A 57,671-nucleotide genomic window follows, 5' to 3' on the forward strand; every position below is an offset into this window, starting at 1 on the left:
CGAATGAGTGACCGAACCATGATACTCAGTCCGGCCTTCCGCCTGCGTTTGCTCTATGTTGCGCTGCCGTTTTACTGGCATATATCCGGCACACTTGCTGTTGATATGCGCCAGAATGAAGATGAACTGTTGTGTTTATTAACAACAGAAACAGAGCGACTTCGCTGAGAACGTGATACACTCCAGCGCTATTTTGTCTGGCGTCTTTTTTCACCTGCTATTATTGCAAGATTGAGGAAAGAAGATTTCCATTCAGACCGGTTTGAGCACAGGTTGAACAAGCCTGCTCTAAGCCAGCCAACAGAGCTGACAGCGGATGTCTTCGGCTCTCAACACGCGCAATGTATGCGGCCAGGAGTGGTCGTAAGTGACTGTTTCAGACCATTCGGGTTACAAACAGATCGGCGCGGAAAGAATTTCGGGCGTTGAGTGTGCGACCACACAACACAGGCACAAAGCCATATTACAACCATGGTCATGCAGCCGCTCAGCCCTTAGCGTAAAGTGAGCACGTTTTAAACATATGAATACACCAAAGATTAACGAATACAAAAAGTACTGGGCCGAATGTTTTGGCACAGCGCCTTTCCTTCCCACCTCACGTCAAGAGATGGATGCTCTGGGTTGGGACAGTTGTGACATCATCATCGTGACCGGTGATGCGTATGTTGATCACCCAAGTTTTGGTATGGCGATCATTGGCCGTTTGCTGGAATCCCAGGGCTTTCGGGTTGGTATCATTACTCAGCCGGAATGGCAGAACAAAGAGGCCTTCACCAGTCTGGGTAAACCGAACCTGTTCTTCGGTATCACTGCCGGCAACATGGACTCGATGATCAACCGCTACACCTCAGATAAAAAGCTGCGTCATGACGATGCCTATACTCCGAACAATGAGGGGGGCAAACGTCCGGACCGCGCCACTCTGGTGTATTCACAGCGTTGTCGTGAAGCCTATAAAGATGTGCCTATTGTACTGGGCGGCATCGAAGCCAGCCTGCGTCGTGTCGCGCATTACGACTACTGGTCAGATAAGATCCGTCGTTCAGTGCTGTTTGATGCCAAAGCCGACATCCTGCTGTTTGGTAACGCCGAGCGAGCGCTGGTCGAAGTCGCCCATCGTCTGGCGAATGGCGAAAATATTGCTGACATGACCAATGTGCGCGGCACCGCCGTGAACCTGCCGGCTGCACCGGAAGGTTACACCGTGATCGACTCATCACGGATTGATAAGCCAAGCAAACCGTTTGTGCCGACCAACCCGTACGAAGTTGAAACCCAGTGCGAAACCAATAAGAAAGAAGAAGTCGAAGCCAAGCCGATTACCATTCGTCCGTCGCGCCACGATGCTAAAACCACCGCGGTGCGTCTGCCATCGTACGAAAAACTGCAAAACGACCGTATTCTGTACGCGCACGCCAGCCGTGTTCTGCATCTGGAAACCAACCCGTATTCCGGCCGCGCCCTGCTGCAGAGCCATGGCAACCGTGAACTGTGGGTTAACCAGGCACCTATCCCGCTGACGACAGAAGAGATGGACTTTGTGTTTGGCCTGCCTTACGCACGGGTTCCGCACCCGATGTATGGCAAAGCAAAAATTCCGGCTTACGATATGATCAAGACCTCAGTCAACATCATGCGTGGCTGTTTTGGTGGCTGCTCTTTCTGTTCGATTACCGAGCACGAAGGACGAATCATCCAGAACCGTTCGCAAGAGTCGATCATTAACGAAGTCAAAGAGATTCGTGACAAAGTACCGGGCTTTACCGGCACCATTTCCGACTTGGGTGGTCCAACGGCTAACATGTACCGTCTGGGCTGTTCTGATCCAAAAGCGGAGGCAAACTGTCGCCGTCCGTCGTGTGTGTTCCCGGGTATCTGTCATAAACTCAATACCGACCACAAACACACCATCGACCTGTACCGTGAAGCACGTAAAGTTGAAGGTGTGAAGAAGATCCTGATCGCGTCCGGGGTACGGTATGACCTGGCAATCGAATCACCAGAATACGTTAAAGAGCTGGTGACGCACCACGTCGGTGGTTATCTAAAGATTGCGCCGGAGCATACTGAAAAATCACCGCTTGATCTGATGATGAAACCGGGCATGGGTACTTATGACCGCTTTAAAGAGATGTTCGAGAAGTTCAGTGCCGAAGCGGGTAAGAAACAGTACCTGATTCCCTACTTCATTTCTGCTCACCCGGGCACCAAAGATGAAGATATGCTCAACCTGGCATTGTGGCTGAAACAGAACAACTTTGAGTGTGACCAGGTACAGAACTTCTACCCGTCACCGATGTGTAACGCAACCGCGATGTATCACTCAGAAGTGAACCCGCTGAAACGAGTGAAGTACAAGAAACGTGAAGACATCACGGTACCGAAAGGTGAGCGTCAGCGTCGCCTGCATAAAGCTCTGCTGCGTTACCACGACCCGCTCAACTGGCCTTTGATCCGTGAAGCACTGATCGACATGGGTAAAAAACACCTGATCGGTGACAAACCAAGTTGTCTGGTACCGGCCGAAGACAGTGACCGCAGCACGCCGGCTCAACGCCGTAAATCAGGCCGCCACGGTGCCAACCGCTTTGCCACCAAGCATACCAAGTCACAGCCAGGCTTCGACGCACTGCGCGGCGACCAACCCAAAGGTCAACGCAAAGGCGGAAAGGCCGCAGGACAGGGACAGCAAGGCGGCCCGGGCAAACAAGGGGGTTCAAGTAAGCAAGGTGGAGCCGGTAAACAAGGTGGCCGTAACCAGGCCCCAAATGGTAAAACAAGCGGCAACCGCGGTCAGGGTAACAACCCAACGCGTGCCCGGGGTAAAGACCAGTCTCAGGGACGCAGCGGGCAGCGTGCTAACTGATACCGGTATCCCTGGTTAACCCAAACTACCGCCAACGGTGGTAGTTTGGGGATGTAATCGAAAGCCGCCGCCCTGGCGGCTTTATTATTGTCTTTCACTCACCCGTGAGAAGTTTATTCACGCCTTCTCTCTACCTAATAAAACGTTATTTCATCTGGCGTTTTTAAGACTCTTTGTCTTTATTTCCCTGCTGTAACTACAGACGGCCAAAATAGCCATAACCGCACTTTTAATATATTAATCACTAAGAAACAAATGCTTATAAACAGTACGACTATTACTCTTTGATAGCACTTCATTGAGAAAATAGCCTGTTTAGTCATAACCAGATTAGCTAAAAATATGTACAAAAATGCTGCATACCTGGATATTTGAGACTTATAACAGTACCAGAACGCTATGCCCATTACATTATTCATCAGTTGTAAATCAACGGATGAAAATACAATGTATAAATATAAGCTGCCTGTATTAGAAAAAGTGGGATTTGGTGCCGGTGATATGGCCGTCAACGTGGTCATCTCTTCGATGATGTTGATCATCACCTTTTTCTACACCGATATCTTTGGGATCAAACCCCAGGATCTCGCCCTGCTGTTCATCGTAGTACGCCTGATTGATGCGGTCACTGATCCGTTAATGGGCATGCTGACCGATAAAATTCATACTCGCTGGGGTCGCTACCGGCCCTATCTGCTGTTTCTTTCTGTACCGTTCGGTTTATCGGTGTATCTGGCTTTCAGTACCCCGGATGCCGACTACAACAGTAAACTCATCTACGCCTACGCGACCTACATTCTGGTCACGATTATGTTTACCGCGGTGACGATTCCTTACATCTCGCTCATTAGCGTACTAACGGACGATCCAAAAGAGCGCCTGTCTGCCAACGGTTACCGGCTGTTTTTTGCCAAGATTGCCGCGTTTCTGGTCACCATTATCGTGCCGCAACTGTCCGAATTCTGGGGGCAAAACAATATCCAGCTCGGCTACCAATATGCGATGGGACTGATGGGATTGATGGGCACACTACTGTTCCTGTTCTGCTTTATGACCACCAAAGAACGGATTGAGCACAAGGTGGAGCAGCGCAGTTTCACTCAGCAGGTCAAATTGCTGGCCAGTAACGACCAATGGCTGGTGCTGTGCGCTGTGTGCGTCACTGGTACGGTGGGTTATGTGATACGCGGCTCTGTTGCCGCCTATTACGCCAAGTATTATCTGGGGGGCGATGCCGGTACGATTTCAGCCTTTCTGGCGACTGGTGTGGTAGCGGCAATTCTGGCCATGGTCGCCTCGACCTGGATCACCAAACGCTACTGTAAAATTAAGCTGTTCCGCTACAGCCAGATTGCCGTACTGTTGATCAGCGCCCTGCTCTATCTGCTGGTTGGGCGCGGCGATTTTGCCTTGGCGTTCATGCTCTATTTCCTGCTCTCATTTGTGGTGGATTTGCATGCGCCGGTATTCTGGTCGGCGATTGCCGAAGCGGTCGATTATGGCACCTACAAAACCGGCCAGCGCGTTTCCGGCCTCGCCTTTGGCGGAATTTCTTTCTGTCAGAAATTTGGTATGGGCATTGCCGGCGCCATCGTCGGCTGGCTGCTGACCACGTTCAACTATGTCCCTAACCAGGATCAATCGGATTATACCCTGACCGGCATCGCCCTGATGCTGACGGTCATTCCCGGTCTGTTCCACTTTTTGATGGGCGCGTTAATGTTCAAGTACAAAGTCACCGACCGTTTCTACCACTCGATGACCGCAACCAATATTCTCGAGCAGGATGAAATCCTCAGTACGGTTACTCCGGATAAGCCACTGAAAGGTCTCACTCATTAAGGTTCACATTATGCAAACCCTGACTAATCCAATCATTGAGCAGCGGGCCGACCCGCATATCTACCGCCACAGTGACGGTTACTATTATTTCACTGCGTCCGTGCCTGAATATGACCGGATTGAAATTCGCCGCGCGCGTTCCATTGCCGAACTCGCCACCAGCAATGAACTTATTGATGCGTGGCACAAACCGTCCAGCGGCCCTTACAGCGACCTGATCTGGGCGCCTGAACTGCATTATATTGATGACTGCTGGTATGTTTACTTCGCCGCCGCGCCGTCACGGGAGATAGTCGACGGCCTGTTCCAGCACCGCATGTACGCTATTTCAAACCGCAACGCCAACCCCATTAGCGACAACTGGGTGTTTGAAGGGCAAATTGAGACCGGAATGGATACCTTTTGCCTGGATGCAACCGCGTTTTCTCATCGCGGACACAACTACTATGTCTGGGCGCAGAAAGAGAATGGCATTGGCGGTAATTCCAATCTGTATATCGCCGAACTGGAAACACCTTTGCTACTCAAGACTCCGCCGCAGCGGTTAAGTATCCCCGAGTTTGACTGGGAACAACGTGGCTTCTGGGTCAATGAAGGACCTTCAGTACTGCACCGCCACGGTAAGTTCTGGATGACCTATTCGGCCAGCGCGACAGATGAAAACTACTGTATGGGCCTGCTCTGGGCCGATGAAGAGAGTGACTTACTCAACCCTGCCAGCTGGCATAAGTCTACCCAGCCGGTCTTTGCCACCAACTGGCAACTCAAGGTGTATGGACCGGGTCACAACAGCTTTACTCAGGATGAGCACGGTAACGATTTATTGGTCTATCACGCCCGCGATTACACCGACATTGAGGGTGACCCGCTCTGGGATCCCAACCGCCACACCCGGGTTAAAGTGCTTGAATGGCAGGATGGTCAGCCACATTTTGGCGATGCCGTCTAAGTCATGAACATGCCCGGCAGGCCCCTGCCGGGCGGGCTAACTAGTAACAGAACCACTTCAGACAGGAGTCCTGATGAGTGCACTGCAACAAATGCGCGCCGGTGAGCGCTACTGGATTAATGATCCCGAACTGATTGAGACCCGCGATATCACACGGGATTTAGCCGCCGAATATAACCAGTTGCCCCGAAGTGCCCGTGAACAGCAACGTACGGTTTTGCAGCGCCTGTTTGCAGCGATTGGCGACGATGTGCATTTCGAAAAACAGATCAATATCGATTACGGCATCAATACCACGATTGGCAGCCATGTCTTTATCAATTTCAACTTCACGCTGCTCGATTGCGCCCCGGTTACCATCGGGGACCACGTATTTATTGGCCCGAACGTGCAGGTTTATACCGCTCATCACCCACTCGACCGTGCCAGCCGCGACCAACATATCGGCTGGGCCGAGCCGATTACTATCGGCAGCCATGTCTGGATTGGCGGCAACTGTGTGATCATGCCCGGCGTATCGATAGGTGACGGTGCGGTGATCGGCGCGGGCAGTGTCGTCACCCGCGATATTCCCGCGAATACACTGGCGTTTGGTCATCCGTGCCGGGTGCAAAAGAGCATTACACAGACTGACACGCCCTAGGGCTGCCCGCCAAACCATTCCCTCGGGTCTCAAACGGGGCAAATGCCAGGCACAAAAAAACCCGGTGAAATCACCGGGTTTTGCATGAGAGTAACTCAGTCACAACCGAGCTGCCATTGTTCAACAAGCTTAGGCGTATTTCGCTTCGAACTCTTGCATAAAGTCTACCAGCGCCTGCACACCTTCAAGTGGCATTGCGTTGTAGATAGAGGCGCGCATACCGCCAACCGCACGGTGGCCTTTCAAAGAGGTCAAACCACGTGCTTCAGCCAGCTCCAGGAAGGTGGCGTCCAGTTCTGGTTTCGCCAGTTGGAATGGTACGTTCATCAGAGAACGGTTATCCGGGTGGATATCGTTACGGTAGAACGGAGAAGCATCAATTTGTCCGTACAGCAGCGCCGCTTTGGCACGGTTAGTCTTTTCAATCGCCGCCACACCGCCGTTCTCTTTCAGCCATTTGAACACCTGACCAGACAGGTACCAGGCGTAGGTTGGTGGCGTATTGAACATAGAATCCTGCTCCGCCAGCAGCGTGTAGTTCAGAATGCTTGGCAGCGTTTGCTGCGCAACACCCAGCAGATCGTCACGTACGATGGCAATACAGATGCCTGCCGGACCGATGTTCTTCTGCGCACCTGCGTAGATCACGCCATATTTAGAAACGTCGATCTCACGGGACAGAATCGTTGAAGACATGTCTGCCACGATTGGCTTATCAGTCACAGGCAGGTCGTTAATTTCAATGCCGTCGATAGTCTCGTTCGGGCAGAAGTGAACGTATGCGGAGTCCGAATCAATGTTCCACTCGCTCGCTGGCAGAATACCGGTTTTGCCGTCTTTAACGATTTTTGCGTCGAAAACGTCCGGTGTACAGTATTTGTCCGCTTCTTTTACTGCGCTTGCAGCCCAGTATCCACCGTCGATGTAAGTCGCTTTAGTCTTGTCACCCAGCAGGTTCTGCGGCACAGCAGCAAACTGCGCGCGCGCACCACCCTGACAGAACAACACCTTGTAGTTGTCCGGGATATTCAGTAAATCGCGCAAATCCTGTTCCGCTTCCTCTGCGACCTTGATAAAAGGTTTGCTGCGGTGGCTGATTTCCATCACTGAAACACCCATGTTGTTCCAGTTAACAAATTCAGCCTGTGCTTTTTGCATTACAGCTTTGGGTAACGCTGCTGGACCAGCACTAAAGTTAAAGACAGTGTCCGTGATCGGCTCCATGTGTTCTTTGCTCCTGCTATCGAAAATTAGTGTGATTAATACCACTTTTTTAGCTGGATAAAAAGTGAGAAAAGAGGTCTTAAGACCTCTTTTCGTTAATAAGCACAAAATTCCTTTCGCTACTAACCTTGTTGCATCATCAAAGTCATAAATAATGCCATCAGCGGGACTTTCGTGCCGTTGGCAAATTGCAGATTACCGTCTTTCACATCCGCTTTTAACTGATAACCTTTATCATCCTGAGTCGCCATTTCCATCACAACCAACTCATCTGCTCCCTGCTGTATCATCGGATATGCTGCCGCAAGTTGATTAGAAACGGACGATTCCAGATGCCCGGTGAGCGCGGACAGCACGATACCGGGATCCTGCATCACATTATCCGTCCCTTCAGGAATAGACAAACTCCAGCTGGAAGTAAACTCGCCTTCGCCCAGAGATGCAGACAGCTTGTCCATCGTCAAACGAAAGCCTTTAGAAAATAAGGTGTCCAGATATGGCATCGCCTGTCCCATCGCTTCATGGGTCATTTCAGGATAGCTTTGGTAAATATTCGACAGTTGCTCAAACGAATCACTGTCAACATCCGCCAGAGTAAAATCAAGCTGCACATCACGCAGAATGTTGTCCTGATTGACCACCTGGCCGATATTCACCACATGCTGGCTGCTGAAACGCTGAGTAGCCTCATCTAACGTTGAAGTGAACTGGTAACTGGCTTTGTCAGCACTGAATGGCGTCGTGCCATCAATATCTGTGGTGGTCAGCGCATCCAGAGTCAGGCTCTGTTTACCGATCCAGAAACCTTTGATTTGCTTGCCCTGTCCGTCAATACGCAGATGGCTGAGCTGGGCTTTTTCACCATTGGTAAAGTCCATATCAATCGATGGAACAGAAAGTGAATAAGTCAGCTCACCCAAGCGGGTCGCACTGCCCTCCAGCACCGCCGGAGTCAGAGAAATGGTGAACGGCGTTTCACCTTGATTCTGGTAATGCCAGTTGTCACTCTCCACTTTAAAACGGGTATTGCCGTTTAAGCTAGTCGTGCTGGTGATGGTAAGCGGTAACTCGGGATACTCAGGAAAATCCGACACCGCCGTTAAACTTATCAGCCCATGGGAGATTTCACTGTCCAGTAAAAATTGGGCCGGAATACCCTGTTCGGCCAGTTGCGCTTTCAACTGAGGATCAAGAATGGTGTAGCGGGTTTCAACATGGGAAGAAAGATAGCCGCGATCATAACTGACCAGTTCAGCCGTCACCTGTTCGTTACTGAAATGAGCAATACCATCGGTGATGACATTTTGTCCAATCTGACCGACTGCCAGTGGCCAGCACAGTACCAGGACGACCGCGCCACCCACTGCGCCAATGCGTTTTATCGTATTCATGTGTTCGGGATTCCTTATTGTTTGGCTCAGTCTACCGTAGATGCCCAAAGGACGAAACAGTAACAGCTGCCTGTCAGAAACGAGTAAGCAAAGTATGAAGTAAATCAGGGAATTGGTTGCCTTTGTGTCAGGATTTTTTGACTTCTAACCAGGCTCGCAAATTTGGTGGCTAAAGCCTGATAAAGTCATGGATAGTGATAGCCCGTGCGAGAGTCTTGTGAACCGATATGCCCTGCTCTGTTTAGACAACAATCCGCTCAGCGTACAACACTGGCGTAACGAGCTGAGCGTGTTCGCCAGCCGCTTTGATGTGCTGAGCGCGGCTTCTTTGCAGCAAGCTCATCAGATCCTCGAGCAGGTTGAGCAACACCACCAGGTCGTAGCTCTGGTGGTGGCCAGTCATCATTCTGCTGTGGACGGTGCCGACTTTCTTATCCAGTTAGATAAGATGCCGCACACTCGTAACGCCCGCAAAATACTCATCAGCAGTGGCCTGGATATTCAGGCAATCGTTAATGCCGTCAATGAAGGCAGGCTCGATTACTGTCTGACCGAGCCACTGGCGGATAACCTGCTGCGCAAAACCGTGCAACAGGAACTCACCACCTATCTGCTCGACCACGATAGCGACAACGTGCTCACTTACAGCAGTGTGCTGGACCAGTCGCGTATTCTGCGTGCTCATATCGACAATAAGATGCGCAGTTACCGCGAGGGCTTCATCAGTGATTATCATCAGATGTCAGATATGGAACTGGCCGAGCAAGTGATTGGTGCCCTGTACCAGTTTTTTGAACACAATGACGAGACTCGCGCCTGTCGTACTTACTCGGCCCAACACCTGCTGACGGAAGAAGGCAGCGAAAACCGTTTTTTATGGTTCATTACCTCAGGCGAAGTCGCGCTGTACAAAAAAGATGACCAGGGCCAGCAGCGAGAAGTGGTGCGACATCCGAAAGGCAATATTGTCGGCGGCATGTCTTTTGTCACCGGTGAACCCTCGTTTTCAACCGCCATCACACTGACGCAGACCGAAGTGATCAAACTCGACAGAAGCGTATTTGCCAAAGTAATGCACTCCGACACCCGTCTGCTGCCGTTGTTCACCAATTTACTGTTACGCCATTTTAACCGCCGGTTGCAGCGCAGTATCACCACTAAAATCACACTGCAAAAAACGCTGGAGTCGCTGGAAAGTGCCCATCAACAATTGATAGAGCGTGAAAAAATGGCCATGCTGGGCCAACTGGTGGCTGGTGTCGCCCATGAGCTGAACAACCCCGTCGCCGCCATACTGCGCGGCGCAGAAGCGCTGGCCCGTAACATTGAATCGATTGTTGAACACTCCCGCCATCTGCCCATCGACCATCACGGCGCGCAATTGTTACGCCAGGCGCTGCGGGTCAACCCGCTCTCAACGGCGGAGGTACGCGCGAAAGCGCAGGCTCTGGAGGCGCGTATCCAGCACAGGTTACTGGCTAAAAAGCTGGTCACTCTCGGGCTGGATGAAGACCAAGCCATACTCACCCTGGCACAGCAGGATGCCGAGCAAGCCTTGCAACTGGTCAGCGAGCTGGAAAGTTACCACCTCGCCGGGAGCAATTTACGCTCAATTACCGTCTGCTCGCAACGGATTGCCGATATGGTCAAAAGCCTCAAGGGTTATGCCCGCCCGGACGATGAAACCTTTCATCTGGTCGATATTCATGAAGGACTGGAAGATACCCTGGTGATCTTTGAAAACCGGCTCAAAATGCACCGGGTAGAGAAAGAATACGCAGAGTTGCCCCTTGTTCGCTGTCAACCGATCGCTTTGCAACAGATCTGGACTAATCTTATCGCCAATGCGATTGACGCCCTGCCGGAGCGCGGCACACTTCATATACGAACCAGGCTGGCCGTTAAAGAGGACAAAACCTACGTGGTGGTCAGTATTACCGATGATGGCTGTGGCATCCCAGCACCATTGCTGGACAAAATTTTTGCTCTCAATTTCACCACCAAACGTGAAGGCAATTTTGGCCTGGGGATCGGTTTATCGGTCTGTCAGCAAATCGCCCTGCAGCATCAGGGCTGGATTGAGGTCGACAGTAAGATTAACGCCTATACCTCAATGAGCTTATGGCTACCGTTATAGTTTTAACGGTGCCCTGGTGATTTTTCGGTATACGACGAGTTTGCAGCTAACACTCTGACTCAGTAAATACTACAGCTACATACCGTCACGCTGACCACGCATCAGGATTAAGTATTAAGGAGAACAACATGAATAAATACATGATTTTATGTGTTGATGATGAAAGAGAAGTGCTGGATAGCGTGGTACAGGATCTTGACTGTTTCGAGCAGGATTTTGTACTGGAAGCTGCCGAGTCGGTCAGTGAAGCAAGACAGGTTATTGACGATTATTGTCAGCAGGATATTCATCTGGCACTGATTCTGTGCGACCACATTATGCCCGAGCAAACCGGGATTCAGTTTTTGATCGAGATGAACCAGAATCCGGATACGGCCGCAACCCGCAAGGTACTGCTGACCGGTCAGGCCGGACTGGAAGATACCATTGAGGCGGTCAACCATGCCAGCCTTGATTTCTATGTTGCTAAACCCTGGCAGGGTGACCAGTTGCGCCAGATGGTCAAAGATCAACTGACCCAGTACATCATCGACCATGAAACGGATTTGATGGCTTGGGTACAAATTCTGGATGCCGAGAAGATCCTCAATGCCATGGCAGCAAAACGCACCACTTTTGGAGAGTAAGCATCCAATCTCACCAATAAACTGCAAATTTGGCTGTCGAGTCAGACAATAAACACAAAAGTTTCATATATTTGGCATTTAAATTGCTTATTTTTACCTGAACGACAAAACAATGACATTTTTCGGTAGAGCTCGGCAACACCGTGAATTATGATGTCGACACTTTTAGAGCTTGGTTATCTTGCAAGGCATTACGTTTATATGACCTCACCGTTGACCATGGAATTAATCATAAAGAGATAGGTTTATCGTGATTATGCGTAAAACAATCATTGCATCAGCACTTCTTCTTGCTTCAGCCCATTCAATGGCTGCGGTCAATCCTAACAGCCCGGCCGTGATGAGTAACTTCAGCTACGACTACGTTGAAGCGCGCATCGGCGCGAGCCCGGTTACCTATGGTGCGGCAATCAGCACTTCTATTCACCCTAATGCTCACATTATCGGCCGTGTGGATTCTGAGTTCGAAGACGACTACGACGCAGCCGCTGGTTTCGGCTTCCACGCGCCAATCAACAACTGGGCTGACTTCACTGGTGAGATGCTGTTCCGCATTCATGATGACGAATCTCGCAGCAGCGCGGATACCGGTATGGAACTCAACCTTGGCGTACGCCAGTGGCTTGGTCCGCAACTGGAAGTGGGGGGTAAAGCCGGTTACGTTTCTATTGATGATAACGACGACTGGATTGGTTCGGTTTACGGTCGTTTCCACTCAACAGAGCTGTTTTCTATCGGCGCTGAAGCCCGCTTCAACGATGCGTACGGCGACCAACTGATGTTTACCGCTCGTTTCAAATACTAAACAGCACTCTGCGCACTGCCGGATCACTGTACGTAAAGCTGGCGTCGTATATTTGTGTCAAAAAACCGAGGCTTGCCTCGGTTTTTTTGGTTTTGAACGTCACTGCCGACAACTGTCGAGCAACTGGCGTTTACGCGGTTCCTGGAGCAGTTCCCAATGCACTCCTTCGATAGCGCCAGCAAACTTCCACAGCAGACTGACATCCAGATCATTGCCGTAAATATCGCGGACTTTATTAAAGACCTTTGGCGCTCCCAGATCAACGAAAGTCGCCACGTCCTTGATGCCCGCTTTTTTTACCATGCGCTCCAGTCTGAAATGCATATTCGGCATATCTCTTAAACGCTTCACTTCACCCTGGTTCTGGCGACAGCGCGATGCCACTGCATACTCAATCGAACGATGGATCAAATCGTCAAGGCAAGCCTTCTCAGCACGGTATAAATCCGTCACGTCATAATAATTAACTGTCGCCGTGGTCTGCTTTTTTATATGACGGAATTTTTCACATCCTAAAGCCAGAAACTCATCATCCAACACACAGCCGCCACGAATAAACAAGCGCCCTTGTGCCAATAATGCAAACATAGAGTGATGCCGGAACAATCCTGTACCACCGAACATGGAACGCTTCTCCAACGGACCAAATTGATTGAGGAATGAGATGTATCTGTTTGTACTCATTGTGGTAACACCTTCTTATTGAATGAATAAAGAGGTCACCAGACAGCAATAAATAGTATCGGCTAGCCAACCGATTAAAGTGCAAAGTCCATTTATCGAACGTTTGCTTATATTTTCCTTTATCATAATGAACTGACAAAAAATAATACCATACGAAATTCACAGCAATTTATTCTCAAGTTGGCAAAAAAGAGATATGCATCACGGCGCATTAAATCTCATACTTTTGCAGTAACTTACCGGGGAAAATGCACAACAGATCATCGAAATGCTCATAAACGGTGAATTTGTACTTGATATGAGTTGCGTATATTTGTCACCACTTTGTAGAATGGGGTTCACTAAAACGATTAATAATTAAAAATGAATCATCTATCTTTTTTTTGGCTTCCGGAAAACCGCCACAAACTCATTGAAGGGCTAGAAAGTGAGTTCGCACAGATGGTTAAAAATTCCATCAGTACCGGTAAGATCTCCTTACCACCGATTCCTGAGGTGGTAGTGAAAATTCAGAAACTGTGCACGTTAGAATCGACAGGTATATCTGACGTGGCCGACTGTCTGACCGATGACCCAGGCCTGGCGGCTATTGTGATCAGGGTTGCAAACTCTGTGGTCTTTAATCGCCGCAATATTACCTGCAACGATTTGTTCACTGCGGTATCACGCCTTGGCATTATGCGGGTTCGTGACATTGTCACAGCTCAGGCAATAGAACAGCTCAAGCACTCCATCAATCTGAGCAAAGAATGCAATGCCATGCTGGTCAACAGCGCTTCGGTATCCCGTGAATTGGGCGCAACCATGGTCATAGTGGTGCAAAGTTTTAAAGCGCTCGAGCCGGGACGTTACACCTATCTTGAGCAGGAAAAAGCACTCTTGGTTGGCCTGCTGGCGGATATCGGCCTGTTCTGCCTGGTGAATGAGTACTACCTCTATCTGGAGAGCGGCAACTATCTTGATCAGGATATCGCGCTGCAAATTTTCCAATCCAGTTGTTCTCAGACCAGTAAACAAGTGCTTAACCATTGGGGATTCGATCGTGATTTCCTTGAAGTGGCCTGTAATCAGTCGCTGATTCAGCATGAAGAAGAAGTGAGTTATCTCGATGTCGCTCGCATCGCCCACCATCTGTTGCTGTACAGAAAGCAAGACGATGCGTATGACGAGCATGAAGTCGAGATCAACGCTACTGGTGCCGAAGTACTGTTTGAACTCAGCAACCTGAGCGAACTCGATTTTAAAGACAAACTCAGTGCGGTAATCAACGCCAGCGGTTTCTGACCCCGACTTTTGAGGATTATATGATTTCAGGGATGCTGTTTATCTTTGCCCCGCTTGTCGTGGGCTATCTGTTTAGCGTGCGCAATAAAAACTGGCTCAATAAGCTCAATCAGGTGACGTCTAACCTGGTCTATATCATGCTGTTTCTGATGGGACTGAGCTTAGCGGCTCTGGACAACCTAGGCGACAATCTGCAACTGATCATTAAGTTTGTCAGTGTCTTTTTCGTGGCTCTCGGGGCGGCTAATTTGCTCTTCCTGCCGCTGATTGATCGCTTCATGCCACTCCAGACCGACTCTTCCCACAGCCAGTTGCCTCTTTCAAGCATGGCGCTGGAATCACTTAAACTGATTGTGGTTGTCGGTGGAGGCCTGTTATTGGGCGTAGTGCTGAATCTGAACTTGCCCTGGGTCGACAATGCGATGGAATGGTGTTTATCGCTGCTACTGTTTTTTATTGGTATCCAGCTGCGCAACTGCGGCCTGACACTGGGACAAATCCTGATTAACAAGCTCGGAATGATGATTGCGGCCGTCATGATTATCACCAGTTGGCTGGGTGGCTTAGTGGCGGCATTGGTACTCGACATTCCCGTTTATAAAGCGCTGGCAATGGCGTCAGGTTTTGGCTGGTATTCGCTGGCCGGCATTCTGATGGGTGATGCATTTGGGCCGGTCTATGGCGGCGCGTCATTCCTGATCGAGTTAATGCGTGAACTGGTTTCTCTGGTGATGATCCCGATGCTGATTGGGCGTAAACCGTGCACCACTATCGGCTATGCTGGCGCCACGTCCATGGACTTCACTTTGCCGCTAATCCAGACCACCGGTGGTGTACGATGTGTGCCAGTCGCTATCGTTAGCGGCTTTATACTCAGCGTGTTAGTTCCGGTATTGATGCTTTTCTTTGTGTCACTTGCAGGCTAGATCGCAGGAATAGTGTTACTTATCTTATACAATGGGCATCTTTTACAGTAGACCATCTTACATAGCAACGGCCTACGGTGAAATGAGCAATCCAAACTGGACGTAAACCTGTAGCTCCCTAAGCGAAAGGGAGGTCGATACAAGTCAGAAAGGAACTTTTATGAAACGCTTTCTTGTCACTCTGCTGTTATCAGCCGGTTCGATGAGCGCCGCAGCAGCGGACAATTCGTGCTTTGCGCAAAAGTATGACGCCTACATTGATGCTTCCCTGACGTGGTATACCGACCTGGCTGAGATGACAACACAAAAGTATCCAGATTTAGCGGAAGTCAGCCAATGGTTCCTGCAAGGTCGTAAGCACCATTTTGAACTCAATCGCGCCGCTGTTCACTACTACCTTGAGCACGATCCGTCCAAAGTTGCCACCGGGCAACCGGTCGAAGCCTGGCTGCAGCTAGAGCAACAGGATGTCAAAGTCCTCGCTTCGCGTAGTGATGGACTGGGTCAAATCGCGAAAACGACGTTTGATGATCGCCAGGCAGAACCACATGCCAAGAACTACGAGCTGCGTTCTGCTTTTGCCGATTTACTCAGCCATCCGAAACAGATTGAATCTGCGCTCGACAAATACAATCAGGCGATAGCCAAAACTGAGCAGATCACCTGTAACTAATTTACCTGTAACTTATCCCGCATGGCTATCATGACGGGTATCCGGGCACAGTCACCAACCGAATAAACACGGGACAAGAGTCCCGTTTTCGTTTAGATTGTTGTACTTAAAATCGGAAGATGAAACTTAAAACGACGCTGTATGGTATCTGAACACAAAACCGCAAATGCGAACTTTGAATCTTTACTTCGCATATTTACGGTGCCAGAAGGGCCGGACTCAACACTGACCCGCATCGAAGAAGAGCTCTCCCGCAATCTGAATCAGTTTTTGCGTGAACACATAGTGGCCGAAGAAAAGCCGCTCAAGCAGATCGAAAAAGATTTCTGTGATGCGCGTATTCCTGATGAACCTGTCTTTGTCTCAGACCATACCCAGCATCTGCTTGATACTCTGGTGGCGCAGTCAGTACACACCGCCTCACCCAGCTTTATCGGTCATATGACATCGGCACTGCCCTACTTCATGATGCCACTGTCCAAGATCATGATTGCCCTTAACCAGAATCTGGTCAAAATCGAAACCTCCAAAGCCTTTACCCCATTGGAACGGCAAGTGTTGGGCATGCTGCACCGCCTGATCTACGGTAACGATGACAGCTTCTATCAACAGTGGATGCACAGTGCTGAGCACTCACTCGGCGCATTTTGCTCAGGGGGCACGATTGCCAACATTACCGCGTTATGGGTAGCCCGTAACAGTGCACTCAAAGCCGATGGTGATTTCCACGGCGTTGAAAAAGAAGGCCTGTTTAAGGCGATGCGTCACTACAATTATGACGGTCTGGCGATTCTGGTGTCTGAACGTGGTCACTATTCACTCAAGAAAGCGGCGGATGTACTCGGGATTGGCCAGGACGGCCTGGTTTTAGTCCGTACCGATGAGCACAACCGGATCTGCCCGGACGATCTGCAGGCTAAAATCACCGAGTTAAAAGCGCGCAACATCAAACCGTTTGCCGTTGTCGGCGTCGCCGGCACCACTGAAACCGGTAATATTGATCCCCTGCAGGCGATTGCCCGCATCTGTCAGCAAGAGCAGTGCCATTTCCACGTTGACGCCGCCTGGGGTGGCGCCACTCTGATGTCGGGGAATTACCGCCATCTTCTGGATGGAATTGAACTGGCTGACTCAGTGACCATTGATGCCCATAAGCAGCTTTATATCCCGATGGGAGCCGGCATGGTGCTGTTTAAAGATCCGCACGCGATGAACTCGATTGAACACCACGCGCAGTATATTTTGCGTAAAGGCTCCAAAGATCTCGGCAGTCACACCCTAGAAGGTTCGCGCTCTGGCATCGCGATGCTGGTGTATGCCAGTATGCACATCATCAGCCGTGCCGGTTATGAACTGCTGATTGATCAGAGCATTGCCAAAGCCCGCTATTTTGCTGATCTGATTCGTGCACAAGCCGATTTTGAGCTGGTTTCACAACCTGAATTATGCCTGTTGACCTACCGCTATCTGCCGCAGCAGGTCAAGACAGCGATGCACCAAGCAGACAGCTCGCAACGTGCGCAATTAAATGCACTATTGAATGAACTGACCAAGTTTATTCAGAAAAAACAACGTGAAACCGGCAAGTCCTTTGTTTCACGTACCCGTTTGAATCCGATTTGTTGGGATAAGCTTGATACCATCGTTTTTCGTGTCGTACTTGCTAATCCACTGACAACAAACGAAATTCTACACTCGGTCCTGGAAGAGCAAAGAGAAATTGCAACTCTGGCACCACTTCTGATGGGCAGAATTGAGCGTTTAACGCAACAAATTCTGGCATAACCTGCTCGGAGAGAATTACAGCAAACTGAAAATTTCTTTCGTTTTGCTGTAATTCACATATCAAGACGATGCGTCTCGTTCGTATTTTGGATAAGTTTCGCGCCTAAAGCTGTAGTTTTTATGAAATTTAGTTTGAGGCTTGTCATATTCTCATCATTTGATACGTCGTTTCATTTCTGGATTATCCCTGCTTAGGTTTATACTCATCCCATGGCGTTGGTAAATGGGCTTTTGGAAACGATTATTTCCCTCCCCCTTAATGGTTACCTTACCAACGAGTTGTTCTCTACGCCCGCGTGAACACTATGAATACATTAGAAAAAATTCAAAAGAACCTGGAAAATTTTAGCAAGTCGGAACGTAAAGTAGCGGAAGTTATTATGGCTTCTCCGCAGACTGCCATTCATTCGAGCATAGCCACCCTTGCTAAGATGGCGGATGTCAGTGAGCCTACCGTTAACCGCTTCTGCCGTCGCCTGGACACCAAAGGCTTCCCCGATTTTAAATTGCATCTGGCTCAGAGCCTGGCAAACGGTACCCCTTATGTGAACCGTAACGTCGAGGAAGATGATGGTCCGGATGCATACACTCATAAAATCTTCGAATCGACTATGGCGTGTCTGGATGTGGCGAAAAACAGCCTGGATCCGATGCAGATTAACCGTGCCGTCGATTTGCTGACTCAGGCGAAACGTATCTCATTCTTTGGTCTTGGCGCCTCTTCTGCCGTGGCTCGTGATGCACAAAACAAGTTTATTCGCTTTAATATTCCGATTACCTGTTTTGAAGATGTGGTGATGCAACGTATGAGTTGTATTAACTGCACCGACAACGATGTGATCGTGCTGATTTCACACACTGGCCGGACCAAAAGCCTGGTTGAAGTGGCGAATCTGGGGCGTGAAAACGGCGCAACCGTGATTGCCATTACCGCCAAGGATTCACCATTAGACCGAGCCAGTTCGCTGTCTATCTGTCTCGATGTGCCGGAAGACACCGATGTGTATATGCCAATGGCAAGTCGCGTGGTGCAGATGACCGTTATCGATGTCCTGGCGACCGGGTTTACCCTGCGCCGCGGCTCTGGTTTCCGTGAAAACCTGAAACGAGTCAAAGAAGTGCTGAAAGATTCGCGCTACGACAAATTGTCCAGTATCTGATAACGCACTCGCCTACTGAACAAAAAACGGATCACAATGTGATCCGTTTTTTTATTGTCATTCAAATATTGTCGCAACGAGTTTTCACCAAAAATAATCCGGGCTGCTGTCATAAACTGCAACATGCGACCTCCCTTAGTTCACACACCTCACCACAACGATGACACTTTGTACGGCTCTGGGCGCAAATCGCACTGATAGCTTTTACCTATTAAAAGAACAGGTAATTGTCGCTTTATTTTCTATGTTGGATCGGGCATAGTGACGTCAATCGAAACAAAGGAGAAAGCTATGTTCGTAGTGATTTTTGGTCGCCCTGGTTGCCCATATTGTGTTCGTGCGAAAGAGCACGCTGATACGCTGAAAGAGAAACGTGACGACTTCAACTACCGTTATGTTGATATCCACGCTGAAGGCATCACCAAAGCTGATCTGGAAAAAACCGTTGGTAAACCAGTAGAGACTGTGCCACAGATCTTCATCGACCAAGAGCACATCGGTGGTTGCACTGAGTTTGAAGCTTACGCAAAAGAAAACCTGGGTCTGTTCGACTAATTGGTCGATGATGTGACGACAGTACTAATACATGAGAGCCCGCTGCACTGCCAGCGGGCTTTTTTCATAAATAGTTATTTCATAGAACTGTAAAACCTTAAAATTTTCACTTAATTTTTTAATTAATTACGCTACAATCCGCATAATTTAACTACACCCCTCTTCCGCGCTTGAATTGAGCTAAATTGTGAACATCGACGTCGTACTTTTGCTAGACCAAAACCCTATTCTTCTCATCTTTGTTGTTCTGGCCATAGGCCTTGCTTTTGGCAAAATCCGCTTTGGCAGCCTGCAGTTAGGTAACTCTATCGGTGTATTGATCACGTCGTTGATCATGGGACACCTCGGTTTCTCCTTCAATGCAGAAGCCCTTACCATTGGCTTTATGCTGTTTATCTACTGCGTCGGTATTGAAGCTGGCCCCAACTTTTTCAGTATTTTCTTTCGTGACGGCAAACATTACCTCATTTTAAGTCTGGTTGTGCTTATTACGGCGACCGTGCTGACCTACCTGGCCAATCATTACCTGAATCTCGATTTAGGCCTGGCAGCCGGTATGATGGCCGGAGCCCTGACTTCCACTCCGGTGCTGGTTGGCGCGCAGGATGCTCTGAACTCGGGTTTGTCGTCCGTGCCGCGTAACCTGGATATTTCTCTGGTGCTGGAAAATGTCTCGGTCGGCTATGCGATGGCGTATCTGATCGGTCTTATCAGCATGATTATGTTCGCAAAACTGCTGCCTAACCTGCAAAAGCAGAACCTGTCTGATTCTGCCCAGCAGATCGCTCAGGAGCGCGGCCTGGGGGGCAGCGGACAACGTAAAGTATACCTGCCGATCATTCGTGCCTACCGCGTCGGGCCGGAACTGGTGCAATGGGTCGACGGACGTAATCTGCGCGAACTGGGCATTTATCGTCAGACCGGTTGTTACATCGAGCGTATCCGACGTAACGGCATTCTCGCCCACCCTGATGGTGATGCGATTTTGCAGGAAGGCGACGAAATTGCCCTGGTGGGTTTCCCCGGACAGTCACGCCAGACTGGAACCCAGTTTTCGTAACGGCAAAGAGGTGTTCGACCGTAACCTGCTTGACCTGCGTGTGGTAGAAGAAGAAATCGTTGTCAAAAGCGATACCATTGCCAGCAAGCGCCTGTCTGATCTGAACCTGTCTGAGGATGGCTGTTTCCTTAACCGCGTAGTACGGGCTCAAATCGAAATGCCGATGGACCTGGATATCGTGCTGGCCAAAGGCGATGTTCTGCAGGTCAGTGGTGAACGCAGCCGCGTTAAAGGCCTGGCAGACAAAATCGGTTTTATCTCGATTCACAGTCAGATGGCGGACCTGCTGGCATTCTGCAGCTTCTTTATTCTGGGTATTCTGTTTGGTCTGGTCACCATGACCTTCGGCCAGGTCTCGTTCAGCCTGGGTAACGCGGTCGGTCTTCTGCTGGCCGGAATCACGCTGGGCTTTTTACGTGCCAATCACCCGACCTTTGGCTACGTACCGCAAGGTGCACTGAATATGGTCAAAGATTTAGGTCTGATGATCTTTATGGTCGGTATTGGCCTGAGCGCCGGCGGGCGCATGTTTGAACACTTATCCGAAGTCGGCCCGCAGGTGATCGGCCTGGCCTTTGTGGTCAGTGTGCTGCCGGTTGTCTTCGCTTATCTGGTAGGCGCACACATTCTGAAAATGAACCGTGCGCTGCTGTTTGGCGCTATCATTGGCGCACGTACCTGTGCACCGGCGATGGACATTGTCAATGATTACGCCAAATCCACCATTCCGGCGCTGGGCTATGCGGGTACTTATGCGATTGCCAATATTCTGATGACGCTGGCGGGTACTCTGCTCATTCTGCTTAGTTAACGGATTTAACTCAGAAAACGACAAGCGTCGCCATCGAGCGGCGCTTTTTTTATACCTTTCTAAATCGTTAAATCGCAGTAGCCGTAAATCGCAGAGACAAAAAAGGCGCTGAATCAATCAGCGCCTTTGGCATTAGCTTTCTGGTTATCGATGTATCAAACCATACAATTAGATATCGATAACGTCGAATTCAACCTGTGGGTTTACGTCAGCATCGTAATCAACGCCTTCGATACCGAAACCGAACAGTTGCAGGAACTCTTCTTTATATGCTTCGTAATCGGTCAGCTCTTTCAGATTCTCTGTCGTAATCTGTGGCCACAAATCACGACAGTGTTGCTGAACGTCTTCACGCAGTTCCCAGTCATCCAGGCGCAGACGGTTCTTGTCGTCTGTTTCTGGTTTGCTGGCGTCGTCTTTGTACAGACGCTGGCTGAACATGCGGTAGATCTGCTCCATACAACCTTCATGGATGCCTTCTTCACGCATTTTCTTGAATACCATCGCGATGTACAGTGGCATCACAGGAATTGCCGAACTTGCCTGAGTCACAACTGACTTAAGCACTGCCACGTTTGCCGTGCCGCCTTTCGCTGCCAGTTTATCGTTCAGAGCGGCTGATGCACGGTCCAGGTCCATTTTGGCACGGCCCAGAGCGCCGTCCCAGTAGATTGGCCAAGTCAGTTCAGTACCGATGTAGCTGTAAGCAACGGTTTTGCAACCTTCTGCCAGTACGCCAGCGTCATCCAGGGCCTGCATCCACAGTTCCCAGTCCTGACCACCCATTACCGTGATGGTGTCTTCGATTTCCTGCTCTGTCGCCGGCTCTACACTTGCTTCGATGATGACATCTTTGTTGGTGTCAACCGCAGTAGAAGTGTAAGTTTCGCCGATAGGTTTCAGTGCTGAACGTACCAGCTCGCCAGTTTCAGGCAGCTTACGTACTGGCGATGCCAGTGAGTAGACGACCAGGTCAATCTGACCCAGATCTTCTTTAATCAGTTCGATCGCTTTCTGTTTAGCTTCGTTCGAGAACGCATCGCCGTTCAGGCTTTTTGCATACAGACCTTCTTCATGCGCCAGCTTATCGAAAGCTGCTGCATTGTAGAAACCTGCTGTGCCTGGCTTCTTCTCAGTACCTGGTTTTTCAAAAAACACACCGATGGTGGCTGCACCGCCGCCAAATGCCGCAGCGATACGTGAAGACAAACCATAACCACTTGAAGAGCCGACAACAAGCACACGCTTAGGCGCGTTCTTGATTGGACCTTGTGCTTTAGTGTAAGCAATTTGTTCTTTTACATTAGCTTCACAACCCACTGGGTGCGTTGTTGTACAGATAAATCCGCGAATTTTAGGTTTGATGATCATATTCAACTTCCTTCAAAAATCTCCGCTAGGATAAAAGTTTCGCCCGCAGATCGCATCCTATTTCTGTCAAAATGGCGGTATTTTATAAGTGGTTGGATCACTGTGTGGCGTTTTTTAACCCACGCACCCCGTAATTTGACCATGATAGATGGTCAGCCAAGCGTGAATCCGGGTTAACCTGCCAGAAAAAGAAGGCTTCCTGTCAGAAGCCTTACTGTTGATTATCCCGCTGAGCAATCTCAGGCCACGTGATTAAGCTTAAGCTTACCACTGGTGTGGGTCAAAACCTCGGACAGGTCATGACTGAAGTGATCGACCTGAATGGCTTGATAACGCAGTTTATCGGCAGCGACAATCGCATCCACTTCATCCTGACTCAGCACGCCCGCGTCAAGGGCCTGCTGCAATCGTTCAGTGAGCGGGCCTTTGCGGGCCACTTTGCCCTCTTTCACGCCCTTGTTGAGCTTACGTTCCAGCCCCTGCACGCCATAGAGCTGCAAAAATGCCCGTTCCATCAAACCAACGCTGTCATCAGGATCTGCTCCGATATAACACAAATGGGTCAGACGATCGCGATGCGCTCCCGGCGTCATCAGGCTCTGCGCGATTTGAGTCGTCAACTCATCACCCGGTGGCTGGAAGTGATTACCGAGCGGGAACAGCAGCCCCTTCATCACCCGACCAACCGACTTGATTGGATAATTACGGTAAGCATCATTGAGTGACTTCGCCGCATGGTGCAAACAGTATTGCATCGCAAAATGGACATAGTTCAGATCCGCCTGCTGCCGTCCTTCATCTTCATAACGTTTCAGTACCGCCGATGCCATATACAAGTAACTCAGGCCATCGCCCAAACGGGCCGAAATCATCTCTTTGCGTTTCAGTTCACCGCCCAGGGTCAGCATGGCAAAATCAGCACTAACGGCCAGAGCCCGGCTCAGGCGTGTCATGTGACGGTAATAGTGCTTGGTTTCGCCACTCATATCGGCACGGATGAAACGTGAGCCGGTCAAAGCGGCGCCCAGCGCCCCAAAGGTGTTTCTGGCCGCATGGCCAATATGTTTAAACAGCAGCTTATCGAACTCTTTCGCTCCCTGCTCCTGATCAGGATTGGCAGCGGCAGCCATCTCTTGCAGCACATACGGGTGGCAACGCGTCGCACCCTGACCGAAAATCATTAGGTTGCGGGTCAGGATATTGGCCCCTTCCACAGTAATTGCAACCGGTATGCCCAGGTAGTGCGTCGCGAGATAGTTCATCGGGCCGTCCTGAATCGCGCGGCCGGCATGGATGTCCATCGCATCGTTCAGAATGCTGCGGCCAATCTCAGTCATATGATACTTGGCAATCGCGGTCACGATGCCGGGCTTTTCTTTCATGTCCAGCGACGTGGTCGTCAAAGTACGGGTGGCTTCCAGCAGGTAAGTCAGGCCGCCGATACGCCCCAGCGCCTCTTCAACCCCTTCAAACTTACCGATCGGCATGCCAAACTGCTTACGCACATAAGCATAAGCACCGGTAGTGCGCGAAGTCAGGTGACCAATCGCGGTGCCCAGCGCCGGCAGTGAAATACCGCGCCCGGCCGATAAACATTCCACCAGCATACGCCAGCCTTTACCGGCGTAGTCAACTCCACCAATCAACCACTCCATCGGAATAAACACATCCTGACCACGCGTCGGGCCGTTCATAAACGCCAAGCCAATCGGGTCGTGACGTTCGCCAATTTCGACCCCGTCATGATCCGCAGGAATCAACGCACAGGTAATGCCAATATCTTGTTTATCACCCAGCAGGTTGTCCGGGTCGTACATCTTAAATGCCAGCCCCAGCACAGTTGCCACTGGTGCCAACGTGATGTAACGCTTATTCCAGTTAAGACGCACACCCAGTACCTCTTTACCTTCATGCTTGCCGTAACACACGATGCCCTGGTCGGGAATACCGCCTGCGTCTGAGCCTGCTTCCGGCCCGGTCAGTGCAAAGCAGGGAATATCAGTACCGTCTGCCAGGCGCGGTAACCAGTAATCTTTTTGCTCCTGAGTACCATAGTGCGACAGCAGCTCACCCGGGCCGAGTGAGTTCGGCACCATCACAGTCACCGCGGTACTGATACTTCTGGTGGCGATACGCGACACTATGGTCGAGTTAGCCAATGCAGAAAACTGACGACCACCGAATTTCTTGGCAATAATCAGTGAGAAGAAGCGCTCTTTACGCAGATACTGCCATACCTCCGGCGGTAAATCGCGGTCCTGTTTGATGATTTTATGGTCATCAAGCATAGCAAGCAGTGTTTCGAGTTCATTGTCCATGAACGACTGCTCTTCTTCACTCAGGGTTGGCTTGGGATAATGGTGCAGCTTTTTGAAATCTGGTTTACCAGAAAACAATTCCCCGTCCCACCAGACACTACCGGCTTCCATCGCCTCTTTCTCTGTTTCAGAGAGCGGTGGCAGCACTTGCCTGAACAGTTTGAATGCGGGGTCGCTTATCCATTTTCTTCGTAGAGAGCACATAGTTCAGATCCTTTTGTTCACTGGTCTTTTAAACTGATTGTGTTTACTTAATACGTAAACTTATTATGTTTTGCTTTGTGTTAGGCTGAGGTTCTCCGACCTTTAACCTTCGGTTAGTTTGTCTCGGACAAGTCACCCTTATCCGGCCGCCATACCAGCCGCAAGATACGGAATAATCTGGTCGACCATCACCTTGGCATCGACCTGAGTACCAAAATCATTCTCGGCAATCTCAGTCAGCGCCTGACTCGATGCCATCGTAAATACACAGGTCCCCAGAGTGAAATGTAGCCGCCAGAACAGGGTTTCACGGGTCAACTGCGGATTGGCTTTTAACACCGACTGGGTAAACAGTGTGAGTACGTCGTCATAACGGGTAGTGATAAACCAGCGTAAATGGCCTTGCACATCGGTGTAACCGCGTCCAATCAGCAGCATAAAACGGCTGGTACCATTCGGACGTAACTCGTTCAGCGCCCGGAGCGGACTGCGCAGCGACTCAAATACATCCGCCATCTTATACTCATCGCGCAGATTGAGCGTGATCAGTGCATCCTTGACGGCCGGCATAAACGCTTCCAGATAACGGTTCAGTACTGCCCGCACCAACGTTTTCTTATCCCCAAAGTGATAATTGACCGAAGCCAGATTCACGTTGGCCTTGCTGGTTATCGTTCGTAGCGACGTATCATTAAAGCCGTGCTCAGCAAACAGGCCTTCCGCTACATCGAGTATTTTTTCCTTGGTACTACTTCTTGGTGCCATTACTAACCCACTTACCCAAAACGTTAATCACTTGTATAAAACATCTGTTTGAAAATATACTCCGCACATTGAAGGTTAACAAGTAATTAACATCACACTTTTCAATAATGGTCAGACCAGACAGTATTCATTCGGTGTAATAGCTTGTCCCGACTCGCATTTTGAAAAATGTGAATTTTTTTCTCTTTATTGGGAACTCTTTTTATGGGGCCCGGTCTGAATTATCGTAGTTGACAGAGTTTTAAAAGTTTTACAGATCGTCGAACTGTCTGTGGTACTGACAGCTATACCTATGCTGCTTTTTCTTATTAACTCCTATGTTTGTATCAGCCCAAAACGACCTTGTTTTGGGCTTTTTTTCGCTCCGGATTCAGGGCACACTGGGCACCCATTTGCCAAAACCCCATGTTTGCCACAGCGCATTTTTTGCTGAGACCGAATGTTATGAAACTTGCCGACAGTCCCGTTACCGTCCATCAGTTTGATGAATTTCCCTTTTATCTCAAGCGTGACGATCAGCTGCACGCACAGTTCAGCGGGAACAAAGCACGTAAATTTATGCCCTTGCTGGATCAGGCATTACCTAACATTCAGACCTTAATCTGTTACGGTTCCGCGCAAGCCAACTCACTCTATTCACTGGCCGCTCTGGCCAATCTGCGCGGCTGGCAGCTGGAGTTTTATGTAGACCACGTACCGGGCTGGCTGAAACAGAACCCGAACGGCAACTATCGTGCAGCGCTGGCGCTGGGCGCACAAATCATCGAAACCCGCACGCTGAGTGACTTACCCCCCAAACAATACATTGACCAATATCGCCACCCGGACAGTCACTGCCTGATGTTGGAAGAAGGTGGCCGCAGCCCAATCGCCAAACAAGGGGTGACGGCACTGGCTAATGAGCTGATCAACTGGATTGCCCGGCAACCAGATCAGCCATGGCGAGTTGCGCTGCCCTCGGGGACCGGGACAACGGCGCTCTATCTGCATCAGACATTAGCACCGCATGGCATTGAAGTGGTGACCTGCCCGTGTGTCGGCGATCAAGACTATCTGCTTGAGCAGTTTGACCAGCTCATCGGGCAAACCCAACCTGTCGCCCACAACCAAACTCCGGCTGAGCGCTACCCAACCATCATCAGCCCTTCATCCAAACATCATTTTGGTCGCCTATATGCAGAGGATTACCGGATTTGGCGGCAGTTACGTGCCCAAACTGAAGTGGAATTCGATTTGCTTTACGACCCTTTGATGTGGCGTTTATTGCGGCACTGGCTGCCAACGCAGCCTGATAAGTCACTGCTGTATATTCATCAGGGCGGATTGCTGGGCAATGAGAGTATGCTCGCACGTTATCAGCGTCAGTTTGGTCATTCGCTGGCTTGAGCTTAAGCTGCAAGTATGGCGGTGCAGGGCTGGGTGGTGCTACAAATCAGGCCGCTACTTATCTCACCGGCAGAGGCGCGCAGGCAATGACGCACAGACAGCTATCGGGTTTAAACGGAGAATACAATGAATCATAAACTCATCATGGCACAGGCCATAGTGCTGCTTAGCAGTACGCTGAATTCCGCTGCGGCGCAAGCCAACAGCATTTCCGTCAGCACGCCCAAACCGGCCATCGTGCTTGATGGCGGTGACATGGGTAAACGGGTCTGCTACTACGAAGATAAAGCCTATTCGGAGGGCGCGGTACTGCAGGTCGGAGAAGTGTATATGTTGTGTCAGCGGGCCAGTCAGATTGAAACCAACGGCCCGCTGAAATGGCGAGTGTTTAAGGCGCCGGAAACGAAAACGCCCTAAACAGCTCTGAGGGTTACAGACCACCCATCAGGGTATATTTCATTTCCAGGTACTCTTCCATCCCCTGGCGTGCGCCTTCACGGCCCAAACCGGATTCTTTCACGCCACCAAATGGCGCCAGCGTGGTTGAGATCAGCCCTTCGTTAATGCCGACGATACCGCTTTCCAGTGCTTCACTCATGCGCCAAGCACGCGCCAGATTCTGGGTGTAGCAATAAGCGGCCAGACCAAAATCGGTCGCATTAGCCCGTTCGATCACTTCGTCTTCCGCGCTGAAACGGAACAAACCAGCCAGCGGGCCGAACGTTTCTTCGTGGGCAACCAGCATGTCATCACTCATATTGGTCAGTACATGTGGCACAAGCAGACGACTGCCGTGTTGCGGCAGAGTACCGAATTCCACTTTCGCCCCTTTCTGCACCGCATCCTCAATATGACTGCGTACTTTAGCCACCGCGGCATCGTTAATCATCGGGCCGATGTGAGTCCCTTCTTCCAGACCATTACCCACTTTCAGTTGGCTGACCCGCTCGACCAGTTTTGCAGTGAAGGTGTCGTACACGCTGTCATGAACATAAATCCGGTTAGCGCACACACAGGTCTGTCCCGCATTACGGAATTTGGCGATCATTGCCCCCTCAACCGCGGCATCGATATCAGCATCGTCAAAGACGATAAACGGTGCGTTCCCACCGAGCTCCAGCGAGAGCTTCTTCACATTCGCTGCCGACTGCTCCATCAGGATCTTACCCACACGGGTTGAGCCCGTGAATGAGAGTTTACGCACCAGCTTGCTCTTGGTCAGTACCCGGCCCAGGCTTACAGCATCACCGGTCACAACCTGCAGCAGGCCATCCGGTAATCCGGCACGTTTGGCAAGCTCGGCCAGTGCCAGCGCGGTAAACGGTGTATCCGGCGCCGGTTTGAGCACCACAGCACAACCTGCAGCCAGAGCTGGTCCGGCTTTGCGGGTAATCATTGCAGCCGGAAAATTCCATGGTGTGATCGCAGCGACAACTCCAACCGGCTCTTTGGCCACCAGAATTCGTGCATCTGCCTTGTGACTTGGAATCATCTCACCGTAAGCACGTTTGGCTTCTTCGGCGTACCACTCGATAAAACTGGCGGCGTAGGTGATTTCACCTTTAGCTTCGGCCAGCGCTTTGCCTTGCTCGACCGTCATCATCTGTGCCAGATCATCTTTATGCTGTTCAATCAGATTGAACCAGCGACGCAACACCGCTGCGCGCATGCTTGCAGTCTCTTTCGCCCACAGACGCTGCGCCTTGTCGGCCGAGGCAATGGCACGCTTAACCTGCTCGTCCGTCAATTGCGGTACTGTTCCGATCACCGAACCATCGTAAGGATTGGTCACCGTCGTCGCCTGGCCATCCTCACTGGCAACCCATTGTCCGTCGATAAAGCAGTGCTGCTGGAATAATCCAGAATCTGATAATTGCATTCCCATCTCCTTAACGATTGATTTCTTTTAACACGCATGAGTGTGACACCCGTTATATCACTAATACACTACAAGTGCCGTCATCACAGGGAAATTTGTGTGCAACAGAATAAAAAAAACACAGTTCAATAGAAGCCAAAAATAAAAAAAATCCCACTCATAAATCGGGCGGGATCTTGTTCATGAAACGCTAGCATTTGACTCCTAAAGCAACCCGACAGCCAATCAGCTATTTCAACGGTGCGCTTTCCAAAGTAATATACCAACCAACACGGAAATACTCATAAAACTGAAGATGACTGTTAAGCCTGTTTGAGTCTCAGTTGAGGCTTTATCAGGTCATACACGTATTCAAATTCATCCGCCAGCTGGTACATATGGTTAATAATGCCGCCCGCCATGTGAGGATGACCGCCGCCAAAACCAATACCGCTGTCATTGAGAGCACGGCGCACAATCTTAGCGACGTTATTGTGCTTACATTCAGAACGCAGTGACAAAAATGTCTTTTCTTTACTGCGTGCGCTCAGTACCACCATATCGATTTCATCCACGCCGAGCAGGAAATCCCCCAGCACACCGAGCATATTTTTGCTGCAACCTTCTGGCAGCGCCGCAAATGCACAGTTTTTCTCGCGTTTCATATTCGCCAGCAAGGTATCAAACAGCTTTAACTCATGAAACTCAATCTGGTTACGACAGATGCGATTCACCATCGTCATGTCCGCTTTGGCTTGTAATTGCAGTAACGCATTGATATCCGCCGCGCCGACCGCGCGGGTGAAATTGGCGGTATCAAAAGTCAGTCCCACCAGCAGCGCTGTGGCAATCTTGGCCGGAATCTCCAGCCCAAACTGATTAAAGTATTCGACCATGATTGTGGCGGTAGAGCCATAATCTGGGCGGATGTCAGCAAACCAGACAAAATCCGGCGCGTTAACCTGATGGTGATCAATGACGCCGACTTCCAGACCGGGAAAATCGGTGACATTCTTTTCACCGATGCAGCCGTCCACCACAATGATTTTATCGTTCGGAGTCAAAGTCAGCTGATGCGGCTGGACAATCGGTATATTGAGCCAATGAATCAGATTGCGCAGTGAGATGCGGTCAATGAAGCCATTATAGGTAATGAATGGATTCAGTCCTTGTTTGCGCAGCAAATAGGCCAAAGCAAACGCCGATGACAACGCATCGTGATCGGGAAAATCATGCGCCTGGACAATCACCCGCGGCTCATTGTTCAGACTGGCTATCAGCTGTTCAAATTCAAAAAATTTCATGACGTTGTTGTACTACTCTTCGAATAGAGACCTGAATAAAAGCGCTTACATCCCATGAGGCTATTAGGATTACGCATTGTTATGTATAGCCAGATTACACGCTTCACACGGTAAAAACACAACATTAATTCCAAAATGACCGACATTAAATTGACAAAAGTCTCACATCATCACCTCTCAGCCAATTTACGTGCCTGTTTTTTCTTTTTCAGACTAAATTACTCAACTTTTTCACACCTCTGTGAGCGCACTCTCAGCATCTCTTTTTATCCTTCCCCGGCGTCGTAAATGCACCATTACGCGGCGCATTGCGACATATGGGTGCAGCACTTGAGGGCTATTTTCGGTATGCAAAGCAAGCAGATAAACCAAACAAAGTTTGTAGCCGCTCGAATAACGCCGCTTTATGGGGCAGTCATTGTCCGTCACATTCTCGTCCGAATGACGACCTTGACTGCCCTGCCCATCGCGCCGCTAACCAAACAAAATGAATTTGTCTGGTTAAAGGAACGCTACAACTATAAAAAGCCTCAACAAGGAGACCCTATGTCCTACGAAAAATCCAACCGTGGTGTTGTCTACAAAGGCCCAGGAAAAGTTGCTGTAGAATCTATCCCTTATCCTGAACTGGCACTTGGTAACCGCAAGTGCGAGCACGGTGTTATCCTTAAAGTTCTGACCACCAACATCTGTGGTAGTGACCAGCACATGGTGCGTGGCCGTACAACTGCTGAAGAAGGTCTGGTACTGGGTCACGAAATCACAGGTATCATCCTGGAAAAAGGTCGTGACGTAGAATTCGTGGATGTGGGCGATATCGTATCGGTACCGTTTAACATCGCCTGTGGTCGTTGCCGCAACTGTAAATCTGGTTTGACCGGTATCTGTCTGAATGTAAACCCTGCTCGCCCTGGCGCCGCTTACGGTTACGTTGACATGGGTGGTTGGGTCGGTGGCCAGGCTGAATACGTCATGGTGCCATACGCAGACTTCAACCTGCTGAAATTCCCGGATCCGGATCAGGCACGTGAAAAAATTCAGGATCTGACTCTGCTGTCTGACATCTTCCCAACCGGTTTCCACGGTTGTGTAACGGCAGGTGTTGGCCCGGGTTCAACCGTATACATCGCTGGTGCAGGCCCAGTCGGTCTGGCAGCGGCGGTATCTGCTCAACTGCTGGGTGCAGCGTGTGTTATCGTCGGCGACATGATTGAAGATCGTCTGGCTCAGGCACGCAGCTTCGGTTGTGAAACCATCGACCTTCGTGAAGAAGGCAGCATGGAAGACAAACTGGAAGCGATTCTGAACGAACGCGAAGTTGACTGTTTCGTTGACTGTGTCGGCTTTGAAGCGCACGGCTGTGGCTGTGGTCACAAAGAAGAAGCACCAGCGACAGTACTGAACTCTGCCATGCAGATCACCCGCGCAGGTGGCTCTATCGGTATCCCTGGTCTGTACGTGACTGACGACCCGGGCGCTAAAGATGAAGCGGCACGAGAAGGGGCACTTAGCATGCGCTTTGGTCTGGGCTGGGCTAAATCTCACTCATTCCACACTGGTCAATGTCCGACCATGAAGTACCACCGTGGTCTGATGCAATCTATCCTGTTTGATAAGGTGAAGATTGCAGACGCAGTAAACGTGCAGATGATCTCTCTGGATCAGGCACCACAAGGCTACGCAGACTTCGACGGCGGTGCAGCGAAGAAATTCGTTATCGACCCGCACGGTGAGTTCATCTCTAAATAATATGACCCAACCTCTTCTCGGAAGTTAAGTCATGAAAAACCGCAGACCTGTTCTGCGGTTTTTTATACCTGCCTGTTAACAGAAACCTGTCAGTTATGAAATGCCTGCCAGACTTTGTGCTCTCTAAGCGTGTCTTCTCTGTCAACCTTTGCCACCTTTCAGCCACTTGAAAAAGCAGCTGGCGCTACTGCATGAGGCCAAATTACGATGCTAAAACACCAGCCGCACCATCAGTGCAAAGTGTAGTGCTCAATAAGCGCAGTCAAACGCACTCAGCAAGCAGAGTCTTCGGAGAGGCGCCGCAAAGAAGAGTTGCGCACCGTGCAAATGGCAAACACAAGCCGTACAAGTACAGGAAGAAAATACAGCGCACCAGCTCACACTTGCAAAAAAGCCGCTGCGAGTGCAGCGGCTTAGCGGGTTCAAAACAGTGAGAATCAGTATTGCACCGCCGGTTTACCCAGCGGACGCTCTTCATTAATCGGCTCAAGGATCAATTCACCCTGTTCGGCCCACTGACGTTTTTCTTCTTCCGTCGCTTTCGGGCAAAATTTACCAAACGCCGCGTAGATAATGCCCAGTAACGGTGAAGCCCAACATGCCACGGCACAGACGATGTAGAGCAGGTTTTCGGTGTGGCCGGCAGCGATGCCAAGGCCCAGCGCATGAATCACAAACGCGCCACCTGCGTTCCACGGAATGAGCGGAGAAATCAGGGTTCCGCCCTCTTCTACCGAACGGGACAGACACAAGGTTGAGTAGCCCATACCGCGATACGCCTGGCTGAACATACGTCCCGGCAGCGCAATCGACAGATATGGGTCACCTGCGACCAGGTTGGTACCAGCGGCGGTCATGGTTGATGCCAGTTGCAAACCAAAGATAGTGCGTACGCGGCTCATAATCGACAGAACAATCGTTTCCAGACAGCGGGTTTGCTCCAGAACGCCCCCCAATGCCAAAGCAATCAGTACCAGAGTAATGATCCAGGACATCGATTGTATTCCGCCGCGGTTAAGCAAGGCATCAGCGGTGGCGTTGCCAGTTTCAACACTAAAACCATTTTGTAGGAACGTCAGCGCATCGTGGACTGATACCCCCTGCACCACCACCGCAATCAGCATACTGAACAGCACGCTCGCCATCAGGCTCGGAATCGCAGGCATCTTCATCAATGCCAGGCCAAACACGACCACTGCCGGTGTCAGCACCAACCAGTTAAATTCAAAGTGATCATTGAGGGCAGTACTCAGCGCTTCAATCTTAGCGATATCCACTTGCTGGGCATCAATGATGTTAAAGCCAACAAACAGATAGACCACCAGTGCAATACACATCGCCGGGAAGGTGGTTGGCAGCATGTTACGAATATGGGCAAACAGGTTGGTGCCCGTGACAGCCGGAGCCAGGTTGGTGGTATCAGACAGCGGCGACATTTTGTCGCCAAAGAAAGCGCCGGAAACCACAGCGCCGGCAGTCCAGTACATCGGTATACCAAACCCTTCACCAACGCCCATCAGCGCCAGGCCAACCGTCGCGGTTGTGGTCCAGGATGTACCTAGTGACACAGAAATCACCGCACACAAGATCATTGCCGCCGCCAGGAACGTTTGCGGGGTCAGCACCTGAAAACCGTAATAGATCATCATAGGGACGGTACCACTGGCGATCCATATCCCGATAATCATACCGATGATCAACATAATCACGATCGCCGACGTGGCGACCTTAATCACGTGGAACAAGCCCTGCTCCATATGATTCCAGCGATAACCGCGCAACCAGGCAATCGCACAGGCAAACACAATCCCGATCGCTAACGGGGTATGCGGGGTAAAGTCACCAAAGTAAAACAGCTGGATACCGAGCAACCCTATCGTAATAGCGATCGGCAAAATTGCCAAAAATAGTCCCGGACGTTCAATTTGCTCTTGATAAGACTGCTGATCTTTAGACCGAGTTGCTTGTTCTGTAGACCGCGTTGTTTGTTCTTTAGACCGACTTATTTGCTCTTTAGACATAATGCCTCCTTGCGCAGAGCAGAAAATGATTCAGATGCCAGTACACCGGAAGTACACAAGGATTGATCCTCAATCTGTTGTTGCTTAAACGCATCAGCACTCTGCCCGCGTTTATCCTCCGGCTTGGTAGGTTAAGTTGTAGCCCTATCCTGTCCACAAGTCTCAAACCACGCGTAACAGCTTGTAATTAAGTTGTAAATCAAGCCAAACACCACAAGGACAGCTATATCCACCAAATATACAACAAATAGCATTATTAAAACCCATTAAGTAACCGTTGATTAACATCGCATTATTTGCCTGTAGCACAACATTCATGCAGGCATGCGTTGTCCCAGCATCTGCCCCATCTCCCGTCATGATTGGGATTCCCACCACCTCCTGCCCGGCCGCCGGATATCCGGCACTAACCTGGTGCGAATGTTGCACTTTTGTAGGAAATCCGTTTCAGCGCGTTGACCGCCATGCAATCCTCCTGGGTACTCGTTAAACAGTAGTTGACAGCCATCAACCATAAGTAATAACAAGTAAAATTCAGCCAACAGATTGTGAAAGTATGTAAACCAGACGGATTAAAATGTAGACTGCTTCATCTCTGGCGGGCTGCAAGCTTGCTTATCAAGCAAATTAATATTTACAGTTGGTATAAAGGGAACGGCACTTGCTACTTATACGATTGCAAACCTGTATATCTGCAGACGCTTAAACGTGTAAACAAGCCAGTAAATCAGCCGCACTAGAAAGGATTCTGATTATGACCCCCGTGGTAAACGCACAAGCTCAGATACTGGTGATCGACGATTCCGATGTCACCAGAGAAACGCTGGTCAGCTATTTTGAGGAAGAGGGCTTTATTGTCCATTCGGCAGAAACCGCCGAGCACGGCGAAGAGCTGCTGGCGATACATGATATCGACATGGTGCTGCTCGACATTCGCCTGCCCGGCAAAGATGGCCTGACCCTGACACGCGAATTACGCAGTGCATCAGAGATTGGCATTATTCTGGTCACCGGTCGTCAGGATCAGATTGACCGTATCATCGGCCTGGAATGCGGCGCCGATGAATACGTCACCAAGCCTTTCAATCCGCGCGAAATTCTGGCACGTAGCAAAAACCTAATTCGCCGGGTCCGAAAGCTCAAGACGCTGGAACGCAGTGCGGAAAAAGAACCTGGTGGTTTTATCGACATCGGACCGTGGAAAATGGACATCCATCGCCGCTGGCTGAAAAAAGCGGACGGCGATGAACCGGTCCAACTGACCGAAGCGGAATTTCAGTTGCTCAACGCGCTGGCCACCAACCCGGGCCGCTCTCTGTCGCGCGATGAACTGATGGACAGATTAAGGAACCGCTCCTGGAACGCCACCGATCGTACCATAGATGTTCTGATCGGCCGTATTCGCCGCAAACTGCAGGATGACAGTTACAGTCCGAAATGGCTGATCACCGTGCACGGTGTCGGTTACCTCTACTCACCTGAATAACGCAGCCGGTATGAAAACGTTACTGGCTTTCGTTTGCCTGCTACTGATACCGCTCGCGCAGGCAAACCATTTTGATCATAACCGCACTTATAGAGCGTGCGGGCTGCCGATCTATCCGCCGATTTCCTGGGTCGATAACCATCAGGTAAAAGGCGTCGGCGCTCATCTGCTGCAACAGTTGTTTCAACGCTTTAACCTCACCCTCTCATTTGAGCAGGACTTTAACTGGCAACGCTGTTTAAAGGAAATGGAACTGGGCCATATTGATATCGCCACTGCTATGTATAAGGTCGCCGGGCGGCAAAACTACAACCATTATCTCTCGACGCCGATCGTCAAAGAGCCGATTGTGCTGTTTTACAATCGCCAGCACCCCCAAAAGTTTAGCCAACTGAGCGATTTGAAAGGCAAAACCTTAGGCGTCATTCTGGGTGACTCCTACGGGGATGAAATGGACGACTGGATAGCGCGCCATATGCAGGTCGACTATGTGTCCAGTGGCGAGCAGAACTTCGCTAAACTGCTGCGCGGACGTATTGATATGATGCCTCTCGGTCGCTATGGCGGCCAGTTGCAAAACGAGCGCCTGGGTTATCAAGACATCATCGTCCCGCTGGAGCGTCCGTTGACCACCGATTACTGGTATATTGCGATTGCGAAAAAATCACCGCTCTCTGCTCATCTGACTGAACTGGATCAGGCCCTGCAACAGATCACCCGCCAGACTGATATTGGTGAATTGATGGCACAATACGCCGAACAATACCGGATATCGACCCGGTACGGAGGTGCGCATGACTGACACTTCTGCCTCCTGGCTTGGTAAAGCACGTGGTTACCATACCGATCACCCTCTGGTTTATCAGGTACTTAAACGCTTTCTGCTCTGTGGCCTGGTGCTGATTGTGGTCACTACTGCGCTACAGGTATGGGCCGAATACCGCCGTGAACAACACAGCCTGCAGACTCGCCTGAGCCTGATCGCTTCTTCCCAGTTAGACGGTATCGCTAAGAGCGTGTGGAATCTGGATAAAGAGCAGGTCAACCTGCAACTGCAGGGCATCATGAACTTTCCCGATATTCAGGCCGTGACTCTCGACAGCGCTGACTGGCCGGAGAAGCTGCAGTTTGGCACGCTACCTGCCAAAGCCGCGGCCTCCAACCAGTTTGCGATTGTTTATCACACCTTGCAGCGCGAGCCGCGTCAGTTAGGTATCTTGACTGTCTTTCACGATGTGGCGGCAGTGCATACTCGGCTGATTGAATCTGCGCTGTGGAGCTTTCTGGTACAGTCGCTGATGATTTTGGCCACCAGCGTGGTGCTGTTTGGCATCGTACACTTTAATATCACCCGTCATCTGGAACGGATGGCACAGTTCACCCGTCAAATCAGTAAAAGTCATCTCCGGCAACCGCTCACTTTGCAAAAACGCGCCCGCCAGCGCAGCAGTAATGAACTGGATCAGGTGGTCGAAGCGATCAATGAAATGCGCCTGGCCATTTTGCGTGATATTGAGCGGCGTGAGTCGGAGCAACAGGAGCTGAGGTACAGCCGGGACCAGTTGCAGGAACAGGTCGAACAACGTACCCGGAATCTGCTCGAAGCCAAAGAAAATGCCGAAGCCGCCAGTCAGGCCAAAACCAAGTTTCTCGCCACCATGAGTCATGAGATCCGCACCCCGCTCAATGGCATCCTGGGGATGGTGCAGCTACTGGGTCGCACTGAACTTTCGGCGGAACAACAAGAGCGTCTTAATACCATTTATCAGTCCGGTGACGCACTGCTGGAAATCCTCAATGGCCTGCTCGACTATGCCCGATTAGAAGAAGGCGCTTATATTCCGGAGAACCAGCTGTTTTCCCTGCATGAACTGGTCAGAACCAGCTGCCACCTGTTTTCCGCTGGTGCGCTGGAAAAAGGCCTGGATTTACAATTTGATATTGACCCGGCGGTGACGGATGTTTGCCAGAGTGCACCGGGCGCGCTGCGCCAGATGCTGGCCAATATGATCTCCAATGCCATTAAGTTTACCCAGCAGGGCTTTGTGCATGTCACCCTCACCCGCTCCCGTACCGGGCCAGATCAGCAGTGGGTGCGTTTTGCCGTCAGCGACAGCGGAATCGGCATCGAACAAAATGATTTAGCACGTATTTTTGAACGTTTCAGCCAGGCCGACGACAGCATTACCCGCCGCTTTGGCGGGACCGGGCTTGGCCTCGCGATCACCGAAAAACTGGTACACAGCCTCGGCGGAGAAATTGGGGTGACCAGCCAGCCCGCCTGCGGCAGCACATTCTGGTTTGAACTGCCGCTCAGCACACCACCTGAATTGGCGCAGTACCCGGCGTTAACCCAAGCCAGTCATCCGGCCAGGCTGGACGGGCTTCAAATTTTGTTGGTGGAAGATACGCCGGTGAATCAGGAAGTGACCATGGCACTGCTCAGTCAGGACGGTCACCAGGTCGAACTGGCACAGACGGGCAGTCAGGCTCTACTGGCGGCCAGCGAGCGTAAGTTTGATGTCATCCTGCTCGATGTCCACTTGCCGGACATCAGCGGAGTAGATGTTGCCCGCCACATCACCAGCCAGTCCGGGCTCAACACCAATACGCCTGTCATTGCACTGACTGCCAATATTCAGCCCGGGCTGATTCAGAAATATCACGCCGCCGGTATGGTTGCCATTGAGCCGAAACCGCTCAAAATCGGGCGATTGTATAAAGTGATCAATCAGGTGATCGCCAAAGCAGAAATTCTGCCAGAGACAGAACCGCCTGACACCGCTGCGGCATTGATTGACTTCGCCGTTTTTCAGTCGCACAGCACGATTCTGGGCCCCGCCCGGGTAACCAATCTTATCCACACACTGCAACGCAGCTGTGACAAGATCCTGCCCCGGATTGAACAAGCCATGCAACGCGGCGATCACTATGACATCGCAGAGCAGGCCCACCGTCTGGCCGGTGATGCAGAGTCTCTCGGCGCCAGTCAGTTAGCACACCAGTTACGGGCGCTGGAAGATTTAGCCCGGCAGGGTTTAGAAGAAGCTTTGACATCTCAGCGTGGCAGGGACTTGGCTCAGTACAGTCGGGCCAGCCTGGCCGAATTGACGCGCTTAACCGCCGCATTAAACGCACCAACATAAGATTCGTTGCCTGGCAGCATTTCGTTTTTTGGACGCTTTTGGTTTCCTGAAAGCTTTTGATTTGCTGAAAGCATTTGATCTGCTGAAAAATAGGGGGCTCGCCCGAGAACATCGCGCCAAATAAAGTAAAGCCTGAGCCCGGTAAACCGGGCTCAGGCTTGGCTATTTTGCTCTAAGTTCGCTTTATAAACACAACAGTCCAGACAAACCGCGTGCCTGTCAGGAGATTAAACGACTGCTGACGCGCTCCTGGCTCGCCTGGGTCGCCATGCCCCAGTCAAGCATATTACGGTGCTCGACCGGATCATACACGGTGTAACCGGCAACATGGTTAAGGATACGTGCCGCGCGCCAGCAGGCCAGGCTCAGTTGCGGCTCGGCAATCCCATGCGAGGCGATCCCGGCATTGACCATATAGATCCGGTTGTGCGGCGCGCCCTGCCAGTCGACACAGAAATCCGCCGACAAGATTGGCCGGCCATGTTCATCCCAGGATATCTGATCCTGCAGATCGCGCAGACAATGCGGCACGATGCGCTTAAATCCGGTACACATGATCACCACATCGGCGCTGATCTCACGGGTTTCTCCGGTCAGGCCGTGGGCGAGAGTGATGTGGTAACCGTCTTCATCCTGACGCATCGCCACCAGCGACTGGTTCGGGCAAATGTTCCACCAGTTAGGCTTACGCAATACATACTTATCGTGATACAGACGCTGGTAAATGCCTTGCAGACAGTCGCTGGTGATGCCGTCACTGGTCAGCTTCTGGCGTGCCACCTCGCGCTGTTTAGTGGCCTGATCAAGCTGATAGAAATCGTTAACATAGTCCGGCATGAAGTACTGGTCGGTAAAACAGGCTTCATCCAGCACTTCAATATTGGCGCGGCGTGAAATCCAGTTCAGCTCGCGCGCGTGGCCGAATTCGCCGTCAAACGCATGCTGGAACACGTCCGCACCTGTTTGTCCGCCACCAATAATCGCCACCCGCTTATCGGTCAGCTGCGGATCGCGCAGCGCCAGTTCGCTGGCGTGGAAACAGTGCTTACCGACAAACGGCGTCACACACTCCGGCATACTCGGGGTCAGGCCGGTGCCCATCACCAGATGTCGGGTCAGGTACTGCTGCTGCCCGACTGAGACTTTGAACACGCCGTCGCTCTGTTCAATCGCCGTCACTTCCTGATTAAAGGCAACGTTCGGCAGTTGACTGACCACCCAGCCCAGATAGTCCGAAAACTCAAGACGGCTGATGGTCGTCTGGCCGGAGGCCATAAACGGATAGAATTTACGGTTGGTGACCAGGTAGTTGAGAAAACTGTAACGACTGGTCGGATCCACCGCCGAAACCAGGTCTTTAAGGAATGACGTCTGCATCTTGGCATCATTCAGCAGCAATCCCGGATGCCAGGCGAAATGTGCTTTCTTATCGAGGAACAGCGTCGACAATGACGCTTTCTCCGCCGCCAGTGCCGCAATACTGAGATTGAACGGCCCCAGGCCAACGCCGATCACATCATAGATATGTGCAGACTGGGGTTGAGTATCGTGACCTTTCCTTGTGTGTGTGCCTTGCATGATGAGCTCCTTAAAAAGCGAATTGCTGGAAAAAGCGTTCTCGACCGCACTGGATCAATGCTGAACGTTTGTGTGGAAAATCAAATTCGAACTGAACCTGCATACCCACCCGGGCATTCAGTTTCAGTACGCGCTGGTTGTCGGCACGTGGTTCTCCGACCACAGATTCAGTGCGCGGCTCTTGCTGGAAGCAGTAATGGACAATCGATTTCGCCCAGGTATCAAAGTAAGTACCGCCACGATAGGCAAAGTTGCCCACCAGCATGTGCACACCTTTATCAAACAAGCCGTATTGGTAATGCGGTCCGATGCGGTCTTCTGCCGCCCAGTACACTTCAAGATAACCAAAGGATACGCCGTCAAATTCTGCGATTAAGCCGTAAATATGGTCATCTTGTTTCTGCTTATTGAGATACTGGTGATGCTCCTCCAGGCAGCCCTCCAGTTCCCACATCTGAGCCACCACCGGATGATTGTGCCAGCGATGGAAGGTCGGCAGATCGCGCTCTATCTCAATCACACGGAAAGTGAGCGTGCGTTTGAGGTGATAAAAATAACGCTGGAACACAACGCCGGTCGGGTGCAGCGGGCGCAGCGGATGACGGGAACCATTCACCGCCGTGGTCATAGTGACAGCGCAAGTATCCTGCGCGGCATGCAGCCACAATGGCGAGTGCTCGAGAAATTCGGCTTTACTCAGCAGTTTGCTGCCCTGCGGCCAGCCGGGAATTCGAATCTGCTCCAAACGGGCGGTATAAAACGCATGCTCAATCGCGCTCCACCACAGCATGGCATCGCTGACATCGACACTCTCGCTGTGCAGTTCAGTGACATCATCACCACAGGTACGCAGCGAGAACGCCGCCACGCTGCGGCCATGCTCCAGCAGTTCGAACTGCGCCGCAGCGTCGGTATGCTGTTTTTCAGCAATCGTGATACGGCGCCCGCCCGGCAGCGGTTTGTGCACTCGTGACAGACTATTGTCGCCTGCAGGCCATTGCAGCGGGTTAGCAATATCACAGTAGATGATCGAAGGATCTTTCAGCGTTGCTTCATTGTGCGCTGACAGGAAGCAGAAGAAGTTACGTTTCCAGCGCAGGGTTGGCGATTGCAATACGTACTGATAAAAAGAACTGTCTTTCGGATGCTGTTTGGCCAGCGCATCCAGTTCCAGACGGCACAGTTGCCACAAATCGGCTTCACTGATGATGCCGGACACCGCAATAGATGCGATGGTATTGAGCAGGGTATTACCGATGACGTAATAGGCGTGATAAGGATTGAGTTCATCCCATTCCATAAAATACTGCGGCGCTTCGTTATCAAGCACGTCAGCGAAACGCTCTTTGGCCAGCGTGGTCAGGCCAAATCCCTGACAATCACGCACCGCCACACCGACCGGCATGCCGTGCTCAATTTCCAGCAGCAGATTCTGCTGATGGGCCAGCATCACAATGCCGTAATCGCTGCGCGCCACACACAGTGGCGCCATCACGCGCTGCATAAACGCGCTCATCCAGTGGCGAGCGGCCAGCTCATTGGTGTAACCGTGTTGTGCGGCGTACGCTTTAATCCAGGCGGTGAGACGATTGTCCTTGCCAGCACCGGCATCCTGATTGAGGCTGGCCAGCATATAGAAGCGCTCACCATTAAGCGGCGCTTGCTCATCCTGCGCGGCATAAAACGGGTTATGGCGAAAGCTGACCAGCGGCAAATCCAGCGTCTGGCCATCATCATCCTGCACCGAACACCACATCGGCTCTTGGATAAAACAGGCATGTTCAAAGCGCTGCTGCAGCTCTTCACCCGCTGGGGTGGCCATCAGTTTGCTGAACTGGGTGCCACGCCGTGCTTCCGGCTCGGTCATCAAACGCAGTGAGTTGGTGAGGCGCACCGGCAGCGACACTTTCAGCATCCACGGACAGTGCGGATGGTAAACGGCGCGCGAAGATGACGTCGCGGTCCAGCCGCCACTGCTCAGCTTAAGATCCTGCACCGCATCGGCGGCAAGGTGATATTGTCCTCGGGTACGGCGCCACTCTCTGGCCTGCAGCGGATGCAGCGGCAGCGGCAGCCACTCAGCGCCGGGCAGCGCCGCCACACTCTGACCTGTCTGCTGTTCAAACAGGGCCATCAGCGCCTGCGCCATATCACCACCAACATACTCACCCACCAGGCAAGAACGCTTGACCGCGAACCATTCAATCGCAAACTGAGCGCCAAATTCCGGCAGATAGGCCTCTTGTTCCTGCTCGCTGAGCGGCTCATTGCACTTCGGTGCCGGGTGCATACTGTGCCCCCCGCTCAGGTTCTGCTCTGAAGCAATAAAGCCCTGCACCGCGGCACGCGCGTGCAGCGCGGCATCCGCGCGCTGGACATAACTATCCGAGTCCAGCACACGCTGAACAAACTTAGCCTTATCGCTTGCCGCAACCGAATCAAAATAATGCTCGACAATCTCAGCCATAGCACTGTCAAAATCGACCGGCTGCAGGCCTTGCGGTGTCGATAACAGCAGCTCGCCGCGATAACGGTGCCTGCCCGCCGCCGAAACATAAGCCAGGGGGATCACCAGTTCACGCCCTGCATTCAGAGGTAACCGAACCACCTGCTCTTCTACTCGCGCCGCTCCGGTTTCGAGCAAAAAGCTGTTTAAAAAGTGCTGCATGGTCAAAGCATGAGTCATAAAGTAATCCTTCATCGTTTGTGAGGTTAGTTAAGGCCTGGCCTGTAAAATGTGTGTCCTGAAAAATGTAAAAGTCTCTGTTGGCTACCCACCGCCCTAAATTAGGGATGCACGAAGCCAAAGCTGGTCGTTACTGACAGCCGCACAGGGAGGTAAACAGAGAAAAAGTTGAAAGCTGGCCAGATAAGCCAACGGGGGAACCGACCGGGTCAGGCCGGTTCCGCCATTGAGATCAGCACGAGCGGTTAAGTCGTCATACCAACAACTCCTGCGCTTTGGTAAACGTTAACGGCTTCATGCTGCACACCTTAGAAGGTCGCGCTGTAACTGACCGCCAGAGTCCGGCCCAAACCATTGTGGGAGTAGATCTCCGGTGATGAGCTTGCGCCGTACAGCATCTGTGCACGTTGGCTCCAGATGGTTTCGTAGTCGCGGTCAAACAGGTTCTGAATACCGACGTTAAGGCGGCCTACCGGCAGTGCGTAGTACGCACTCAGGTTTGCCAGGGTGAAACTCTCCAGTTTCTCACCATCTTCATCTTCGTAGCTGATGAAGCTGTTGACGCGCAGTTCAGCGCCATACTGGTAGTTATCAAAACCAAACCAGGCACTGCCTGAGCTCGGGCTGGCCGACGCGGCTTCCAGCTTCTCCCAGCTGCCGTCGACCTTGGTTTCACTTTTCACGTAATGCGCCTGAACACCGGTGTAGAAATCATCGTTGATCTGGTAAACAGTCTGACCTTCGATACCGTAGATACGCTTATCGTCATCTTCAACGCCGACAGCAAAGGTGGTGCGGTCATAAGACACCGTTTTATCTGACAGAGACAGGTAACCGGCGACCTGCACATCCCACGCTCCCTGCGACATACGCCAGCCGAGTTCGTAAGAGTTGGTTTTCACGCCCTGTAAACTTGCGTTGTCGACCGAAGTTGACCCAGACAGAGATCCGTCTAACTGGTACGTGCCCTGGCCAAAGAAGCGAGCCGGATCCGGCACGTCAAAGCCTTGCGAGAAGTTGCCCCATACCTGCATATTGTCAGTAAGGTGATAAACCGACCCTAAATTAAACAACCATTCATCGTAATCAATATCACCACCGGTAATCGCTTCCGGCTGATTTGGCAGCAAGCCTGCATCGTAGGCGTACTGCGCTTCAACACCGACATGGTCACTGATCTCATGTTCCATAATCGCATAACGGAAACCACCGCTGACCGACCAGTCCGGCATCACTTCCCAGTCCACCTGAGAGAACAGCGCATAGTAGTTACTGTCGATATCCGGATAACGCGAAACCGTATCGACCGGATCAAACACCAATCCGCCGGAAGCGAGGGCCTGGTTTGCATCAAAAATAGTCTGGTCCGCTTCAAATGAATCGCGCGAGGCGTCCATACCGTAAGTCAGTTTGACTTGTTCCCAGCGCTTGATTAACGCCAGATTCAGGCCATAAACGGTCGATTTCTGTTCCGATGCGCCGTACAGAGGAATCGTCGCTCCGCCAATCCGTCCGGTTGAAGGGTACGGGAAGTAACGCAGCGATTCAGTACGAAAATATGCCTGTGCCAGAAGTTGCTGCCCCAGCACATCATCGTGGCTGTATTGAGCATTCAGCATGACACGTTCAGTATTCGGCTGCTTGTCGAGTTGTAAACCTTTACGGGTTTCTACCACCGATGGGTCAGTAATACCCGTCAGGTTCGGACCGAGATACGTCGCATAATCCGAGTCCTGCTCACTGTTGTAATACTGCGCCGTTACCGACAGCTTCTGGTGATCGTCCGGCGTGAATTCGACATTACCCATCACATCAATGGTTTCATTAAACTGCAGGTCTGTCTGAGTAATATCCGGGCGAATCATTTCACCGTGAGAATCGTAAGCCCCACCGTTTTTTGAATACGCCACAGACGCACGACCACGTAAGGTATCGGTACCGCCGGACAGCGCCACCGCAACATTTTTATTGAGGTCATTGCTGTCATTAAAGCCGGTCTGGCCACCCACTTTGGTTTCAACCGTCAGGTCATTGCCGGTCGCTTTCTTGGTGATGATGTTGATGATACCGCCAGCCGCACCCGCGCCGTAAATAGACGTGGCACCTGACAGCACTTCCACCCGGGCAATGTTGAACGGGTCGATGCTGTCGAGCTGACGGCTGATGTTACGAGTTGAGTTAAGAGACACACCGTCAATCATCACCAGTGCCGAACGGCCACGCAGGTTTTGCGAATAGTTGGTACGAGCGTTACTCCCGAAATCAAACCCCGGGATCAGCTCGCCCAGCGCATTCTTCAGATCAGCACCTGAATTGAGAGCACGCTCAAGTTTTTCCTGATCAACGACCCACATCGTTGAAGCCACATCTGCGATGGCTGTTTCCGAACGGCTGCCGGTGACCACGATAGTATCCGGTGATGCTGCCTGACTGACACTGGCAAAGATCATTAAAGCGATCGGGCTTAACTTCGCCACACATCGAGTGGTATTTTTCATAATGTTAGATATCCATTCTTCTAATTAGATTGCATAAAGGAACAAGTGCCGGACTCAGTGTTTTTCCTGAGTTTTAGCACGGTGAAGAGCAATAACAGGACCAGGGCAGAAATAAGCACGGATAAGCTCCATTGCTGATGTAAAAACAGCGAAGCCAACCCGGTTCCGACCATGTGTCCGGTTGTGTGAGAGCGCGTCAGATAGCCACTGCTTTTGGCTTGCCGGGCAGGTTCAGATTCCCGCTCCAACAAACGACTGGTATACCAGGCCGGTAAACCAGCGACAGCTAATAACAACCCCACCACTGCGAAAAACAAGCCCCACCAGTTCGCACCGCCTGTCACCAGTATTATCCAGCCAATAACGAGAGAGAGGAGTAAAACGGGCAACAATGCAGAGGAATAACTGCGACTTATTTTCGGGATCACGCGCAGTTGATAGACCACCAGCAGCACACTGGTCGCCAACATCATCAGCGCGTAAACTTTAGAACCTTCTTCACCCTCATAGCCGTGCGAGGTGATAAACTGCAGCACATAAAGCTGAAATACCGCAACAAATCCGGTCGTCAGTAATGCAGCGCTGTAAACCACGCGTGCGTAACCGCTTTGTCCCCGGGCTTTTGTCTCCTCTGACGGACGTGCAAGTTGCGCAGACTGGCCAGAGGCATGACATTGACCCGGCAGGGCCATGAAGAGCACAGGCACCACCAGGACAATCGGGACCAACAAGATGACCGGAATCGATACCGGCAACAGAACCAACGCTGGTCCGGCCAGGCGACCGATAGTCAAACCACCACTCAATGCCGACAGCGCACCGGGGGTCGCTTTGCCCTGCGCGGCAAGTTGCGCCTGGCTAAGCGGCAAAAACGCGCTGCTGAATCCACCAATCGCAAAACGGCACACGCCAATCAGCCAGATGTTGCCTGGCGCCAGCAGCAACAGACAGATAAAACTCAGGTTAGCCACTATGTAGCCGCAAGATGCCAGACGAATCGCTCGGCCGAATCCCAGCTTTTCAGCCACTCCGCCCCACCAACCGGCTCCCAGCCAGTAGCTGACCAAATTCATGTTCACCATCGCGACCAGCAAGCCAACCGAAGCTGCGGAATCACTCTGACCGACCCACTCAATCAAGGTGGGGATTGCGGACAGCAGTACAGTTTGGTTGATACCAAGTGATATCAAAGCCAGGGTTAAAACAGGCATCATGGAACGCAAACTTAAATCTAAATGATAATAGTTACTATTATGATTGCCTGATATGTAAAGATATGTCAATAATAACGTAAAGGTATGTCAGCGGTTTTGTAGCAACAGCACACAGTGCAACGTTAAAAAACCGTTGAATATGTCATTGATTCAATCCACTAACGACACGGAATTGCCCCTAATGAATAAGCAATACTGGCTTTCAGCCAACCAGCATCTTTGCGCTAAAATCATCACCGAATTGCACTATGAGGAGCGGCTTCAGCCCAGAACTGCAGGCGCAGGTTGGGTGCTTGCCACCGCCGATCGTGAGTGGCGCTTTAAGGCTGGCGTGACGGTGTGGGGCATGCTGAATATTGATGAGGCTTCACTGCATTGCTCGGACCTTCGCGAGCCACTCGCTGCGCAGCTACTGCTCGATGTCCAGGCCGATCTGGAAATCAACGATATCAATCTGGCCAATTTGTTAGAAGAAGTGCAGCAAACCCTGTACAGCGATATGCAGCGCTTAGCTCAGTTGCAGCACGTGACCGCGAGTGACATGGCGCAAATGCCTGAAACGCTGCGTCAGCGTTATATCGACTCTCATCCGAAAGCGATTGCCAACAAAGGGCGCCTTGGCTGGGGAGCCGACGATCTGCAGCGCTACGCGCCCGAATCCGGATCGGCATTCAAACTGCGCTGGCTGGCGGTGAGAAAATCCTTGTGTCAGTCTGGTATTGCGGCCGGGCTGGAGTATCAGCAGTTACTGGAAAATGTGCTTGAAGCGGAGACTCTGCGCGCATTACAGCACTCGCTTGGCAAGCAAGCGCAAAATTTCTGGCTGATTGCCGTTCATCCGTGGCAATACCAACGTTTTCTGACCGGACAATACGCCGGCCTGTTTGCTGATGGGGATCTGATTGATTTGGGCGAACATGGCCCGGACTGGCTGGCACAACAGTCGATTCGCACCCTGAGCGCAGAAGATACAGCCGTCCAGTACGACGCTAAAACCGCGCTGAGTATTCTCAATACCTCCAGTTATCGCGGTATTCCGGGCAAGTTTATCGTTCAGGGACCAGAGCTTTCTGCCTGGCTGGCCAAAACCGCCGCCAGCGATCCAACCCTTGCTCAGCACGGATTGAAAGTGCAGCAGGAAGTGGCCGGATTCTACTGTGCTCACCCGTTTCAGGCGCAGATCAAACAAGGTCCGTATCGCTATGATGAAATGCTGGGCTGCATCTGGCGTGAGCGGGCCGAAGCCGTAGTCGGCGCCAGTCAGCGCCCGATGACCATGGCGGCGTTAATGCAAACCGATCAAAACGGTACACCGCTTATCGGCGCACTCATTGACGCTTCAGAACTCAGCGCCAAAGCCTGGCTGGCGAAACTGTTTAACCATGTGGTGGTACCGCTCTACCATCTGATGTGTAAATACGGCGTTGCGCTGGTGGCTCATGGCCAGAACATCACCCTGATCCTGGAAAACAATCAGCCGGCCGGCTGCATTATCAAGGACTTTCACGGTGACCTGCGCCTGGTCGATCAAGCCTATCCCGAGCTGGAAAGTCTTAACGCCGATATCCGTAATACCCTGACCCGCTTGCCGCCTAAATACCTGGTGCATGACCTGCTGACCGGCCATTTTGTTACCGTGCTACGTTTTATCTCACCGCATCTGATTGGCCTTGGCGTTACTGAACAGGAGTTTTATCAACTGCTGCGTCAGACACTGACCGACTATCAGCAACAACATCCGGATTTAGCCGAACGTTACGCTCAGTTCGACCTGCTATCGCCGACCATCGATAAAATCTGTATCAACCGGGTGCGCTTCCGCATCGGTTATGGCGACAGCAATGAGCGACCTCTGCCGGATATCGGCCAACCGATACCTAACCCGCTTAACCCTTAGAGCGGTCTAAAACACAACGGGCCATTTCTGCGCAGGAAATGGCCCGTCAATACATCGGACATGAAGCAACGAATTTTCTTCAGGCAAAAAAAAGTCATCTCCGAGGTATAGGACTTAACTACCCCGAGATGACACGTTTCCGTATATACGGAACAACTCGTATATTAATAGGTTTGCAGTGGATTAATATTAATATGGGAGAAGAACTCCCCAACTTTGTTGACGAGAAAGGAAAAACTAGGCGGACAAGCGCTTAGGCACATCATCCACAGCCGCCGCTCAACGCCACGACTGACTATTCGGTTTCACTCTCATTTATCGCATTTACATTGCTGTACATATTCCGTCGCGCGGGTTTCAAACTGTCTTAACACCCGGGTGGCGCATTCAATGTCTTCAGCAGAGACATCGGCCATCAGCTCCTGACGTAACTCATCGGCGACTTTAACCAGTTTTTGTGCTAATTCCGTACCCCGAGGTAATACATGCAGCGTTTTTACCCGGCGATCACCGGCCACTTCACATCGTTCCAGCCACTGCTCTTCTGCAGCCTGGTCCAGCAAACGCACCAGTGCGCCTGGGTTAATCCCCAGCTCCTCGGCCAGCAATTTCTGGTTAATGCCGTTCGGATGTCGGTACACCAGCACCATTAGCATCGCCAGAGACATCGAAATATCGTATTCAGCGATCACTTCCGAGACGGCCCGTTGCCAAGCTCTTTTTACTGGCTGAAGGCTGTTGGTCAGCTCACATAAAAGCAACGCTTTGTCTGGCATTTTTTCTTCCTAGAGCCCGTAAAGTTTGTGTAACTGCGATTCGGAGTACAGCATAATAAAATATACTTGCTTAAGCAATTATTTTTTAGGCAACTATATCTTAGGCAATGATATTGACTAAGCTGATAATTTTGTACGGCCAGCGATGAAGGTTAATCAGTCGCCCGCATAACTGCGCCGAATCAACCTGGAACCAGGTTAAAATATTCACCTCAGACATCAGCCATATTTGTGAAAGCAATCATACGCAGCAGCGTGTGCTCACTGATATGATACCGGTTACATTACAAGTACAAATCTATCGAGGTCTTAATGTTAAAACCGTTTCTGTCAGTCGCTATTTCTGCCCTCTGCGCCACACCGGCCTTCGCTGCCTGGCAAGCTGAAAACTACGACGATGGCCAGTTTACCCTTCCATACCAGCTCTACACTCCGCAGCAACATGGCCAGCTGCCGCTGATCATTCATCTGCACGGCAGCGGTGAAGCCGGGACTGATAATCAGGCGCAGATGTATCAGGGCACCAACTGGGGCCCGCAATATTTCGCCAGCGCGGAAAATCAGTCCATTCAAGCCGCTTACGTGCTCGCACCGCAAACTCCGGGGCCGATGCGCTGGGCAAGCACAACGTTAGCCCCCTATAACTATAAGAAAACGCCATCGACCGAGTCTATGACCGCTCTGCTCCACCTGGTGGATAGACTTCTGGTTGAAAATCCCGATATCGATCCGGCACGCGTCTACATCACCGGATTATCAAGAGGTGGTCAGGGCGTGTGGAACGCGATGATGCAGCGCCCGGAGTTGTTTGCTGCCGCACTGCCTATCGCTGGCAGCGCCGACCCAAAGCAGGCCAAAACCATCAAACATATTCCGACCTGGGTATTTCATGGCAGTGCTGACGAAGTCACTAATGTGGATTATTCGCGCCAGATGGTCGATGCTATCATTCGATCAGGCGGCTCCACCTCAACCATTCGCTACAGCGAAATCGAAGATGGTGGCCACTCGGCATCCTGGGTCACTGCTTACGGTAATAGTGACGTCTATCGTTGGCTGATGAAACATCATAAACAGTAACTCACCGCGGCTTTACCACAGATACGAACAGCGGGAGGCTCACCCCGCTGTTCTGCGTTTTCACCCGAGACAAATACCCTTACAACAAGTGTTTCCTTACTGTCATAAAAGCCAGTCCTATCTATACTCATTAGTAGTTCAAACACCGGTAAGCCCAAGAGGCCCAAACCGGGTATCCTTTGCTGGCATACAACAATAATCAACAGCAATGCGAACTTGAGGAGCACTTATGTACAAAGTTAAAGACGAGGGATATACACCACTGTTTTTAGCTGGCCTGTTTGTCGCCGTAATGCTTTATGAATTACTGGTGCAGGACGGCAGCGCATGGCTGTGGATTCCGACCCTACTGCTGGCGGGCGTAACGGCCTCACTGACCTACGTGGTGCACTGGCATCGCCAACATCAGGGGGGTGGAGAATGATCCTGCTTATCAGTGCCATCGGGCTGGTAGCCGGTCTAATCGCCCTCTACGCCGACATGATCCTGGTCTGGCTCGATTCGGTGATTTGACCTATTCATCCTGAACATCATAAGACAAACCCCGGCTACTAAACCGGGGTTATATTCGCTTGACTGAAATGATTATGATATGAGTAACGCACCTTCTACTTAAGCACGCAGCCCTGCGGCATTCATAAAGCTTTTCAGCAACAGAGAGACCACAAACAAGGCCGCCACACTGCCACTCCAGATAACCACCAGCCACATGACCTTTTTCCACCATGGACCCGGTGTTTTTTCAGTCGTGTTCATCGTGTCACCCCCCACGCGTTAATGGTAGTTCTCGCCTGGTTTCACTTTGCCGCGGAAGACGTAATAGCTCCACGAGGTGTAAACCAGAATGACCGGAATAATCAACAAGCCTCCGACCAGCATAAAGCCCTGACTTTGCGGTGGTGACGCAGCCTGCCAGATACTGATCGCCGGCGGAATAATATTCGGCCACAGGCTGATACCCAGCCCGGTAAAACCCAGGAACATCAGCAGCAAGGTCAGCATGAAAGGCAGATAGTGAGCATGATTATAGACCGAACGTATCAACCACCAAGAGCAGAGCACGACCAGAATCGGCACCGGCGCAAACCACAGAATCTGCGGCCAGGTAAACCAGCGCGCGGCGATGTCACTGTGCATCAGCGGTGTCCAGATACTGACAATAACAATCGCGGCGAGCATCACGTAGGTCAACGGCACAGCAAGTTCACACATACGCTTATGCAGGTCACCTTCGCTTTTGAGAATAAGCCAGGTACAGCCCAGCAACGCGTAAGCAACCAATAGTCCGAAGCCACAAAACAGCGGGAATGGTGCCAGCCAGATCAACGACGGGCCGCTGTAGGTTCGCCCGGTGACTTCCAGCCCGTTGATGATAGTGCCGAGCACGACGCCCTGGCTGAACGTCGCAACAATCGACCCACCGATAAACGCTTTATCCCAAAAGGCACGGTGCTCAGGAATGGCTTTAAATCGGAACTCAAATGCCACCCCGCGGAAGATAAGACCAATCAACATGATCGTCAGGGGGATAGCCAGCGCATCAGCTATCACCGCATAAGCAAGCGGGAATGCGCCGTACAAGGCTGCGCCACCAAGCACCAGCCAGGTTTCGTTCCCATCCCACACTGGCGCGACCGTGTTAACCATAACGTCACGATGCGTTTCATCTTTATTGAACGGGAACAGGATGCCTATCCCCAAATCAAAGCCATCCATCAAAATGTACATCAGGGTCGAGAAAACAATAATCACAAACCAGATAATCGAGAGATCAATACCCATGTTATTTCCCCCCTTCCGGACCATCAATTCTGTCACGCACCGCCGACAACGGCCGTGCTGGCGTGTGTGAGATATCCGGCTCATCATGATGAACATCACCTTCTTCCGGCCCGATTTTAATCAGTTTCATCAGATAGACGTACCCAACACCAAACACCGAGGTGTACACCACAATAAACGCCAACAAGGTGAACGACATGTGTAACTCAGAATGCAGTGAGACCGCATCGCGGGTGCGCTGCAAGCCATACACAACCCACGGCTGACGGCCAATTTCAGTGGTAAACCAGCCAGCCAGAATCGCAATCAATCCGGATGGCCCCATGTAAAGCGCAAAGCGATGAAACGCCCGGTTTTGATACAGTGTTCCTTTGCGCCGTAACCATAACCCGATAACACCCAGCAGTATCATCAGCATGCCGAGCGCGACCATAATTCTGAACGACCAGAAGATGATGGTAGAATTTGGACGGTCCTCTTTAGGGAAACTTTTCAGCGCCGGAATTTGTTTATCCAGGCTGTGGGTGAGAATTAAGCTGCCAAGATACGGGATCTCAAGCGCGTATTTGGTGCGCTCTTCTTCCATATCCGGAATACCAAACAAAATCAGCGGCGTCGGCTCACCGGGTTCGTTCTCCCAGTGTCCTTCTATCGCAGCGATTTTAGCCGGCTGATGCTCAAGCGTATTCAGGCCATGCGCATCGCCCACCACCGCCTGAATCGGAGCGACAATCAACGCCATCCAGAGCGACATAGAAAACATACGACGAATAGCCGGTGTATCATTACCTTTCAGCAGGTGCCAGGCAGCAGAGGCACCAACAAACAGAGCACTGGACAGGAATGCTGCAATCGTCATGTGAAACAGTCGATACGGGAAAGAAGGGTTAAAAATGATTTCCATCCAGCTTTCCGGGATCACCACTCCATCCTGAATACTAAAGCCCTGTGGCGTGTGCATCCAACTGTTGGAGGACAGGATCCAGAAAGTCGACATCAGCGTGCCCAGTGCCACCATGCAGGTCGCAAAGAAGTGCAAACCTCTGCCGACCCGATTCCAGCCAAACAACATCACACCGAGAAAGCCCGCTTCAAGGAAAAAAGCGGTCAGCACCTCATACGTCAGCAGCGGCCCGGTGACACTACCGGCAAACTCCGAGAACCCGCTCCAGTTGGTGCCGAACTGGTAGGCCATCACCAATCCGGATACCACACCCATACCGAAGTTAACCGCAAAAATCTTCGACCAGAAATGATAAAGCGACAGATACGTTTTATCGTTTGTTTTCAGCCACAGCCCTTCCAGCACGGCCAGGTAGCTGGCCACACCGATGGTAAGTGCAGGAAAAATAATGTGAAACGAAACGGTAAACGCAAACTGTATTCTGGCAAGTTCAAATGCATCCAGTCCAAACATTACCAACCCCTGTATTATTCGAGTTATAACCCTTAAACCCTAATTCAAGACCTCAGGATTTGCCAAAATTAGTAACAAATTTAACAAAGCAATACAGCGCTTTCTGGCTATTTCAGGACCAGAAAATCACACTTACAGAATATTATTCAATAAAGTCATAGTGTTAATCTGCATTTTTGCAAAACTGCTCTGCATATTGGATACGAAGGTTTAGCTGTAAAGGTTCACAGTGAATAACAACTTATTTTGTGTGGGTAATTCGTGATTTAATATAAATTTTAAACTTGGACTGACTCTCTTCTTATTCAGATGATATTTATGTAACCAGTAAGTCACATGAAATATATGATCTTATCTAAACGTGCCTACAAATACTAAAAATACATAATTAAATAGAATATAAAATAAGAGGAGCCGATACTTAAGAATAGTAATTAATCACAAGCTGTTTATCATATTCCCTTAAACAACTCACTTCTATGATGTGCTAGATATGGCTTGTGTTCACGAATGATCCTAAAAGACATATCTTCTCTGAGCCCTATGACTTCTGGCGCTTCAAGATACCCTGAAATTAGCACCTTTCCGTTGTCATCAAATGATATAAAGCCAAGATCAAAAGCTTTGTCCAAGTTGGCTAACAGCAATAACCCGTTGAACTTATCCAGCCTTTCGCGATTATTTGAATCACGCCAAGGCTTAATATGAGATGCAAGCAGAAGTTGAGTATTACGATATCCTGTCACGGCGCAACCACCCCACATTTGAACCAATTGAGATCTGAAGAGACCTTGGCCCATTCTGGTTTTAACCATGATGCTCTTTTCAGTATCCGTTAGTTTTTTGTCCGACATAACCTGGCGAATATCTGCGTTAACGTCGATTTGAGCTAAGTCCGCTAGGAACTTGTGATAGTGAGTTAACGCAGCACTATACATCCCCTTACCCTTTCGATCCGTCAGCTTAAAAACTTCTAACTGTCTGACTTTCTCTTCATACTGGGTAAATCTCCGGTAGGATGTGATGTCGGTTAATGGCTCACAGATTTGGTACGTATCCATTAGCCAATTGGAAATTGAACCACGAATCGCTCCGAGATAGTTTTTAGCGGTTTTCTCCGACTTACCAATATCCATAAGCCACTGATAATATAATGCAGCTAAATCAGTAAGGTTTGAAACCAGCGCTTCTTTAAGTTCGTTGCTGATGATAAAGCTCTTCATATCTTCAAAAAGCTCATCGTCTAAGTAGGCATACGCGATCGCTTTTGAAGAATAGCGACGAATAGTCGTTTCGTCATAGCCAGCGTGATAGGCAAGGTGCCAGAACCCCTCGCTTCTCAGATGGAAGAATGGATTCTCTGGCGTATTCTTATCTTTACCCTGAGCAAAGCTGTTGAAGTGTTCTGTGAATCTGTCTTTTAAAGGCTGATTCAGTTCAATTTTGTTTGAAGCGATATGTCCCACTTGGATGAGATCCATGACCGCAAGTAGCATGCATACTTTATGAGGGCTCTTCTTACCACCAGCAATATTCATGTTCAGCGTACGAAACTTATCGGCATAATATTCGTGTGACATGCTCTAGCCCTCCAAACCTAAGGTTTTCTTCATTACAACGGTTTGCCACATAACCTCTTCTCGGTTAAGGAAATCTTTTTCATCTTCGACATGACAGCAAACCAATCCGAAATCACCCGCTAACTTATCCAACTCCGAGACGGAAACACCAAAAGTCTCACGACCGTCTCTAAATCCACCGTGACGTAATGTGATAACTAGAATTCCATCGTCAACCAGAAGATTAGAAAGCACTTTAATTGCGATGGAACGTTGTTCGATAGGAATATGCATCCAGACAGCGGACAGCATCACTAAGTCATAACGCTTAGCCAGCCCTACTACATGACTTAAATAAGGTAACGAGTCATCTAAACAAGTAACGTCTTCAGAGCAGCTTTGCTGTACAAGATCACGCAGCCTGATTGATGGTTCCACAGCGACAACCGAACAGCCTCTCTCACTCATCCACCTCGCATCTCTTCCAGAACCAGCACCAACATCTAATACCGCTGCTCCCGACTTCGGCCAGTATTGAGACCAAGATTGGTGGACAGATTCAAACGCGAGGGAATTGTATTGCTGAGCTAGATGAGTAGCATTTTCGTCGTAAAAAGAGATAGTTGCGGACATATATCAAACCAAGGAACATAGTACGTAAATCATATATGGCACATTGACACAAGGCGATAAAGTATTAGAAAAGAATGAATAATTGTGACGACAATCGTATCTAAGCACCGGTTGAGCTGGAACTTAGGAACCGAAGTTTCGTGCTTAATAGTGGATAATCACTACGAACTGCCTCCAAGAATTGATCCCAAACTTCGTTAGTATGCATCGTCTGGGAACTCTCTTAGTAAAGTAGCCTGCAGCGATGATTTGGTATGCTTTAATGACTTTGTTGCAGCGAAGTCATTGCCGAACTCTTCACGCGATGAGACTGTAATAATTTGTTCAACAATTTCTTCAAATTCTAATTTCATCTAGCTAATACCTTAAATTCGAAGCTTGTGATTTATAGTTTTCAAGAAAATCACTGATACTGACGACTTGCCAACCAACGTTATTCGCGTCTTCAATATCATTCGGTGATATCGCAATCCCAAAACGATGTTTGGGCCATGCAAGTTCAATTTTCGCTGCAATATCTCCTAAGCTATCTTCAACATAAAAGTTAACTTCTGGTAGCTTAAGAGTCGCTTTACGGCAAGCGTGCAAAATACCATGTACACCAGGGTCCGCATAATCAAACAACTCTTTCCATTCACCTAAATTGTCAAGAATTCCCTGTTCTTTTCTCAGTTGGTTAATTAACTGCCTTTCTGAGTGACTCACTAACATGTGTTGATGCATAGGCTGCTTACTGTGGCAGTCAATGCAAAGAGCTTTTAAGTTAGACGGTTTGTTATCAGATTTAACACCATTAATATGATGCACATGGAGTAAACTTCTATGAGTGCGTAAATTAACTTTGCACTGCTCACACTCAAAGTTCTTTTCTACTCGATAATGAGAAGATATTTTAGCCCAATCGCTGGTGTAGTTTGTTTTTGCAGCCTCAGCTTTTCTCGATGGCATATGTGGAAAGAAAGAACTATAAGTAGCAAAAAATTCTTCCATATCAAATTGGTCAAAAACCTCAGTTCGGCTTGCGCCAGTGGAATATCCTTTATAATTAAGCTGTCCTAAGCAGAACTTACATATTTTTAGCTTTGCTATTCCTTCCTCTAAATGACCACCAAAATATGAACTACCAGATATAGGAAAGTCGCCAGAGGTATCGTTTATCACGACATATCGCTCGAAACGGCCTTCTGCTCGCATTGATTTCAACTTGGTGCAGTCAGCAACATGAAATCTATTTCCAGTTTCCGGACTGTGAACTGCAGACTGCACCGCTGAACCATGATCTTTTATATAGAGAAGAACCTGACGCCCTTTATAGCTAAGTAGGCCAGAATCAACGTCAACATCCTTCAGTTCAACGTCTTTACCTTCTGCTAACTCAAGATCTAGCTTTTCTATAATCTTTTCAGTTAACTCGAGGTGGAACTGTCCCTTTTCTTCCGGCTCCATTAAGTCAATGGCCTGCATCAGAGATTGAAATGAAATACCTAACTTCATTGTCCACCCAGAATTTTTCTGATTT

45 protein-coding genes and 1 pseudogene (1 of these 46 only partly in view) are annotated in these 57,671 nt (G+C 50.5%); 24 read left to right on the top strand and 22 right to left on the bottom strand.

Annotated elements, in window-relative coordinates; genetic code table 11:
- Positions 1-3: 3 nt before the first annotated feature.
- From KNV97_RS12395 to KNV97_RS12415, 5 genes are all read left to right on the top strand, one after another.
- Positions 4-168, top strand: a complete 165-nt coding sequence (locus KNV97_RS12395; RefSeq protein ID WP_218563244.1) for a hypothetical protein — start codon at positions 4-6, stop codon at positions 166-168.
- Positions 169-523: 355 nt separating this feature from the next.
- The gene (locus KNV97_RS12400; protein WP_218563245.1) at positions 524-2,869 is read left to right on the top strand and encodes a YgiQ family radical SAM protein; all 2,346 of its coding nucleotides are present in this window, start codon (positions 524-526) and stop codon (positions 2,867-2,869) included.
- 447 nt (positions 2,870-3,316) lie between these two features.
- Positions 3,317-4,711, top strand: a complete 1,395-nt coding sequence (locus tag KNV97_RS12405; protein WP_218563246.1) for an MFS transporter — start codon at positions 3,317-3,319, stop codon at positions 4,709-4,711.
- Between the two features lie 10 nt (positions 4,712-4,721).
- Entirely contained in the window at positions 4,722-5,660 is a 939-nt protein-coding gene (locus KNV97_RS12410) for a glycoside hydrolase family 43 protein (protein WP_218563247.1), read from the top strand.
- Between the two features lie 73 nt (positions 5,661-5,733).
- Entirely contained in the window at positions 5,734-6,303 is a 570-nt protein-coding gene (locus tag KNV97_RS12415) for a sugar O-acetyltransferase (protein ID WP_322972736.1), read from the top strand.
- 129 nt (positions 6,304-6,432) lie between these two features.
- On the opposite strand, the gene serC is transcribed toward KNV97_RS12415, so the two are convergent.
- Together serC and KNV97_RS12425 are read right to left on the bottom strand one after the other, a co-directional pair.
- Positions 6,433-7,527: a 3-phosphoserine/phosphohydroxythreonine transaminase gene (gene serC / locus KNV97_RS12420; RefSeq protein ID WP_168796983.1), complete on the bottom strand. Its 1,095-nt coding sequence runs from the start codon at positions 7,525-7,527 to the stop codon at positions 6,433-6,435.
- Between the two features lie 122 nt (positions 7,528-7,649).
- Positions 7,650-8,918 (bottom strand): DUF945 family protein, encoded by a 1,269-nt coding sequence (locus KNV97_RS12425; RefSeq protein ID WP_218563248.1) that lies wholly within the window; start codon positions 8,916-8,918, stop codon positions 7,650-7,652.
- Between the two features lie 217 nt (positions 8,919-9,135).
- Between KNV97_RS12425 and KNV97_RS12430 the strand changes: the two genes are divergently transcribed.
- From KNV97_RS12430 to KNV97_RS12440, 3 genes are all read left to right on the top strand, one after another.
- Positions 9,136-11,055, top strand: a complete 1,920-nt coding sequence (locus KNV97_RS12430; RefSeq protein ID WP_218563249.1) for an ATP-binding protein — start codon at positions 9,136-9,138, stop codon at positions 11,053-11,055.
- A 128-nt stretch (positions 11,056-11,183) separates the two neighbouring features.
- Positions 11,184-11,681, top strand: coding sequence for a response regulator (locus KNV97_RS12435; RefSeq protein WP_136484132.1), 498 nt, complete (start codon positions 11,184-11,186; stop codon positions 11,679-11,681).
- A gap of 256 nt (positions 11,682-11,937) precedes the next feature.
- Positions 11,938-12,486, top strand: coding sequence for a hypothetical protein (locus tag KNV97_RS12440; protein WP_136484133.1), 549 nt, complete (start codon positions 11,938-11,940; stop codon positions 12,484-12,486).
- A 99-nt stretch (positions 12,487-12,585) separates the two neighbouring features.
- On the opposite strand, the gene KNV97_RS12445 is transcribed toward KNV97_RS12440, so the two are convergent.
- Positions 12,586-13,170 (bottom strand): TfoX/Sxy family DNA transformation protein, encoded by a 585-nt coding sequence (locus tag KNV97_RS12445; protein WP_218563250.1) that lies wholly within the window; start codon positions 13,168-13,170, stop codon positions 12,586-12,588.
- Positions 13,171-13,533: 363 nt separating this feature from the next.
- Here KNV97_RS12445 and KNV97_RS12450 point away from each other — a divergent pair, with 363 nt between their 5' ends.
- From KNV97_RS12450 to KNV97_RS12480, 7 genes and pseudogenes are all read left to right on the top strand, one after another.
- The gene (locus KNV97_RS12450; RefSeq protein ID WP_136484135.1) at positions 13,534-14,454 is read left to right on the top strand and encodes an HDOD domain-containing protein; all 921 of its coding nucleotides are present in this window, start codon (positions 13,534-13,536) and stop codon (positions 14,452-14,454) included.
- A gap of 20 nt (positions 14,455-14,474) precedes the next feature.
- Complete coding sequence (locus KNV97_RS12455; RefSeq protein ID WP_136484136.1) at positions 14,475-15,380, top strand: lysine exporter LysO family protein; 906 nt, start codon at positions 14,475-14,477, stop codon at positions 15,378-15,380.
- 160 nt (positions 15,381-15,540) lie between these two features.
- Positions 15,541-16,053 (top strand): hypothetical protein, encoded by a 513-nt coding sequence (locus KNV97_RS12460; protein ID WP_218563251.1) that lies wholly within the window; start codon positions 15,541-15,543, stop codon positions 16,051-16,053.
- Between the two features lie 141 nt (positions 16,054-16,194).
- Positions 16,195-17,838, top strand: coding sequence for a pyridoxal-dependent aspartate 1-decarboxylase PanP (gene panP, locus KNV97_RS12465; RefSeq protein ID WP_136484138.1), 1,644 nt, complete (start codon positions 16,195-16,197; stop codon positions 17,836-17,838).
- A 305-nt stretch (positions 17,839-18,143) separates the two neighbouring features.
- Positions 18,144-18,998, top strand: a complete 855-nt coding sequence (locus KNV97_RS12470) for a MurR/RpiR family transcriptional regulator (RefSeq protein WP_218563252.1) — start codon at positions 18,144-18,146, stop codon at positions 18,996-18,998.
- Positions 18,999-19,289: 291 nt separating this feature from the next.
- Positions 19,290-19,553, top strand: a complete 264-nt coding sequence (locus KNV97_RS12475) for a GrxA family glutaredoxin (RefSeq protein ID WP_136484140.1) — start codon at positions 19,290-19,292, stop codon at positions 19,551-19,553.
- A gap of 187 nt (positions 19,554-19,740) precedes the next feature.
- Positions 19,741-21,424: pseudogene (locus KNV97_RS12480) on the top strand (aspartate:alanine antiporter).
- Positions 21,425-21,592: 168 nt separating this feature from the next.
- On the opposite strand, the gene fabV reads toward KNV97_RS12480, so the two are convergent.
- From fabV to KNV97_RS12495, 3 genes are all read right to left on the bottom strand, one after another.
- Positions 21,593-22,795, bottom strand: coding sequence for an enoyl-ACP reductase FabV (gene fabV, locus KNV97_RS12485; protein ID WP_218563253.1), 1,203 nt, complete (start codon positions 22,793-22,795; stop codon positions 21,593-21,595).
- A gap of 239 nt (positions 22,796-23,034) precedes the next feature.
- Positions 23,035-25,317: an acyl-CoA dehydrogenase gene (locus KNV97_RS12490; protein WP_136484143.1), complete on the bottom strand. Its 2,283-nt coding sequence runs from the start codon at positions 25,315-25,317 to the stop codon at positions 23,035-23,037.
- Between the two features lie 138 nt (positions 25,318-25,455).
- On the bottom strand, positions 25,456-26,082 hold the full coding sequence (locus KNV97_RS12495; RefSeq protein ID WP_136484144.1) for a TetR/AcrR family transcriptional regulator: 627 nt from the start codon (positions 26,080-26,082) through the stop codon (positions 25,456-25,458).
- A gap of 444 nt (positions 26,083-26,526) precedes the next feature.
- Between KNV97_RS12495 and KNV97_RS12500 the strand changes: the two genes are divergently transcribed.
- Both KNV97_RS12500 and KNV97_RS12505 read left to right on the top strand, forming a co-directional pair.
- Positions 26,527-27,468, top strand: coding sequence for a 1-aminocyclopropane-1-carboxylate deaminase/D-cysteine desulfhydrase (locus tag KNV97_RS12500; RefSeq protein WP_218563254.1), 942 nt, complete (start codon positions 26,527-26,529; stop codon positions 27,466-27,468).
- A gap of 126 nt (positions 27,469-27,594) precedes the next feature.
- A complete protein-coding gene (locus KNV97_RS12505) occupies positions 27,595-27,885 on the top strand; it encodes a DUF1496 domain-containing protein (RefSeq protein WP_256612978.1) in 291 nt (96 codons plus the stop codon).
- A 13-nt stretch (positions 27,886-27,898) separates the two neighbouring features.
- On the opposite strand, the gene KNV97_RS12510 is transcribed toward KNV97_RS12505, so the two are convergent.
- Entirely contained in the window at positions 27,899-29,347 is a 1,449-nt protein-coding gene (locus tag KNV97_RS12510; RefSeq protein ID WP_136484146.1) for an NAD-dependent succinate-semialdehyde dehydrogenase, read from the bottom strand.
- Positions 29,348-29,649: 302 nt separating this feature from the next.
- The gene (locus KNV97_RS12515; RefSeq protein WP_218563255.1) at positions 29,650-30,630 is read right to left on the bottom strand and encodes a DHH family phosphoesterase; all 981 of its coding nucleotides are present in this window, start codon (positions 30,628-30,630) and stop codon (positions 29,650-29,652) included.
- 546 nt (positions 30,631-31,176) lie between these two features.
- Here KNV97_RS12515 and fdhA point away from each other — a divergent pair.
- Entirely contained in the window at positions 31,177-32,379 is a 1,203-nt protein-coding gene (fdhA, locus tag KNV97_RS12520; RefSeq protein WP_136484148.1) for a formaldehyde dehydrogenase, glutathione-independent, read from the top strand.
- A 437-nt stretch (positions 32,380-32,816) separates the two neighbouring features.
- Here the strand turns inward: fdhA and nhaC are convergent, their stop codons facing one another.
- Positions 32,817-34,283 carry a Na+/H+ antiporter NhaC gene (nhaC, locus tag KNV97_RS12525; protein ID WP_322972739.1) on the bottom strand — a complete coding sequence of 489 codons (1,467 nt, stop codon included), beginning with the start codon at positions 34,281-34,283 and terminating at the stop codon, positions 32,817-32,819.
- Between the two features lie 871 nt (positions 34,284-35,154).
- Here nhaC and KNV97_RS12530 point away from each other — a divergent pair.
- Genes KNV97_RS12530 through KNV97_RS12540 form a run of 3 tightly spaced genes read left to right on the top strand, consistent with a single transcriptional unit; the run spans position 35,155 to position 39,032 of the window.
- Positions 35,155-35,886: a response regulator gene (locus tag KNV97_RS12530; protein ID WP_136484150.1), complete on the top strand. Its 732-nt coding sequence runs from the start codon at positions 35,155-35,157 to the stop codon at positions 35,884-35,886.
- A 10-nt stretch (positions 35,887-35,896) separates the two neighbouring features.
- Positions 35,897-36,688, top strand: a complete 792-nt coding sequence (locus tag KNV97_RS12535) for a substrate-binding periplasmic protein (RefSeq protein ID WP_136484151.1) — start codon at positions 35,897-35,899, stop codon at positions 36,686-36,688.
- A complete protein-coding gene (locus KNV97_RS12540) occupies positions 36,681-39,032 on the top strand; it encodes an ATP-binding protein (RefSeq protein WP_218563257.1) in 2,352 nt (783 codons plus the stop codon). The genes KNV97_RS12535 and KNV97_RS12540 overlap by 8 nt, the downstream gene beginning before the upstream one ends.
- 219 nt (positions 39,033-39,251) lie before the next feature.
- On the opposite strand, the gene KNV97_RS12545 is transcribed toward KNV97_RS12540, so the two are convergent.
- From KNV97_RS12545 to KNV97_RS12560, 4 genes are all read right to left on the bottom strand, one after another.
- Positions 39,252-40,610 (bottom strand): lysine N(6)-hydroxylase/L-ornithine N(5)-oxygenase family protein, encoded by a 1,359-nt coding sequence (locus KNV97_RS12545; RefSeq protein ID WP_218563258.1) that lies wholly within the window; start codon positions 40,608-40,610, stop codon positions 39,252-39,254.
- Between the two features lie 10 nt (positions 40,611-40,620).
- Entirely contained in the window at positions 40,621-43,296 is a 2,676-nt protein-coding gene (locus KNV97_RS12550) for a GNAT family N-acetyltransferase (RefSeq protein ID WP_218563259.1), read from the bottom strand.
- A 308-nt stretch (positions 43,297-43,604) separates the two neighbouring features.
- A complete protein-coding gene (locus KNV97_RS12555) occupies positions 43,605-45,794 on the bottom strand; it encodes a TonB-dependent receptor (RefSeq protein WP_218563260.1) in 2,190 nt (729 codons plus the stop codon).
- A 20-nt stretch (positions 45,795-45,814) separates the two neighbouring features.
- On the bottom strand, positions 45,815-47,008 hold the full coding sequence (locus KNV97_RS12560) for an MFS transporter (RefSeq protein ID WP_218563261.1): 1,194 nt from the start codon (positions 47,006-47,008) through the stop codon (positions 45,815-45,817).
- A 181-nt stretch (positions 47,009-47,189) separates the two neighbouring features.
- Between KNV97_RS12560 and KNV97_RS12565 the strand changes: the two genes are divergently transcribed.
- Positions 47,190-48,905 (top strand): IucA/IucC family protein, encoded by a 1,716-nt coding sequence (locus KNV97_RS12565; protein WP_218563262.1) that lies wholly within the window; start codon positions 47,190-47,192, stop codon positions 48,903-48,905.
- Between the two features lie 311 nt (positions 48,906-49,216).
- On the opposite strand, the gene KNV97_RS12570 is transcribed toward KNV97_RS12565, so the two are convergent.
- Positions 49,217-49,681, bottom strand: coding sequence for a MarR family winged helix-turn-helix transcriptional regulator (locus KNV97_RS12570; RefSeq protein ID WP_218563263.1), 465 nt, complete (start codon positions 49,679-49,681; stop codon positions 49,217-49,219).
- Positions 49,682-49,993: 312 nt separating this feature from the next.
- Here KNV97_RS12570 and KNV97_RS12575 point away from each other — a divergent pair, with 312 nt between their 5' ends.
- Together KNV97_RS12575 and KNV97_RS12580 are read left to right on the top strand one after the other, a co-directional pair.
- Positions 49,994-50,761 carry a carboxylesterase family protein gene (locus KNV97_RS12575; protein WP_218563264.1) on the top strand — a complete coding sequence of 256 codons (768 nt, stop codon included), beginning with the start codon at positions 49,994-49,996 and terminating at the stop codon, positions 50,759-50,761.
- Positions 50,762-50,990: 229 nt separating this feature from the next.
- Complete coding sequence (locus tag KNV97_RS12580) at positions 50,991-51,185, top strand: hypothetical protein (RefSeq protein ID WP_218563265.1); 195 nt, start codon at positions 50,991-50,993, stop codon at positions 51,183-51,185.
- Positions 51,186-51,373: 188 nt separating this feature from the next.
- Here KNV97_RS12580 and KNV97_RS12585 read toward each other — a convergent pair whose 3' ends face one another.
- The 8 genes from KNV97_RS12585 to KNV97_RS12620 all read right to left on the bottom strand — a co-directional run.
- Positions 51,374-51,517: a DUF2474 domain-containing protein gene (locus KNV97_RS12585; protein WP_136484160.1), complete on the bottom strand. Its 144-nt coding sequence runs from the start codon at positions 51,515-51,517 to the stop codon at positions 51,374-51,376.
- A gap of 18 nt (positions 51,518-51,535) precedes the next feature.
- Positions 51,536-52,543, bottom strand: coding sequence for a cytochrome d ubiquinol oxidase subunit II (cydB, locus tag KNV97_RS12590; RefSeq protein WP_136484161.1), 1,008 nt, complete (start codon positions 52,541-52,543; stop codon positions 51,536-51,538).
- Between the two features lies 1 nt (position 52,544).
- Entirely contained in the window at positions 52,545-53,960 is a 1,416-nt protein-coding gene (locus tag KNV97_RS12595) for a cytochrome ubiquinol oxidase subunit I (RefSeq protein ID WP_218563266.1), read from the bottom strand.
- A 452-nt stretch (positions 53,961-54,412) separates the two neighbouring features.
- Complete coding sequence (locus tag KNV97_RS12600) at positions 54,413-55,540, bottom strand: HNH endonuclease (RefSeq protein WP_218563267.1); 1,128 nt, start codon at positions 55,538-55,540, stop codon at positions 54,413-54,415.
- A gap of 3 nt (positions 55,541-55,543) precedes the next feature.
- The gene (locus KNV97_RS12605; protein ID WP_218563268.1) at positions 55,544-56,152 is read right to left on the bottom strand and encodes a class I SAM-dependent methyltransferase; all 609 of its coding nucleotides are present in this window, start codon (positions 56,150-56,152) and stop codon (positions 55,544-55,546) included.
- 197 nt (positions 56,153-56,349) lie between these two features.
- Entirely contained in the window at positions 56,350-56,505 is a 156-nt protein-coding gene (locus tag KNV97_RS12610) for a hypothetical protein (protein WP_218563269.1), read from the bottom strand.
- A gap of 4 nt (positions 56,506-56,509) precedes the next feature.
- Positions 56,510-57,646, bottom strand: coding sequence for an HNH endonuclease (locus KNV97_RS12615; RefSeq protein WP_218563270.1), 1,137 nt, complete (start codon positions 57,644-57,646; stop codon positions 56,510-56,512).
- Positions 57,643-57,671, bottom strand: partial view of an OmpA family protein gene (locus KNV97_RS12620; protein ID WP_218563271.1) — the 3' portion only. The gene runs 682 nt beyond the window's last position; 29 of the gene's 711 nt are visible here — the last part of the coding sequence; the start codon falls outside the window, past its right edge; it ends in the stop codon at positions 57,643-57,645. Before KNV97_RS12620 ends, KNV97_RS12615 begins: the two co-directional genes overlap by 4 nt.

It is taken from the genome of Vibrio ostreae (assembly GCF_019226825.1).
Taxonomy (GTDB): domain Bacteria; phylum Pseudomonadota; class Gammaproteobacteria; order Enterobacterales; family Vibrionaceae; genus Vibrio; species Vibrio ostreae.

What these genes read in the sequence shown, in the direction of transcription:
- KNV97_RS12395 (WP_218563244.1), top strand. Translation starts at nt 4, where the DNA reads ATGAGTGACCGAACCATGATACTCAGTCCGGCCTTCCGCCTGCGTTTG.
- KNV97_RS12400 (WP_218563245.1), top strand. Translation starts at nt 524, where the DNA reads ATGAATACACCAAAGATTAACGAATACAAAAAGTACTGGGCCGAATGT.
- KNV97_RS12405 (WP_218563246.1), top strand. Translation starts at nt 3,317, where the DNA reads ATGTATAAATATAAGCTGCCTGTATTAGAAAAAGTGGGATTTGGTGCC.
- KNV97_RS12410 (WP_218563247.1), top strand. Translation starts at nt 4,722, where the DNA reads ATGCAAACCCTGACTAATCCAATCATTGAGCAGCGGGCCGACCCGCAT.
- KNV97_RS12415 (WP_322972736.1), top strand. Translation starts at nt 5,734, where the DNA reads ATGAGTGCACTGCAACAAATGCGCGCCGGTGAGCGCTACTGGATTAAT.
- serC (WP_168796983.1), bottom strand. Translation starts at nt 7,527, where the DNA reads ATGGAGCCGATCACGGACACTGTCTTTAACTTTAGTGCTGGTCCAGCA.
- KNV97_RS12425 (WP_218563248.1), bottom strand. Translation starts at nt 8,918, where the DNA reads ATGAATACGATAAAACGCATTGGCGCAGTGGGTGGCGCGGTCGTCCTG.
- KNV97_RS12435 (WP_136484132.1), top strand. Translation starts at nt 11,184, where the DNA reads ATGAATAAATACATGATTTTATGTGTTGATGATGAAAGAGAAGTGCTG.
- KNV97_RS12440 (WP_136484133.1), top strand. Translation starts at nt 11,938, where the DNA reads ATGCGTAAAACAATCATTGCATCAGCACTTCTTCTTGCTTCAGCCCAT.
- KNV97_RS12445 (WP_218563250.1), bottom strand. Translation starts at nt 13,170, where the DNA reads ATGAGTACAAACAGATACATCTCATTCCTCAATCAATTTGGTCCGTTG.
- KNV97_RS12450 (WP_136484135.1), top strand. Translation starts at nt 13,534, where the DNA reads ATGAATCATCTATCTTTTTTTTGGCTTCCGGAAAACCGCCACAAACTC.
- KNV97_RS12455 (WP_136484136.1), top strand. Translation starts at nt 14,475, where the DNA reads ATGATTTCAGGGATGCTGTTTATCTTTGCCCCGCTTGTCGTGGGCTAT.
- KNV97_RS12460 (WP_218563251.1), top strand. Translation starts at nt 15,541, where the DNA reads ATGAAACGCTTTCTTGTCACTCTGCTGTTATCAGCCGGTTCGATGAGC.
- panP (WP_136484138.1), top strand. Translation starts at nt 16,195, where the DNA reads ATGGTATCTGAACACAAAACCGCAAATGCGAACTTTGAATCTTTACTT.
- KNV97_RS12470 (WP_218563252.1), top strand. Translation starts at nt 18,144, where the DNA reads ATGAATACATTAGAAAAAATTCAAAAGAACCTGGAAAATTTTAGCAAG.
- KNV97_RS12475 (WP_136484140.1), top strand. Translation starts at nt 19,290, where the DNA reads ATGTTCGTAGTGATTTTTGGTCGCCCTGGTTGCCCATATTGTGTTCGT.
- fabV (WP_218563253.1), bottom strand. Translation starts at nt 22,795, where the DNA reads ATGATCATCAAACCTAAAATTCGCGGATTTATCTGTACAACAACGCAC.
- KNV97_RS12490 (WP_136484143.1), bottom strand. Translation starts at nt 25,317, where the DNA reads ATGTGCTCTCTACGAAGAAAATGGATAAGCGACCCCGCATTCAAACTG.
- KNV97_RS12495 (WP_136484144.1), bottom strand. Translation starts at nt 26,082, where the DNA reads ATGGCACCAAGAAGTAGTACCAAGGAAAAAATACTCGATGTAGCGGAA.
- KNV97_RS12500 (WP_218563254.1), top strand. Translation starts at nt 26,527, where the DNA reads ATGAAACTTGCCGACAGTCCCGTTACCGTCCATCAGTTTGATGAATTT.
- KNV97_RS12505 (WP_256612978.1), top strand. Translation starts at nt 27,595, where the DNA reads ATGAATCATAAACTCATCATGGCACAGGCCATAGTGCTGCTTAGCAGT.
- KNV97_RS12510 (WP_136484146.1), bottom strand. Translation starts at nt 29,347, where the DNA reads ATGCAATTATCAGATTCTGGATTATTCCAGCAGCACTGCTTTATCGAC.
- KNV97_RS12515 (WP_218563255.1), bottom strand. Translation starts at nt 30,630, where the DNA reads ATGAAATTTTTTGAATTTGAACAGCTGATAGCCAGTCTGAACAATGAG.
- fdhA (WP_136484148.1), top strand. Translation starts at nt 31,177, where the DNA reads ATGTCCTACGAAAAATCCAACCGTGGTGTTGTCTACAAAGGCCCAGGA.
- KNV97_RS12530 (WP_136484150.1), top strand. Translation starts at nt 35,155, where the DNA reads ATGACCCCCGTGGTAAACGCACAAGCTCAGATACTGGTGATCGACGAT.
- KNV97_RS12535 (WP_136484151.1), top strand. Translation starts at nt 35,897, where the DNA reads ATGAAAACGTTACTGGCTTTCGTTTGCCTGCTACTGATACCGCTCGCG.
- KNV97_RS12540 (WP_218563257.1), top strand. Translation starts at nt 36,681, where the DNA reads ATGACTGACACTTCTGCCTCCTGGCTTGGTAAAGCACGTGGTTACCAT.
- KNV97_RS12545 (WP_218563258.1), bottom strand. Translation starts at nt 40,610, where the DNA reads ATGCAAGGCACACACACAAGGAAAGGTCACGATACTCAACCCCAGTCT.
- KNV97_RS12550 (WP_218563259.1), bottom strand. Translation starts at nt 43,296, where the DNA reads ATGACTCATGCTTTGACCATGCAGCACTTTTTAAACAGCTTTTTGCTC.
- KNV97_RS12555 (WP_218563260.1), bottom strand. Translation starts at nt 45,794, where the DNA reads ATGAAAAATACCACTCGATGTGTGGCGAAGTTAAGCCCGATCGCTTTA.
- KNV97_RS12560 (WP_218563261.1), bottom strand. Translation starts at nt 47,008, where the DNA reads ATGATGCCTGTTTTAACCCTGGCTTTGATATCACTTGGTATCAACCAA.
- KNV97_RS12565 (WP_218563262.1), top strand. Translation starts at nt 47,190, where the DNA reads ATGAATAAGCAATACTGGCTTTCAGCCAACCAGCATCTTTGCGCTAAA.
- KNV97_RS12570 (WP_218563263.1), bottom strand. Translation starts at nt 49,681, where the DNA reads ATGCCAGACAAAGCGTTGCTTTTATGTGAGCTGACCAACAGCCTTCAG.
- KNV97_RS12575 (WP_218563264.1), top strand. Translation starts at nt 49,994, where the DNA reads ATGTTAAAACCGTTTCTGTCAGTCGCTATTTCTGCCCTCTGCGCCACA.
- KNV97_RS12580 (WP_218563265.1), top strand. Translation starts at nt 50,991, where the DNA reads ATGTACAAAGTTAAAGACGAGGGATATACACCACTGTTTTTAGCTGGC.
- KNV97_RS12585 (WP_136484160.1), bottom strand. Translation starts at nt 51,517, where the DNA reads ATGAACACGACTGAAAAAACACCGGGTCCATGGTGGAAAAAGGTCATG.
- cydB (WP_136484161.1), bottom strand. Translation starts at nt 52,543, where the DNA reads ATGGGTATTGATCTCTCGATTATCTGGTTTGTGATTATTGTTTTCTCG.
- KNV97_RS12595 (WP_218563266.1), bottom strand. Translation starts at nt 53,960, where the DNA reads ATGTTTGGACTGGATGCATTTGAACTTGCCAGAATACAGTTTGCGTTT.
- KNV97_RS12600 (WP_218563267.1), bottom strand. Translation starts at nt 55,540, where the DNA reads ATGTCACACGAATATTATGCCGATAAGTTTCGTACGCTGAACATGAAT.
- KNV97_RS12605 (WP_218563268.1), bottom strand. Translation starts at nt 56,152, where the DNA reads ATGTCCGCAACTATCTCTTTTTACGACGAAAATGCTACTCATCTAGCT.
- KNV97_RS12610 (WP_218563269.1), bottom strand. Translation starts at nt 56,505, where the DNA reads ATGAAATTAGAATTTGAAGAAATTGTTGAACAAATTATTACAGTCTCA.
- KNV97_RS12615 (WP_218563270.1), bottom strand. Translation starts at nt 57,646, where the DNA reads ATGAAGTTAGGTATTTCATTTCAATCTCTGATGCAGGCCATTGACTTA.